The organism is Bifidobacterium sp. AGR2158, assembly GCF_000424225.1.
Lineage (GTDB): Bacteria > Actinomycetota > Actinomycetes > Actinomycetales > Bifidobacteriaceae > Bifidobacterium > Bifidobacterium anseris.
Map to the genome: position 1 here is coordinate 1 of NZ_AUJM01000001.1, position 41,009 is coordinate 41,009.

The 41,009-nt window shown below is 63.9% G+C and carries 35 protein-coding genes, 1 tRNA gene and 1 pseudogene; 14 read left to right on the plus strand and 23 right to left on the minus strand.

The features are described from left to right. Positions 1-229 precede the first annotated feature (229 nt). The 3 genes from aroQ to aroC all read right to left on the minus strand — a co-directional run bounded on the left by aroQ (position 230) and on the right by aroC (position 3,632). Positions 230-691 (minus strand): type II 3-dehydroquinate dehydratase, encoded by a 462-nt coding sequence (aroQ, locus tag G606_RS0100005; protein ID WP_026644284.1) that lies wholly within the window; start codon positions 689-691, stop codon positions 230-232. Positions 692-761: 70 nt separating this feature from the next. Continuing rightward, the gene (locus G606_RS0100010; protein ID WP_051198213.1) at positions 762-2,420 is read right to left on the minus strand and encodes a bifunctional shikimate kinase/3-dehydroquinate synthase; all 1,659 of its coding nucleotides are present in this window, start codon (positions 2,418-2,420) and stop codon (positions 762-764) included. Between the two features lie 18 nt (positions 2,421-2,438). Next, on the minus strand, positions 2,439-3,632 hold the full coding sequence (gene aroC / locus G606_RS0100015) for a chorismate synthase (protein WP_026644286.1): 1,194 nt from the start codon (positions 3,630-3,632) through the stop codon (positions 2,439-2,441). Between the two features lie 45 nt (positions 3,633-3,677). Here aroC and G606_RS0100020 point away from each other — a divergent pair, with 45 nt between their 5' ends. Further along, positions 3,678-4,142, plus strand: a complete 465-nt coding sequence (locus G606_RS0100020) for a prepilin peptidase (RefSeq protein ID WP_026644287.1) — start codon at positions 3,678-3,680, stop codon at positions 4,140-4,142. A 44-nt stretch (positions 4,143-4,186) separates the two neighbouring features. Here the strand turns inward: G606_RS0100020 and mltG are convergent, their stop codons facing one another. The 6 genes from mltG to G606_RS0100050 form a co-directional block, all read right to left on the minus strand. Next, positions 4,187-5,389, minus strand: a complete 1,203-nt coding sequence (mltG, locus tag G606_RS0100025) for an endolytic transglycosylase MltG (protein ID WP_026644288.1) — start codon at positions 5,387-5,389, stop codon at positions 4,187-4,189. A gap of 2 nt (positions 5,390-5,391) precedes the next feature. After that, a complete protein-coding gene (ruvX, locus tag G606_RS0100030) occupies positions 5,392-5,868 on the minus strand; it encodes a Holliday junction resolvase RuvX (RefSeq protein WP_026644289.1) in 477 nt (158 codons plus the stop codon). 11 nt (positions 5,869-5,879) lie between these two features. Then, a complete protein-coding gene (alaS, locus tag G606_RS0100035) occupies positions 5,880-8,573 on the minus strand; it encodes an alanine--tRNA ligase (protein WP_026644290.1) in 2,694 nt (897 codons plus the stop codon). 201 nt (positions 8,574-8,774) lie between these two features. Beyond that, positions 8,775-9,011 carry a hypothetical protein gene (locus G606_RS0100040; RefSeq protein ID WP_026644291.1) on the minus strand — a complete coding sequence of 79 codons (237 nt, stop codon included), beginning with the start codon at positions 9,009-9,011 and terminating at the stop codon, positions 8,775-8,777. A 3-nt stretch (positions 9,012-9,014) separates the two neighbouring features. Further along, a complete protein-coding gene (locus G606_RS0100045) occupies positions 9,015-9,419 on the minus strand; it encodes a DUF948 domain-containing protein (protein WP_026644292.1) in 405 nt (134 codons plus the stop codon). Positions 9,420-9,510: 91 nt separating this feature from the next. After that, a complete protein-coding gene (locus G606_RS0100050; RefSeq protein WP_026644293.1) occupies positions 9,511-10,188 on the minus strand; it encodes a histidine phosphatase family protein in 678 nt (225 codons plus the stop codon). 38 nt (positions 10,189-10,226) lie between these two features. Between G606_RS0100050 and G606_RS0100055 the strand changes: the two genes are divergently transcribed. Next, positions 10,227-10,592: a phage holin family protein gene (locus G606_RS0100055; protein ID WP_026644294.1), complete on the plus strand. Its 366-nt coding sequence runs from the start codon at positions 10,227-10,229 to the stop codon at positions 10,590-10,592. Between the two features lie 109 nt (positions 10,593-10,701). Here the strand turns inward: G606_RS0100055 and rpsD are convergent, their stop codons facing one another. Together rpsD and G606_RS0100065 are read right to left on the minus strand one after the other, a co-directional pair. After that, positions 10,702-11,328 (minus strand): 30S ribosomal protein S4, encoded by a 627-nt coding sequence (gene rpsD, locus G606_RS0100060; RefSeq protein WP_024541410.1) that lies wholly within the window; start codon positions 11,326-11,328, stop codon positions 10,702-10,704. Between the two features lie 234 nt (positions 11,329-11,562). Continuing rightward, the gene (locus tag G606_RS0100065; protein ID WP_051198217.1) at positions 11,563-14,328 is read right to left on the minus strand and encodes a UvrD-helicase domain-containing protein; all 2,766 of its coding nucleotides are present in this window, start codon (positions 14,326-14,328) and stop codon (positions 11,563-11,565) included. Between the two features lie 450 nt (positions 14,329-14,778). Here G606_RS0100065 and G606_RS0100070 point away from each other — a divergent pair, with 450 nt between their 5' ends. From G606_RS0100070 to G606_RS0100090, 5 genes are all read left to right on the plus strand, one after another. Next, positions 14,779-15,360, plus strand: coding sequence for a xanthine phosphoribosyltransferase (locus tag G606_RS0100070; RefSeq protein WP_026644296.1), 582 nt, complete (start codon positions 14,779-14,781; stop codon positions 15,358-15,360). A gap of 187 nt (positions 15,361-15,547) precedes the next feature. Next, entirely contained in the window at positions 15,548-17,002 is a 1,455-nt protein-coding gene (locus tag G606_RS0100075; RefSeq protein ID WP_026644297.1) for a nucleobase:cation symporter-2 family protein, read from the plus strand. A gap of 336 nt (positions 17,003-17,338) precedes the next feature. Next, complete coding sequence (locus G606_RS09180) at positions 17,339-18,220, plus strand: DUF3737 family protein (RefSeq protein ID WP_051198225.1); 882 nt, start codon at positions 17,339-17,341, stop codon at positions 18,218-18,220. Between the two features lie 51 nt (positions 18,221-18,271). Continuing rightward, the gene (locus G606_RS0100085; protein WP_101671120.1) at positions 18,272-19,474 is read left to right on the plus strand and encodes a MalY/PatB family protein; all 1,203 of its coding nucleotides are present in this window, start codon (positions 18,272-18,274) and stop codon (positions 19,472-19,474) included. Positions 19,475-19,529: 55 nt separating this feature from the next. Then, positions 19,530-20,531, plus strand: a complete 1,002-nt coding sequence (locus G606_RS0100090) for an aldo/keto reductase (protein ID WP_026644299.1) — start codon at positions 19,530-19,532, stop codon at positions 20,529-20,531. 68 nt (positions 20,532-20,599) lie between these two features. On the opposite strand, the gene G606_RS0100095 is transcribed toward G606_RS0100090, so the two are convergent. The 4 genes and pseudogenes from G606_RS0100095 to G606_RS11050 form a co-directional block, all read right to left on the minus strand. Beyond that, positions 20,600-21,316: a gamma-glutamyl-gamma-aminobutyrate hydrolase family protein gene (locus G606_RS0100095; protein WP_026644300.1), complete on the minus strand. Its 717-nt coding sequence runs from the start codon at positions 21,314-21,316 to the stop codon at positions 20,600-20,602. A gap of 432 nt (positions 21,317-21,748) precedes the next feature. Beyond that, a complete protein-coding gene (gene tnpB, locus G606_RS0100100; RefSeq protein WP_026644301.1) occupies positions 21,749-23,038 on the minus strand; it encodes an IS607 family element RNA-guided endonuclease TnpB in 1,290 nt (429 codons plus the stop codon). Further along, positions 23,031-23,617: pseudogene (locus G606_RS0100105) on the minus strand (IS607 family transposase). The gene tnpB and the pseudogene G606_RS0100105 overlap by 8 nt, the downstream one beginning before the upstream one ends. 12 nt (positions 23,618-23,629) lie before the next feature. After that, positions 23,630-23,791 (minus strand): hypothetical protein, encoded by a 162-nt coding sequence (locus G606_RS11050; RefSeq protein ID WP_155802677.1) that lies wholly within the window; start codon positions 23,789-23,791, stop codon positions 23,630-23,632. A 67-nt stretch (positions 23,792-23,858) separates the two neighbouring features. Between G606_RS11050 and G606_RS0100115 the strand changes: the two genes are divergently transcribed. Next, positions 23,859-24,422, plus strand: a complete 564-nt coding sequence (locus G606_RS0100115; protein ID WP_133120875.1) for a hypothetical protein — start codon at positions 23,859-23,861, stop codon at positions 24,420-24,422. On the opposite strand, the gene G606_RS0100120 is transcribed toward G606_RS0100115, so the two are convergent. Continuing rightward, positions 24,419-25,300 carry a hypothetical protein gene (locus tag G606_RS0100120; RefSeq protein ID WP_051198227.1) on the minus strand — a complete coding sequence of 294 codons (882 nt, stop codon included), beginning with the start codon at positions 25,298-25,300 and terminating at the stop codon, positions 24,419-24,421. The two genes, G606_RS0100115 and G606_RS0100120, sit on opposite strands and share 4 nt — an antisense overlap. A gap of 250 nt (positions 25,301-25,550) precedes the next feature. On the opposite strand from G606_RS0100120, the gene G606_RS09185 reads away from it, so the two are divergent. The 3 genes from G606_RS09185 (at position 25,551) to G606_RS0100135 (ending at position 27,798) form a co-directional block, all read left to right on the plus strand. After that, on the plus strand, positions 25,551-26,024 hold the full coding sequence (locus G606_RS09185) for a LytTR family DNA-binding domain-containing protein (protein WP_231371357.1): 474 nt from the start codon (positions 25,551-25,553) through the stop codon (positions 26,022-26,024). Positions 26,025-26,089: 65 nt separating this feature from the next. Beyond that, positions 26,090-26,539, plus strand: coding sequence for a DUF3021 family protein (locus G606_RS0100130; protein ID WP_026644305.1), 450 nt, complete (start codon positions 26,090-26,092; stop codon positions 26,537-26,539). Positions 26,540-27,141: 602 nt separating this feature from the next. Continuing rightward, positions 27,142-27,798, plus strand: a complete 657-nt coding sequence (locus tag G606_RS0100135; RefSeq protein ID WP_026644306.1) for a hypothetical protein — start codon at positions 27,142-27,144, stop codon at positions 27,796-27,798. A gap of 46 nt (positions 27,799-27,844) precedes the next feature. Here G606_RS0100135 and G606_RS0100140 read toward each other — a convergent pair whose 3' ends face one another. The 5 genes from G606_RS0100140 to guaA form a co-directional block, all read right to left on the minus strand. Continuing rightward, a complete protein-coding gene (locus G606_RS0100140; RefSeq protein WP_231371358.1) occupies positions 27,845-28,282 on the minus strand; it encodes a GNAT family N-acetyltransferase in 438 nt (145 codons plus the stop codon). A gap of 196 nt (positions 28,283-28,478) precedes the next feature. Then, positions 28,479-29,300, minus strand: a complete 822-nt coding sequence (locus G606_RS0100145; protein ID WP_026644308.1) for a helix-turn-helix domain-containing protein — start codon at positions 29,298-29,300, stop codon at positions 28,479-28,481. Positions 29,301-29,619: 319 nt separating this feature from the next. Further along, positions 29,620-29,871 (minus strand): hypothetical protein, encoded by a 252-nt coding sequence (locus G606_RS11285; RefSeq protein WP_196799975.1) that lies wholly within the window; start codon positions 29,869-29,871, stop codon positions 29,620-29,622. Between the two features lie 315 nt (positions 29,872-30,186). Beyond that, positions 30,187-30,720, minus strand: coding sequence for an AAA family ATPase (locus tag G606_RS0100155; protein ID WP_026644309.1), 534 nt, complete (start codon positions 30,718-30,720; stop codon positions 30,187-30,189). A 132-nt stretch (positions 30,721-30,852) separates the two neighbouring features. Next, positions 30,853-32,415 (minus strand): glutamine-hydrolyzing GMP synthase, encoded by a 1,563-nt coding sequence (guaA, locus tag G606_RS0100160; protein ID WP_026644310.1) that lies wholly within the window; start codon positions 32,413-32,415, stop codon positions 30,853-30,855. A 495-nt stretch (positions 32,416-32,910) separates the two neighbouring features. Here guaA and G606_RS0100165 point away from each other — a divergent pair, with 495 nt between their 5' ends. The 3 genes from G606_RS0100165 (at position 32,911) to G606_RS0100175 (ending at position 38,761) form a co-directional block, all read left to right on the plus strand. Beyond that, on the plus strand, positions 32,911-35,388 hold the full coding sequence (locus G606_RS0100165) for a phosphoketolase (RefSeq protein WP_026644311.1): 2,478 nt from the start codon (positions 32,911-32,913) through the stop codon (positions 35,386-35,388). 245 nt (positions 35,389-35,633) lie between these two features. Next, the gene (gene pta, locus G606_RS0100170) at positions 35,634-37,313 is read left to right on the plus strand and encodes a phosphate acetyltransferase (protein ID WP_026644312.1); all 1,680 of its coding nucleotides are present in this window, start codon (positions 35,634-35,636) and stop codon (positions 37,311-37,313) included. Positions 37,314-37,522: 209 nt separating this feature from the next. Then, positions 37,523-38,761, plus strand: a complete 1,239-nt coding sequence (locus G606_RS0100175; protein WP_026644313.1) for an acetate/propionate family kinase — start codon at positions 37,523-37,525, stop codon at positions 38,759-38,761. A 572-nt stretch (positions 38,762-39,333) separates the two neighbouring features. On the opposite strand, the gene aroA is transcribed toward G606_RS0100175, so the two are convergent. Next, positions 39,334-40,737: a 3-phosphoshikimate 1-carboxyvinyltransferase gene (aroA, locus tag G606_RS0100180; RefSeq protein ID WP_051198231.1), complete on the minus strand. Its 1,404-nt coding sequence runs from the start codon at positions 40,735-40,737 to the stop codon at positions 39,334-39,336. Positions 40,738-40,895: 158 nt separating this feature from the next. Beyond that, a tRNA-Asn gene (locus G606_RS0100185) sits at positions 40,896-40,971 on the minus strand. Between the last annotated feature and the right edge of the window lie 38 nt (positions 40,972-41,009).

The following is a 41,009-nucleotide window of genomic DNA, read 5'->3' on the forward strand; positions in this document are numbered from 1 at the left end:
CTCAGCTGTAAGCAAAAATCCACCGGAACGCGCCTACGTGGACAACCCACGTCCATAGCCGCCCCCCCACCGTGAGACCCAACGACCTGTACCGCAAGTCCCCACCGCAATCTCGTCATGCCGGCGATGCCCTCCAGCGATCGGGCGACCGGTGCAGATACGACGGCGGCCCCGGAACCGCAATCGGTTCCCGGCCCCCCCTCGTATTGCCGATACAGTCAGAGCCCGCTCAGCCCTTCGTCAGTTCGGCGACGGCCTCGAGCGCGAGCTTGTAGCCGAGGAAGCCGAGGCCGGTGATCGTGCCGGTGGCCACCGGGCTGATCACCGAACGCTTGCGAAACTCGTCGCGCGCCGCCGGGTTCGAGATATGCACCTCGATGAGCGGCATGTCCGCGTCGAGCACCATGTGCGCCGCGTCGGCGAGCGCATACGAGTAATGCGTGAACGCCGCCGGGTTCATGACGACCGCCTTGAGCTGCTCGGCGGCCTCGTGCATCCACTGCACCATCTGCGCCTCGTCGTCGGTCTGCCGCACGTCCACGTCGAGTCCGAGCCCTTCGCCCCACTGCGTGCACAGCCTGCGCAGCTGCTCGAGGTCCTGCCTGCCGTACACGTCCGGCTGGCGCACCCCGAGGCGACCGAGGTTCGGCCCGTTGACGACGATCACCTTGACCGGCTCATTTTCGGCCATATCCACTCCATTCCTTGGAAAACGTTGTCAGCCCCATGATAGTGCGCGACGATGCCGGGCGTCGTGCGCGTTACGCCTGCTGGCGCACCCGTTCGAAGGCCTTGCGCACCGCCTGAGGGTCGGGGTCGTCGAGGTGGAATGGCCTGCCGATCTCCTCGAGGCCGACGAAGCGCAGCGTGTTGCCGCGCGCCTTCTTGTCGCGGTGCATGAGCGCGAGCACCTCGTCGAAATCTGCGCCGTTCCACGAGGTCGGCAGCCCCAGACGCTCGAGCAGGTCGTAGGTGTATTCGACGGTCGGCCGGTCGAGGTGCCCGGTCAGGTTGGACAGTTCGGCCGCGTAGACCATGCCCACAGCGACCGCGTTGCCGTGCCGCCAGCGGAAATGCTCAAGCTGTTCGATCGCATGGCCGAAGGTGTGCCCGTAGTTGAGGAACTCGCGCAGGCCGGCCTCCTTGAGGTCGGCGGACACATGGTGGGCCTTGACGCGCACCGTGCGTTCGATGAGCTCGGCGACGACCGGCTTGAGCGGCGAGTCGAGGAAGGTCTCGCCGTCGAAGGCGCGCAGTTCGTCGGCGTGGTCCTCGAGGATCGTGAGGATCTCGGGGTCGCGGATGAAGCCGGATTTGGCTACCTCGCCGAGTCCTTCAATGAAGATGTCGTTCGGCAGCGACGTGAGCGTGCGCAGATCGGCGAGCACGCCGGCAGGCGTGTAGAACGAGCCGACGAGGTTCTTGCCCTGCGGCGTGTTGACGCCGGTCTTGCCGCCGGTGGACGCGTCGACCATCGCGAGCAGCGACGTCGGGCAGTTCACGTAGCGCACGCCGCGCATCCACGTGGCCGCGACGAAGCCGGCGAGATCGGTGCAGGCGCCGCCGCCGAGACCGACGATCGCGTCGGAGCGCGTGAAGCCCTCGTTGCCGAGCCGCTGCCAGATGCCGTCGGCGACCTGGACGGTCTTGCCGGCCTCGGCATCCGGGATCATGATGTCACTCACCTGATAGCCGGCCTTGCGCAGGATCGCGCGCGCACGGTCGGAGTGCCGCTGCACCGACTGCGTGTGGATGAGCGCGACGCGCACCGGCCTCTCGCCGAGCACGTCGGGCAGATGGTTGAGCGCTCCCTCGCCGATTCTCACGTCGTAGGGTTCGATGCCCGCGCCGTCCACATGGACGATGCCTTCGTTCGTCATGTCGATCATCTTCCTTGCCGCTGCCTTGGGCGTCATGCCGTGCGTGCGCACGATTACGTTCGCCACCTTCCTGTAGATCGGGTCGCGCTTCTCGTAGAGCGCCATCCAGCGCGCGTCGGCGTCGCCGTCGAGCATCGGGCGTCCGCCTCCCCTGCGCGCGCGTTCCATCGCCTCCGCCGGATCGGCGAGCAGATAGATGACGCGTCCGCCGTGCGCGGCGTAGTCATGCAGCGCCTCGCGCACCGCCGGCGTCATCGGCGCGCCGCCGCCGAGCGCGTAGATGCCGTCGAAGGAGACGAGCGTATCAGCGACGACGCGCCGTTCGACGTCGCGGAACGCCGCCTCGCCGTGTCGGGCGAAGTACTTCGGGATCGACATGCCGATCTCGTCCTCAATCTGCTGGTCCGCGTCCTCGAAGCCGATGCCGAGCATCTGCGACATCTCCTTGCCCAGACGTGTCTTGCCGGCGCCCATCATGCCGACGATGACGGCGGCCGGGCGCCTGCGCGCGCCGGCGCCGTGTCTGCTGTGCCTTGCCATGGCCGTCCCTCCGCGCGCTCAGCGCATGTGCTCGGGCCAGGAGGCGAGGTACGACTCGATGTTGCGGCGCGTCTCGTCGACGCTGTCGCCGCCGAACTTCTCGAGCAAATACTTGGCGAGCGTGAGCCTGACCATCGCCTCGGCGACGACGGCCGCCGCCGGCACCGCCGTGCTGTCGGAACGCTGGTTGATCGCCTGCGCCGCCTCGCCGGTCGTCACGTCGACGGTGCGCAGCGCCTTGGGGATCGACGGGATCGGCTTCATCGCGGCGCGCACACGGATCGGCTGCCCGTTGGACATGCCGCCTTCGATGCCACCGGCGCGGTTCGTCAGCCGTTCGATGCGGCCGTCGGCGCCGGCGACCATCTCGTCGTGCGCCTGCGAGCCCGGGCGCATCGCCTCGAGGAAGCCGTCGCCGATCTCGACGCCCTTGATCGCCTGGATGCCCATGAGCGCCGAGGCGAGCGCCGCGTCGAGCCTGCGGTCGGATTCCACATAGGTGCCGACGCCGGCGGGCATGCCGTAGGCGATCACCTCGATGACGCCGCCGAGCGTGTCCGCGTTCGCCTTCGCCTCGTCGATGCGGGCGACCATGCGCGCCTCGGCCGTCTTGTCGAGTGTGCGCACCGGGGACGCATCGAGCATGTCGACGTCGTCGGGCGTCGGCAGCGGCATCGTCGTCGGATCGTCGACGCCGACACCACCGATCGAGACGACGTGGCTGACGGTGCGCACGCCGGCCACCTGTTCGAGCAACTGGCGCGCCACCTCACCGAGCGCGACGCGCGACGCCGTCTCGCGCGCGCTCGAGCGTTCGAGCACCGGACGGGCGTCGTCGAAGCCGTACTTGCGCATGCCGGTCAGGTCGGCGTGGCCCGGACGCGGACGGCTCAGCGGCGCGTTGCGGCCTTCGCGCGCGAGCTCGTGGTCGAGCGGGTCGGCGCTCATGACCTCGGTCCATTTCGGCCATTCGGTGTTGCCGATCTCGATCGCGATCGGCGAGCCGAGCGTGCTGCCGAAGCGCACGCCGGTGAGCATGCGCACCTGGTCCTGCTCGAACTTCATGCGCGCGCCGCGGCCGTAGCCGAGACGGCGCCGGGCGAGCGCCCCCCGGATGTCGTCCGACGTGATTTTCACTCCTGCGGGGACGCCCTCGATCATCGCGACGAGCGCCTCGCCGTGGGATTCACCGGCGGTCTGCCAACGCAACATGCCAACTCCTTTGGTCCGTGGGAAAACTGTGACTATCTTAACGGTATGCCGTACCTTTGCTGCCTTCCGGGACTGCTTTGTGGAATCGCGGCGTGCGTGACCGACCTCAGGCGGCGCACGGTCCCGCGGCGGCTGATCATGACCGGGATCGCGATCCAGCTGCTCGCATGCGTGCTACTGGCGTGGCTCGGCGCCGATCCGGCCGCGCCGCTGCGCGCGTGCGCCGGTCTTCTGTGCGGCGCGGGGATCCAGCTCGCGTTCGCCCTCGTGCGTCCTGGCTCGCTCGGCTTCGGCGACGTCACGGCGAGCGCGCTCGTCGGCTGCGCCGTCGGCGTGTTCGGCCCAGCCGCCTTCGTGCTGTGGTGGCTCGGGATGGCCGCGCTTGGCATGCCGTGGCTCGCGGCGTGGTCCCGGTATACGAAACGGCGCCCCGGCATCGATGTCAGGGCGCCATTCGTGCCGGTGATTGTCGCGGCGGGGCTGTTCGCCGTGCTTGCGACGCTCGTCTGAGGTTCGGACGCAAGCGTTCGGGCGCGGGCGCGCACCCGAACCGGTCAGTTCGCGTGCTCGTTGTTGGCCTTGTACTCCTGCACGTATTGCTCGAACTGGTCATAGTTGGACGTGAACTTCGTCTCGCCGGTCTTCAGGTCGGTCGTCACGAAGTACAGCCAGTCGCCGTCCTCGGGGTGCATCGCCGCCTGGATCGCGTCGTCGCCGGGGTTGGAGATCGGCGTCGGAGGCAGCCCCTTGTTCACGCGCGTGTTGAAGGGGTTCGAGCCGTCGTTGAGCTGCTCGTTCGTCAGCTCGGTGCCTTTGATCTTGAATCCGTAGGCGACCGTCGAGTCCATGCCGAGCGGCATGTCGTCCTTGAGCCTGTTCTCGATGACGCGGCTGACCTTGCCGTAGTACTCCTGCGAGTTGACCTCGGCCTCGACGATCGACGCGATGATCAGGATGCGTTCGCGCTGGTCGCCTTCGGGTACGCCGAGCTCGTTGAGCTTCTCGATCCTCGCCTGCACCATCTGCTGCAGGATCGAGGCAGGTGTCGGATTCTCGCCGATGTTGTACACGCCGGGTTCGAGCCAGCCCTCGAGCTCGCCCTTCGCACAGGCGGGCAGGATCTGGCCGGTCTTCGTGGCGTCGGACGCGTAGTCCTCGAATTCCTTGAGCTCGATGCCGGAGGATTCGGCGGCCGTCTTGAGCACGTCGTCGAGGCGTTCGCCCTGACGCACCTCGACGAAGCCCTTCGCGTTGCCCTCGTCGGAGAGGATCTTCGCGGCGGCCGACGCCTTCATGTGGCGTTTGAGCTCGTAGGTGCCCGGATACAGCGTGTAGGAGTTGCTTGCGACGACGGACGTGAACGCGTCGACCGATTTGATGACGTCCGCGCGCTGCAGGCCTTCGGCGATCTCGGCGACGCCCTGTCCGGACTCGACGGTGAAGGCGACGTCGCCCTCCCCCGGCCCTGGGTAGTCGTCGACGACCGCCGTGTCGGCGAGCGTGCTGCGACGCCACTGCTTGACCTTGCCGACGGCGAAGACGCCGACGCCGATGCACAGCGCGACGACGATGATCGATGCGATGACGACGATGAACCGCTTGCGGCGCTTGCGCTTGCGGTGCCGGCGCATATCGCGGCGCGAATGCGGCGGCTTCGGCGGCCGTGGCGTCTCGTCGCCCCCGGCGGCGGGATGGTCGGCTCCGGTGCCGTCATCCCATGCGTCGTCGCTGAAAAAATCGTGCAAATCCTCAGGCACTCTCACTCCTCTGAACCGTGCGCGTCGGCGCGACGTCCGTCCAACGCCGTCTGCAGGATCGTCACCGCCGCCTGCTGGTCCACGACGGCGCGGTGCCGACGGGTGCCCAGCTGCGCGGCGGACAGCAGACGATGCGCGTCGACCGTCGTCAGGCGTTCATCCACGAGCATAATATCAGGCATCCAGTCGATGCCGGACAGTTCGTCTTCCATTTCGGCCGCGAGCCGCCTGTCGAGCGACTTCGCCCACCGGCGCGCCTTCTTCGCGCTCGCCCCCTCGGTGCCGTCCATCTGCAACGGCAGGCCGACGACGACGCGTTCGACGTGCTCGTCCTCGATGACGTTGAGGACGTCATCGAATGCCTGAAAATAGTCACCGTGCACGGTGACGTTGCCCGCAGGGTGCGCGAAGGTCAGCTCCGGGTCGGACAGCGCGAGTCCGACCCGGGCATTTCCTAGATCGATGCCTAACCAGACCATGTGGCGAAGGCTCAGCCCTTGCGCGCGTCCTTGATGAGCGCCGCAACGGCGTCGTCGACCTTCGACGCGTCAGAGCCGCCGCCCTGGGCGAAGTCCGGCTTGCCGCCGCCACCGCCGCCGAGGATCTTCGATGCGCCGCGCACGAGGTCGCCGGCCTTGATGCCTTCCTTGCGGGCCGCCTCGTTCGTCGCGACGGCGACCATCGGCTTATCGTCCTCGTTGACGCCGGCGAGCGCCACGACGACCGGGCGGTCGTCGCCCAGACGGTTGCGGATGTCCATGACGGTCTTGCGCAGCACGTCGAAGGAACCGAAGTGGCCGACGTTCTTCGCCGCCACGACTATCGGCGCATTGGAGCCCTTCGCATCCTCGACGATCTGCGGGACGGACGCGGCGAGCTGTGCCTCGTACATCGCCGCCAGACGGCGGTCGGAGTCCTTGAGCTTGGCGAGCAGCGTGTTGACGCGTTCGGCGAGCTCGTCGGGGCGCGCGTTGAGCGTGTCGGACAGCTGCGAGACGAGCGCGTGCTCGCGGGCGTTGAAGTCGTAGGCGTCCTGACCGACGAGCGCGTCGACGCGGCGCACGCCGGAGCCGACGGAGGCTTCGGACATGATGTTGACCAGGCCGATCTTGCCGGCGAAGTCGACGTGCGTGCCGCCGCACAGCTCACGGCTCCAGCCGTCGTCGCCGATTGTGACGACGCGCACGACATCGCCGTACTTCTCGCCGAACAGATGCATCGCGCCGAGCGCGATCGCATCGTCGAACTTCATCTCCTGCGTCGAAACGTGCAGGTTGTCGCGCACGCGGTCGTTGACGCGCGCCTCGACAGCGCTCATCAGCTCCTTTGTCGGCGCCTTCGGCCACTGGAAGTCGAAGCGCAGACGGTTCGGGGCGTCCTCGGAACCGCGCTGCGTCGCCTGCGGGCCAAGCTCCTCGCGCAGCGCCTTGTGCACGATGTGCGTCGCGGTGTGCGAACGGGCGATCGCGCCACGGCGTTCAATGTCGATCTCGGCGGTCACTTCGGCGCCGACAACAAGCGTGCCCTCGACAAGGCGGCACTGGTGCACAATGAGGTCCTTGATCGGCTTCTGCACGTCGTCGACCTCGAGCACGGCGCCGTCGTCGGAGACGATGTCGCCCTGGTCGGCGAGCTGTCCGCCGGCCTCGGCGTAGAACGGCGTGCGGTCGAGGATGACCTCGACGGTCGCCGGCGCGGAGACGGCCGGCACGGCGCCGACGCCCTCCATCATGATGCCGAGGACACGGCTGCGCGATGTCATGTCGGTGTAGCCGAGGAACTCGATCGGCGCCTCGAGCTTGTTCTTGAAGTCGTCGTATTCGCTCAGGTCCACGTTGTGGCGCTTCTTGAGCGCGTCCTGACGGGCGCGGGACTTCTGCTCGTTCATGAGCTCGCGGAACTTCTCCTCGTCCACCTTGACGCCCTGCTCGGCCGCCATCTCGAGTGTGAGTTCGATCGGGAAGCCGTAGGTGTCGTGCAGCGTGAACGCGGCGTCGCCGGAGACGACCGGCTGCGCGTCGTCCTTGCCGGCCTGCGCCTTCGCCTTGTTCACGGCCATGTCGAAGATCTCGATGCCGTTCGTCAGCGTGCGGCGGAACGCGTCCTCCTCGCCGTAGGCGGCCTCGGAGACGTCGTGGAAGGTGTTCGCGAGCTCCGGATAGTTCGGCTCCATCGCGGCCTCGGAGACCGGCAGCAGCTCGGGCATGACCGGCGTCGTGACACCGAGCACGCGCATCGCCTCGATCGTGCGGCGCAGCAGGCGGCGCAGCACGTAGCCGCGGCCGGCGTTGCTCGGACGCACGCCGTCGCTCATGATCATCAGGGCGGAGCGCACATGGTCGGCGACGACGCGCATCTTGACGTCAGCGTCCTTGTCCTCGCCGTACTTGATGCCCGAAAGCTTCTCGGCGGCCTCGATGACCGGGAAGACCTCGTCGGTCTCGTAGATGTTCTGCTTGCCCTGCAGCAGGTAGGCGAGACGTTCGAGGCCGGCGCCGGTGTCGATGTTCTTGTGCTTGAGCTCGCCGGCGATGTGCAGTTCGGTCTTCGACTTGACGTTGTCGACCATGTAGTTCTCGAAGACGAGGTCCCAGATCTCGATGTAGCGGTTCTCGTCGGCGATCGGGCCGCCCTCCTTGCCGTATTCGGGGCCGCGGTCTACGTAGATCTCGGAGCACGGGCCGCCGGGGCCGGGGCCGCCGGTCGTCCAGAAGTTGTCCTCCATGCCCAGGATCTGGATGTGCTCAGGGTCGACGCCCTCGTTCTTCCAGATCGCGCGCGCCTCGTCGTCGTCGGTGAAGGTGGTGAACCACAGCTTCTCGACGTCGAATCCGTAGCCGCCCTGCTCGACCGGGGTCGTCAGCAGCTCGTAGGCGTAGTGAATCGCCTCCTCCTTGAAGTAGTCGCCGAAGGAGAAGTTACCGAGCATCTGGAAGAAGGTGCCGTGGCGCGTCGTCTTGCCGACCTCGTCGATGTCGAGCGTGCGCACGCACTTCTGGTTGCTGGCCATGCGGTGGCTCGGCGGCGTCTGCTCGCCCATCAGGTACGGGATGAACGGCACCATGCCGGCGATCGTGAAGAGCGTCGTCGGGTTCGGCGAGATGAGCGAGGCGGATGGCACGATGAGGTGGTCCTGCTTCTTGAAGTAGTTGAGATATCGCTGGGCGATCTCCGCGGTGCGCATTGCTTGCGGCTCCTTACGTACTTGGATGTCCATGGATGGATGAAAGCGATGGATGATATGAAAAACTTGAAAGACTACAGACTACAACGAACGGCCGGCATCGGCAATGCCAACGCCAACGCGAGCGATGGGCCGCGCACGTGCGCATGTCCGTGTGCAAAACCCATGCGGGTGTCGTATGCAGCGTGCGGCCGGGCGTCCCTACGAAAGGCGGTCCATGTAGCGGCTGTTGAGCTCCGCCTCGCGGGCGCGGCGCACGTCGGTGAACTCGGTGATGAGTCCCTGCAGCGTGCGCATGCCGACGTGTTCCTGATCAGGTCCGAGCAGGAACTGACGCGCCTTGTCGGGGGTGTTGGCCTTCACGTAGGCGTTGGCCTTGCTGACGGCGATGACGCCGGCGATCATGCCGAGCGCGATCCACAGTAGACGTTTGCGCATGGGTCACTCCCCTTTGGTTGCGGTGGCGGTCTTGGCGTCCTGCGCCGGCTGCTGGCCCTTGTTCATGAACGAGCGCGCCGTGGTCCTCAACGCGTAGAAGGTCGAGGCGAGCTTGATGATCGGCTTGCCGAGGAAGGATCCGTACAGGTTCGTCAGCGCGCCGATGTTGTTGGCGGTGCTCGAGGCGGCCGACGAGATCTCGTTGACGTCGGCGAGCGACTTGTTGACCTGCTGCACCGTCGTCACGCCCTCGTCGAGCGCGGGCAGCGCGTGGTCGCCGGTCTCCTTGACGGTGTCGGCGAGCTGGTCGAACAGCTTGCCGAGGCGGATCAGCGGATAGATCAGGAATCCGGCAAGCACAGCGAAGGCTATCGCCGCGATCAGACCAGCAATTTCTCCAGCACCCATGTTCTCGTGCACCTCTTTCCTGTTACGACGTGCATGTCACGACGCGTTGTTCCTACCCGCATCAGGGTACCCAATCGCCCAGACGGGGTGATCAGCGCCGGTTGTAGGAGATGACGGCGAGCGCCGAGGCGAAGTCGGCGTCCGTGTCCAGATCGAATTCGCTGACCGATCCGTTCGCCGGCCGCTCGCTCAGGTCATAGCCCTCCGGCGCGAAGCGCTGCATGAGGCTCAGCAGCGTGTTGCCATGGGAGATCTGCAGGATGTGGTCGCCGTCTTCAAGGTGCGGGTTCGCGGCGATGAGCGCGTAGCCGCCGGCGATGCGCCGCCAGTATTCGTCGTCCGATTCGGCGTCGTGGAAGGGGTCGGCCTCCTTGAGGAAGTCGCGGGTCGCGGCGACGCCGTAGCGTTCGACGATCGCGTTGTAGGTGGGCGCCCCGTGCGGACCGCCGGCGGCGAGCCACGCCATGTCCATGTCCTGTCCCTCGTAGTAGCCGTAGCATTGTTCGCGGAAATGCATGTCGCTGATCAGCGTCGGACGCGCGTGCCCGTGGGCCGTGTTGACATCGAGGATGCGTTCGGCGGTGACCTGCGCGCGAGTCGTATCCGAGCAGTAGGCGGCGGCGAAGTCGACGTCGGCGAGCAGCTGACCGGCATGCGTCGCGTCGTCGAGCCCCGCGTCGGTCAGCGGCGAGTTCGACCATCCCTGCAGGCGGTTGTATCGGTTGAAGAGGGTCTGTCCGTGGCGGACGAGATGCAGATGAAGGATCATGGTTACCGATTATCGCACTTGGCTGCCATAATCGGCTCATGCGTGATTTTCTTATTCGCTGGGCGATCCTGACGATCGCCGCGGGCGTCATGGTCGTGCTGCTGCCCGGCATGCACGTCGTCGGACATCCCCCGATCCTCGGCGTCGCCGCGTTCTCGTTGTTCATGGCACTGCTCAACGCATCGATCAAGCCGGTCGTGCAGATGCTTGCACTGCCGTTCTCGATCCTGACCTTTGGGCTGCTCGCCCTCGTCATCAACTGGCTGTTCATGGAGCTCGCCTCGTGGCTCGCGATCAGCCTGTTCGACGTCGGCGTGACGATCGACGGCTTCCTGTGGGCGGTGCTCGGCTCGCTGATCATGTCGATCGTCAGCGGCATCGTCAGCGCCGCGTTCTCCTCCTGACGCCGTCCACTCCCCTGTTGCGACAACACGCAAGGCCCCGCGATCTGCATCGCGGGGCCTTGCGCTGTATGTCCTTATACTGTATCGATTTACAGTACGTGAATCCAGATCAGCGGGCGTAGAATTCGACCACGTACTGGATGTTGACCTGCACCGGGATCTCCTCCGCCTCGGGCTTGCGGGTCAGCGTCGCCTTGAGCTGGGCGAGGTTGACGTCCAGATAGCCGGGGACCGGCGGCAGCACGTCGCGGTGCGTGCCTTCGGCGGCGATCTGGAACGGGACCATCGTCTGGCTCTTCGGCTTGACCTGGATGGTCTGGCCCGGCTTGACGCGGTAGGACGGGCGGTCGACGATGTTGCCGTCGACGAGGATGTGGCGGTGCACCACGAACTGGCGGGCCTGCGCGGTCGTACGGGCGATGCCGGCACGCAGCACGAGGGCGTCGAGGCGGGTCTCGAGATCGGTCAGCATCGCGTTGCCGGTCTGGCCCGCGGTGTGCGTGCCCTTCTCGTAGGCGGCGCGCAGCTGCTTCTCGGAGATGCCGTACTGGGCGCGCAGACGCTGCTTCTCGCGCAGACGGACCGCGTAATCGGATTCGGCGCGGCGACGGGTGCGGCCATGCTCACCAGGGGCATACGGACGCTTTTCGAAGATGCGCTGAGCCTTCGGGGTCAGTGCGATGCCGAGGGCGCGCGAGAGGCGCACCTGACGGCGGGAACGCTGAACGTTCGTCATTGGTTTGTATCCTTCTTTGTTCTGTCGTTGTCTGAACGGAACACGGCGTGGGTCCCACGCCATGCGAGCCAGCCTCTCCAGCGCTTCGCCGTGCAAGCACGAACGATCCCGTGCGGGACCGCCGATCCGCTGATGGGCCAAGGCTCCAGACGATGCCATCCCACTCGAGACGGCACCAATCGACGATTGTACACCTCAGCCATGGACGAACGACGCGCGCCGCCCCGCCGCGCCTCAGAGCTTCTCGATCGGCGCGACGCGCAGCATGAGCCGCTTGACGCCGGCGGAGCCGAAGTCGACGGTGATGATCGAGTTGCGGCCCTTGTCTTGCGTTTCAAGCACGGTGCCCAGACCGAAGCTGTCGTGCGACACCTTGTCGCCGACGCGGAAGTCGTTGATGTCGAGACGGTTGTCCTTATCGAGCGACGACGCCGGCTTCGGCGACGTCCTGCGCGTCGTCACCTTCCCCGAACGCGACGATGACGAATGGGAGGATGCCGCCGAACCGAAGCGCGACGAACGCGACGACGGCGACGAGCTCACGCCGTAGCTGAAGTGTGCGCCGCCCGACGTGGACGACGAGGACGACGAGGATCGCTCGCGCGCGGCCGAGCCGAAGCGCGGCGCGGCGTCATCGGAGGAACGCACGCGCGACGACGAGCCATATGAGGATGACGAGCCGTAGGAGGAACCATAGGACGATGAGCCGTAGGAGGAACGGCCATACGAGGACGAACCTCCATAGGACGAACCGCCATAGGACGGTTCGGTGAAATCGTCGTCCCAGCCGCCGAACTCGTCGAGACCCTCTTCCCAGTCGTCGCGGCCGCGCGAGCCGCCGGCGGCATGCCCCCAGCCGGAGCGCATGCGTTCGACGCCGGCCTCGCGGCGCTTCCAGTCGATGAGGCCGTCAGGAATCTCGTCGAGGAACTGGCTCGGCATCATCTCGCTCGCCCTGCCCCACTGCGCACGCACGGCGGCGCGCGTGAGATACAGGCGACGCTTGGCACGCGTGATGCCGACGTACGAGAGACGCCGTTCCTCGCTCAGCTCGCTCGTGTCCTCCATCGCGCGCGAGTGCGGGAACGTGCCCTGCTCCATTCCGGTAAGGAAGACGACCGGGTATTCGAGTCCCTTCGCCGTGTGCAGCGTCATCAGCGTGACCTTGCCGCTGTCCTCGGCCTCGTCGGGCAGCTGGTCGGAGTCGGCGACGAGCGCCGTCGTCTCAAGGAAGCCGGCGAGCGTGGCATCGGGCGTGTTCTGCTCGTATTCGGCGGCCACCGACTGCAGCTGCGACAGGTTCTCGACGCGTGACTGGTCCTGCGGGTCGGTCGACTTGCGCAGCTCCTCGAGCAGGCCGCTTTGCGCAAGCACCTCGGCGACGACCTGCGAGGGCTGCCGGTCGTGCTCGGCGGCGAAGGCGCGCAGCTGCGTCATCATCGCGGCGAAACGCCTGAGCGGGTTGAGCGTGCGCGTCGTCATCCCCTCGATCCGTTCGGCCTGTTCGACGCCCTGCCAGAAGGTCAGCCCACGCTCGTCCGCCCAAGCCGTGACCATCGATTCTGCACGTGCGCCGAGGCCGCGTTTGGGCACGTTGAGGATGCGGCGCATGTTGATGCCGTCCGCCGGGTTGACGATCGCCTGCAGATACGCGAGCGCGTCCTTGACCTCACGGCGTTCGTAGAATTTCGTGCCGCCGATAAGCTGGTAGGGCACATGCGACTGGATGAGCCCCTCCTCGAGCGAGCGCGACTGCGCGTTCGCCCGGTACATGATGGCGATGTCGGAGTAGCGCAGCCCCTCCTCCTGATGCAGCCGGCGGATCTCGTGGGCGATCCAGTGCGCCTCGAGCTGCGCGGTGTCGGCGGCATAGCCGGTGATCGGCGCGCCCTTACCGGCGGCCGTCCACAGTTTCTTCGGCTTGCGTCCCTCGTTGTGCGCAATGACGGCGTTCGCGGCGTCGAGGATCGTCTGCGTGGAGCGGTAGTTCTGCTCGAGCATGATTGTGCGCGCGTCCGGGAAGTCCTGTTCGAAGTCCTGGATGTTGCTGATGTCGGCGCCGCGGAACGCGTAGATCGACTGGTCGGAGTCGCCGACGACGGTGATCCACGCCGGTCCCTGACGGCCGACCCCGGGCGCGTCGGGCGCGGGACGCTCGCCGGAGTCGACGCCGGCGAGCTCGCGTACAAGCACGTACTGCGCGTGGTTCGTGTCCTGGTATTCGTCGACGAGGATGTAGCGGAACTTGCGATGGTAGTATTCGGCGACGTCCGGCTGCGTGCGCAGCAGTTCGACGGTGCGCGCGATGAGGTCGTCGAAGTCGACGGCGTTCGCGAGTGCGAGCCGGTGCTGGTATTCGGCGTAGACGATCGCGTAGATCTCCTCGACGTTGCCGACCCGTCCGATGCGGAAGCCGCGCGTGCCGGGACGGAAGTCGGGCGCGTACTGGGCGAGTGTTTCACGCACGCCGGTGAGGTTGTTCTTGTAGTCGGAGATGCGCGCGAGGATCTGGCGCGGCGTGTAGCGCTTGATGTCGATGTTGAAGTCGGTGGCGATGAGTTTGACGAGGCGTTCGCAGTCGGCGGTGTCGTAGATCGTGAACCCGGATTTCAGGCCGATCCGTTCTCCGTCGCGACGCAGGATGCGCACGCATGCGGAGTGGAACGTGGAGACCCACATGCGCTGCGCGACCGGACCGATGAGCGCCGACAGGCGTTCGCGCATCTCGGCGGCGGCCTTGTTCGTGAACGTGATCGCGAGAATCTGGCTCGGCCATGCGCCGAACTGGGTGAGGATCCATGCGATGCGGCGCGTCAGCACGCGCGTCTTGCCGGATCCGGCGCCCGCGCCGATGAGCAGCGCGGGACCCCGGAACTGCACGGCCTGTGCCTGCTGCTCGTTGAGGTCGCCGACGAGTTCCTGCGGCGAGCGGACGATGACTTCCGGATCGTTGTGCACTGTCGTGTCCTTTCGTTGCCTGCGTTCGCATGTGTTCGCCATGCCCGCCCCGGAGGCCGCGCGTCTGCGTCCCGGGCGACGCCCCTACGGATGGGTGGTTTCCGTTACGGTCGGCATCGGTCGTGCGCATCACACACGGCGCTTCACCCACTCGTTACGGGTGGCACCTGGCGAAAACCGGCTTTCATTTTTAGCACACGCTTTGGTCAGTCGCCGTGCCGGCGCCGCACGCCTCGGCAAGGACCACGCGCCTCCCGTAACAGCGCACTTCCCATACAAGGTGAGGGGACGCATACATAAGAGATTAGAGACATAGATATAGAAGATCGAACTACCCGTAAGCGTGCGCTACCCGTAGCGCAGGCGTCCTCGTCATTTGCACGGCGTAAGCTGAATCGCCATCACCAGCCGACGTTCGCGCCGCCGTGTCCGATCGGCGCGGCGCGCACGAACGTACTCACAGACACACCGGATGAAAGGGCGGACGTACAAATGAAGGAACTTGAGGAGCGCATCGCGCGAGAGGGAACGGTCAAGCCGGGCAACGTGCTCAAGGTGGACGCGTTCCTCAACCACCAGTGCGACGTCGCGCTGTTCAACGCGATGGGCGCCGCGTGGGCCAAGCATTTCGCCGGCAAGACGATCACGAAGATCCTGACGATCGAGGCGTCCGGCATCGGCATCGCCTGCATCGCCGCGCAGCATTTCGGCGACGTGCCGGTCGTGTTCGCGAAGAAGGCGCAGTCGATCAACCTCGACGGCGACCAGTACGTGACGCGTGTCTTCTCGTTCACGAAGCAGAAGGAGTTCCCAGTCATCGTCTCGAAGAAGTTCCTCAACGCGGGCGACCACATCCTCATCATCGACGACTTCCTCGCGAACGGGCAGGCGCTCGCCGGCCTCATCGAGCTGTGCGAGGACGCCGGCGCGACCGTCGAAGGCATCGGCATCGCGATCGAGAAGGGTTTTCAGGGCGGCGGCGACGGCCTGCGCGCCGAGGGCTACGACCTCGATTCGCTCGCGATCATCGACGCGATGGACGCCGAGACCGGTTCGGTCACCTTCCGCGCCTGACATCCGTTTTCACCCACGGCGAACACATAGGTGTCGTGCCGCCGCGCCTTCGCGCACACAGTCGCGCCGATCGTGCGGTTGTTTCCTTCCCGTAACGAGACGGCGCCTACTGTGATTGTCGTTCCATTCCGCACAGAGGCCGGCCCATGTCACGCATGGGCCGGCCGACGCATTTCCCGGAGGTCCCATGAATTCCCCTGTCGGCAAATCCGATGCTCCGAATGACCGTCTCGAATCCACCTTCGAGACCGACGAGCTCAAACGCGACGAGGCCACGGCCACGCCCGCCGAGGAACGGCGTGAGGCGAAGCGCTCCGGCGTCTCCTTCGAGACGCTCTCGAGCCTCGACGCGCCGGTCTCCTTCTGGAAGGGCATACCGTTCGGCCTGCAGCATGTGCTCGCGATGTTCGTCGCCAACCTCGCGCCGATCTTCCTCGTGGCCGCCGCAGGCAACATGTCCGCGGCCGACTCCGCGAAGATCATCCAGTCCGGCCTGCTCGTCGCCGGACTCGGCACGTGCCTGCAGCTCTACGGCGTGTGGCGTTTCGGCTCGCGCCTGCCGATGGTCACCGGCATCTCCTTCACCTATGTGGCCGCCGCCATCGCAATCGTCTCCCATCAGGGCTACGACGCCGTCGTCGGCGCCGTCATCGTCGGCGGCCTGCTCGAGGTTGCGCTCGGCCTGACCGCGAAATATTGGCAGCGTTTCGTCCCGCCAATCGTCTCGGCGATCGTCGTCACCGCGATTGGCTTCTCCCTGTTGTCGGTCGGCGCCGAAAGCTTCGGCGGCGGCGCCGGCGCGAAGGACTTCGGCAGCTGGCAGAACCTCACACTCGGTCTGATCTCGCTCGTCGCCTGCCTCGTGTTCCAGCTGTGCATGAAGGGCACCGCCAAGCAGCTGTCGGTGCTCTTCGGCCTGCTCATCGGCTATGTGGTGGCGATCTTCTTCGGCAAGGTCGACTTCTCTGGCTTCCAGCATCTTCAGGTAGTGAGCGTGCCTTCATTCATGCCGTTCAAGCCTGAGTTCGACTGGGGCGCGATCATTTCGATCGGCCTACTCTACGTCGTCTCCTCCGTGGAGGTGCTCGGCGACACGGCGGCGCTCACGAAGGTGGGTCTCGACCGCAAGCCCACGCAGCGCGAGACCTCCGGCGCGATCGCCGGCGACGGCCTGATCTCCTCGGTCTCCGGCGTCTTCGGATGCCTGCCGCTGACGTCCTTCGCGCAGAACATCGGCCTGGTCGCGATGACGAAGGTCGTCAACAGGAAGGTCATCCTCTCCGGCGGCGTGCTGCTCATCCTCGCGAGCTTCGTGCCGGCCATCTCCGAGGTCTTCAATTCGATGCCGCAGGCGGTGCTCGGCGGCTGCACGATCATGATGTTCGGCAACATCATCCTCTCGGGCTTCCAGATGATCTCCGACGCCGGCTACACGCAGCGCAACATCACGATCGCCGCGCTGTCGCTGACGATCGGCATCGGCTTCACGCAGGTCTCGAGCATCTTCGAGCACTTCCCTCCTCTGTTCCAGTCGATCTTCGCATCGAACTGCATCGCCGTCGCCTTCGTCGTCGCCGTCATCCTCAACCTCTGTCTGCCCGGCGAGGAACGGTTCCTCTCGACGCCGAAGCAACCGAAGTGAGACGCGCGCCCGCGCATTCCTCCCACGACGCCGTCCGCACCCGCTGCGGGCGACGTCCTTTTGTTTGTTCGGCGATTTCGTCGTTCCGTCGATTGTCGTTGTTCCATTGATCTCCGTTGCTCCGACATTTCCTACGCTCCCCCGCAACTGATGCCACGTCCCTCACGCCTCGCCGGCGACGATATGCGCGCCGCGAATGACCGACCACACGATTTCGAATCGGTTCATCGGCGAACATGATTGTGCGCCCCGCGGCGCCCTCCTACAATGAGCCGCAGTCGACAACCCAACGGCCTTGCGCGACGCGCGGTCCATCAATGAACGAAAGACAGGACGATGCAGGAAATCCGCGAACAGAAACTCACCGGCGAACGTGCGCTGTTCGCCCAACACGACGCGCTCATCACCGACTGCGTGTTCGAGGACGGCGAATCCCCGCTCAAGGAATCACGCGACATCACCGTCAACCACAGCGTGTTCCGCTGGAAGTACCCGCTGTGGTACTCCGACAACGTCGACGTGCACGATACGCTCTTCGAGTTCGACGCACACGCCGCGTTCTGGTACAGCAAGCACATGCGCTTCACCGACTGCACGATCCAAGCACCCAAGGAGTTCCGCAGGAACGACGACGTCGTGCTCGACAACGTCGCATTCACGAACGCCGCGGAGACGCTCTGGCATTGCAGCAACGTCACGCTGCGGCACGTCGTCGCCAACGGTGACTACTTCGGCATGGACAGCGACCATCTGACCATCGGCGACTTCCAGCTCACCGGCAACTACTGTTTCGACGGCTGCCGCGACGTCAGGGTGGACAACGCCCGCCTGATGATGTGCAAGGACGCGTTCTGGAACTGCGAGAACGTCGTCGTGCGGAACTCGTTCATCGCCGGCGAATACCTGGCATGGAACACGAGGAACATCACCTTCGAGAACTGCACAATCCAGAGCCTGCAAGGCCTGTGCTACGTCGACGAGCTCACGCTGCGCAACTGCCGACTGATTGACACGACGCGCTCGTTCGAATACTGCACGGACGTCGACGCCGACGTGACGACGCGCATCGACGGCGTCGTCAACCCGGTCTCCGGCACGATCCGCGCGGCCGACTTCGGCGAGATCGTCCAAAACGACAAGAACATCGACACGAGCGCCGTCCACCTGCTCACGCGCGACGGCGACGAGCTCGGCGCGGCCGTCGGCAAGCGCGCCTGAGCGATGCCGGACGACGAACGACAAGCACACAGCGAAAGGATTGACGACGACATGAGCGCAGCACTTGAACATGTGAGCGGATTCGACGACGAGGTGAGCCGCGACGGCATCTTCTCGATGAAATGGGACGTCGCAAGCGGCGAACTGCCGATGTGGGTCGCGGACATGGACTTCCGCACAGCACCCGCCATCCGCGAGGCGCTCGCCAAACGCGTCGAGAACGGTACCTTCGGCTACACGGACGTCCCCGCCGAGTTCATGCGTGCGGTCGCACAATGGTGGGGGCGGCAGTACGGCATGGACGTCGACCCGGCGCACGTCACCTTTGTCTCGGGCGTCGTGCCGGCGATCTCGTCGCTCGTGCGCTCGCTGACGAACGTGGCGGAGAAGGTCGTCATCCAGCCGCCCGTCTACAACATCTTCACGAACTCGATCGTCAACAACGGCCGTCGCGTGCTGACCAATCCGCTGAAATACGAGCACGGCCGCTATGCAATCGATTTCGACGACCTCGAGGAGAAGCTCGCCGACCCGCTGGCGCGCCTGATGATCGTCTGCAACCCGCACAACCCGACCGGCAACGTCTGGAGTCGGGAGGATCTGGCGCACATCGGCGAACTGTGCGCGAAGCATGACGTGACCGTCGTCTCCGACGAGATCCACTGCGACGTCATCCGTCCTGGCATGACGCATACGCCGTTCGCGGCGGCGAGCGAGACGAACCGCCGCATCAGCGTGACCTGCTCCTCGCCGTCGAAGGCGTTCAACACGGCCGGCCTACATTCCGCGTATTTCTTCGCCGACGACGCGGGGCTCCGTGCACGCGCCGTGCGCGGCGTCAACACCGACGAGGTCGCCGAGCCGAACGATTTCGCGGTCCAGACGCTCATCGCCGCCTACACCGACGGCGCCGACTGGCTCCGTCGGCTCAACGCCGTCGTGCAGCGCAACAAGGATTACGCGGCAGAACAACTCGCCGCGCACGCCGCCGGCCTGACGCCGGCGCCGTCCGACGCCACCTACCTGCTGTGGATCGACTGCTCGCGGCTGCTCGACGAGGCCGGCGACACGACCGCCGAACGCTTCTGCGACTATCTGCGCGAACACACCGGGCTCGCGCTCTCATACGGCGGCATCTACGGCGTCAACGGCGAACGCTTCGTGCGCATGAACCTTGGCACGCGCGCCGACCTCGTCGTCGACGGCGTCGGTCGTCTGATCGCCGGCGCGCGCGACTACGTCGGACATCGGTGACGGAATCGACATCAGCAAAGCTCATCTCAGACTCATCATCAGCTAAGGAGACGCGATGCAATACACGACATTGGGCAACACGGACATCAAGGTGTCCAAGATCTGCGTGGGATGCATGAGTTTCGGCGAGCCGGGCTCGATGCATCAGTGGACGCTCGACCAGGACGGGACCGACGCTGTCGTGGCCGAAGCGCTCGACATGGGCCTCAACTTCTTCGACACGGCGAACGTCTACTCGAAGGGCACGAGCGAGGAGTACCTCGGCAATGCGCTGCGCAAATCCACGCAGCGCGACAAGGTCGTCATCGCCTCGAAGGTCTACTTCAACCCCGGACGCCTCTCCTCGAAGGCAATCCATCACGAGATCGACGGCACGCTCAAGCGACTCGGCACCGATTATCTCGACCTGTACATCATCCATCGCTTCGATTACGACACGCCGATCGAGGAGACGATGGAAGCGCTCAATGATCTGATCGAGCAGGGCAAGGTGCGCGCGATCGGCGCGTCGGCGATGTACGGATACCAGTTCTTCGAGATGCAGATCGCCGCGCGCGACAACAACTGGGCACAGTTCCAGACGATGGAGGACCACTACAACCTGCTGTATCGCGAAGACGAGCGCGAGCTCATCCCGATCTGCAAGCAGATGAACGTCTCGCTGATGCCGTACTCGCCGCTCGCCGGCGGCCACCTGACGCGCCCCACATGGGACGCGGACACACTGCGCAGCGAGACCGACCCGGTGCTGCGCGGCAAATACGACAACGCCAAGAGTGACGACATGCGCATCATCGCGCGCGTCAATGAGCTCGCGCACAAGCACGGCGTCAAGATGTCACAGATCGCTCTCGCATGGCTGTGGGCGAAGAGCGTCGCCGCACCCATCGTCGGCGCCACGAAGGCCTCGCATCTCGCCGACGCCGCGGCCGCGCTCGACGTGGCGCTCACGCCGGAGGAGATCGCCTACCTCGAGGAACCGTACACGCCGCATCGCGTCGTCGGCGCAATCGACCACAATCCGCCGCAGGGCACCGTGCTGCTCGACGCGAAATAGGAACATGCTCCCTGCGCTCGTATGTGCAACGCTTACATAAGCCTGCTTCCATGAGCGCAGGGAGCATGTCAACTACAGGCTCCCGTAAAGGCTCTCAGGATGCGCCGGCTAGCCTCGTCGCTGCCATGCAGAAACTCCGGATGCCACTGCACCGCCTGAACGAACGTGCTAGCGGGAGCATAGACCGCTTCGACAAGCCCGTCCTCGCTGATCGCCATCGGCCGCAGTCCCTCACCAAGTTTACGGACCGCCTGATGATGGTAGCTGTTTACGGGTAGCACACCATCCTCCCCCAGCGTCGCGGCAAGCACATCATGCAACGGGCTGCCTTGCACCACCCGTACATCATGGACGGTGCGGTCGTATGGCGGGCGTTGATGATGGTCGACATCGGAATCGAACTCGTGGGGAAGGTCCTGATACAACGTGCCGCCGAAGAACACGTTCATGATCTGCAATCCGCGGCATATGCCGAACACCGGCTTATCGGCGGCAAGCGCAAGCGCAAGCAGCCGCAATTCCATCTCGTCGCGCGCTTCGCTGAACTCCATGTCCGGATAACGCGGCTGTTGCCCGTAACGAATAGGGTGCACATCATGGCCGCCAGTCAGCAGGAGGCCATCGCACATCGAGAAGATCTGCTCGATCTCGTCGGCGTCGCGCGTCAACGCCGGCATGAACGGCAGCGCACCTGCTTGCCGTAACGCATCGAAATACCCGGGCAGCATCCAGTAACTGTCACGAGCGTCGTCAACGAGCGGCATCACCGCAATCACCGGTTTCATGGAACTCCTCCAAGGATTCGGATCGGCATATTCGAGTCCACACGCTACCCGTAAACGGCACATGCGCGATGACCGGACGATTACGAACCCATTTCAGACACGCAAGACGCAAGCCTACACGTACATCCCATACGTTGCGAGCATGGGACCTACCGCACCCGACTTCCAGTCGATGCGCTGATCCGGCTGTTCGACGTGGGTGTGCGCAACATCGATTCGGCAGTCGCCGACAGCGCTACACACATGCTGCCCGTTGGCGTGGGACCTATGGGTTTCCATAGCAGACCGCAGGCCCCGCGCCAACGGGCGGCATTCACCGCAGTAGCGAAGCTAGCGGATGCTCGGTTCCGTGTGCTTATGAGCATGTTTTTTGCGAAAACCGAGTGCCGTTGTAGATGACTTTGTTTTAGCTTGCCGCTAGAGCGAAGTCATCTACATGGCCTCGTTGCCGAGACCAGCTCCAAGTCTCACACGACTCTCGCCGCCGCTTGGTTCACGCTTCGCTGGATGCCGCATTGTCCCGCACTCAAGGCGGGTCTGTCTTCCGCTTCCTCCACGCGCGTTTAACGTCTCCGGGGCACTCCCGGCGACTTGGATGTTGATGGCCGCGTTCAAATCACGGTCGATGGACAGTCCGCACTTGTCGCAATGGTAGACGCGTTCGGATAGGGATAGTTTGGTTTTCACCGTCCCGCAGTTCGAGCAGGTCTTCGAGCTTGGATACCAGCGGTCGATGACGTGCAGTCTCGTGCCGGCGCGTGCGGTCTTGTAGGTCAGTTGGCGTCGGAACTCCGCGAATGCGGCGTCCTGAATCGATTGGGCGAGCCCGTGGTTTTTAACCATGCCCGCCACGTTCAAATCCTCGATGCTGACGTCCGCGTAGGTATGGGCGAGCATGGAGATGGTCTTGTCCAAGAGGTCGCGTCGCAGGTTGGCTACACGTGCGTGCAGGCGCGCCACGTTCGCCCTCGCCTTGCGGCGGCGGTTGGAGCCCTTCCGTTTGCGGCTCAGGCTCCGCTGGGCTTTCCTCAGACGCGTGAGATTCGACTTCAAGGCATGCGGGTTGCGTATCACGGTGCCGTCCGACAATGTGGCGAGCTCCTTCACGCCCAAGTCGATTCCGACGCTCCCACCCTTCGGAGGCTTGAGTGCGGGATTGTCGGCTCGTTCGACGGTCAGACTGGCCTGCCAGCGTCCCGCACTGCGGGACACGCTCATGCGCCGCACCTTCGCGCCGTCCACTCTCTTGAACACGTCCTCCATGCAGTGCACACGGCCTATCCTCGGGAGTTTTAGCGCGTATGGGTCATGGTCGATGAGGCCGAACGAGCCGGTCGTATACGCGAAGCGCCGAATGCCGGAGTCCTTGGACTTGAAGCGCGGGAACCCCATCCTGCGGCCTTTCCGCTGCCCCTTGCGGGACTTGGAGAAGTTCTTCAGCGCGTCGCCCAATGATTCGAGGCCGCTGTTGTATGCCTCCTTGCTGTTCTTAGGCCACCATGGTTCTCCCGTGGTCTCGTCCACAGCGAGCGTGTCCTTGGCTTGGTTCCACCACTTACGCAAGGCATAGTACGACCATTCGGGGGTATCGCCGCGTTCGAGCATGTCCTTGACGTGCGCCAGCCCCCTGTTGTAGGCGAATCGCGCCGCCCCGGCGTGCGATTCCAACAATCGTTCCTGCCGTGGAGTCGGGTCGAGCGCCACCTTGACCGCTTCAAGCATCACGCGCCGCCTTCAACGCCGCGTCCGTCTTGTGCTTGGCTGCGCGACGCCCGTACAGCCGGGCGCAGAACGAGGTCAGCACCTCGGTCATGTCGCGCACCAAATCGTCATCCAGCTCCGTGTCGTCCACCACGATGATTCGGCGTCCCTGCGCCTTCAACGCGCTCTCCACCAGTCCCGCGTTCATGCGGGCGAGCCTGTCCCTGTGCTCCACAATCAGCGTGCCCACGGTCGGATCGGACAATAGCCGGTTGAGCTTGCGCCGCCTGTCGTTCATGCCGGAACCCGTCTCTGTGACGATTTCCGGCTTCTCCACTCCCATGCCAAGAGCGAACGCTCTCAACCGGTCGGCCTGACGTGTCAAATCGGCCTTCTGGTCAGCCGAGCTGACACGCGCATAACACACCGTCCTTCCATTCGCCGTGGGGGTGACGGGTTGGCTCTCGTATTTCGGGTCGTGGATGATTATCGTACCCGTCGCCATGCGCTCGAACGGAACGGGCATAGGTTCTCACGGCACCACTGCCACACCGTCTGCTCGTTGAAGCCCTCGCGTTTCGCCCATTCCCTGACACGCATGACTTAATTATATCATACGAAAACAGACAAAAGCAGATAGTTAAGGTAGCTGGCTACAACCCCCAGTACAAAGAACACGAGCAAGAACCCGCACAGAACGAGCAGATCCACGCCAATCGCAAGGAACCCTTCGCCGCGCAGCATCACGCCGCGCAGGAACAGTCCGGAAGACAATGTGCAGAATCGTCTCGAACAAGCGATGCTCACGCGACTCATCACGCAGTCCGTCGACAAGATCACCGTGCGCGAGCTCACCGAGGACTGCCACTGCAACCGCAGCACGTTCTACTACTATTCCGACAACATCGACAAACTCGCCGATGCCGCGCTCGAACGGGCGCTTCCGTATGAACTACCGCTAGCATTGCTGTCGTTCCTCACCGCCGGCAACGCCCCGGACAACGCCAACAGGCAATTGGACGCGATAGTCAAAGAACGGGTGTCGATGAGAAGCGAGTACATCGACATGCTGTGCCGGCTGCTCAACGGACCGAATGCATCACTGGTGGAACGCGAGGTGAAGGCAGCGATGATGCAGATGCTGCCCGTCATCATCACACGTCTTTTCCCGGACAAGAAGGTGGATGAAGTCAGCGCACGCATCGTCTTCGAAAGCGCCACCGGTAGCATCCTGAGCATGATGGCCTATCGTGGAGCGAGCGACCTCAAGATACCCGTAGAACGAATCATCCTCACGATGGCGCCGGAACTGCCGCAGGCGTTCATCGCCTGTCTCAAGCGCGCCACCGCCGAACATGGGCAGCCGACCACGGACCGTCAATCACCATTACCCGAAGCAGACTAGTCGAAGTCGGGCTCGTACTTGCGGCGCGCCGCGCGCATCACAAACACCTCACAGATCGCGGCGATGATGTACACGGCTGCAATCGGCACCCAGAAATACACGGTGTGCAGCGTGGGCAGATAGTACAGCGCGAATGCCGCGAGAACGGCGAGGATCACCGCGAACGTCTTGATCGACGAGTAGATGCTCGAGAGCCGCTTCTCGCCGATGAGCCGCTCGCGCTCATCGGCATCCTGGTTGAGGCCGAGTTCATAGATGTTCACGTGTCTGAGTGCGCGGAAATTATAGGAGAAGAGATTGGTGCGCCCCGCCATGTCGAATCCATGGATGAGCAGCCACACGCCCACCGCCACACTGAGCATGGACAGTGCCTGCACGAGTGCACTCGGACAATTCACGGCGAACACCGCCAGCAATAGGTGCGCGATGGCGATCACCAACGCACCCGCGAGCGCGGACAGCCAGCCGCGCACACGGTAACGACGGCGTTGTGCGGGCGTGTAGAACTGCTCGATGCGGTGGAACGTCGCCACATAATCGTCATCCTGACGCTGCGTGTGTCTGAGAATGATGCATCCGACGATCACACCGAGTACTTCCACAATGAACGATTCCGGGTGCCGTTGATTCTCCGGCAGGTCCACGAGTTCCTTCGTCATGATGCCGATTGCACGGTCGAGCCCTTTGATGATCTCGTCGATGTCCGCGCTGTTGTGCTGCGGCAGCAGCATCAGGAAGTGACCGATTGCGAATCCGAGCAGGATCACGGCCACACCATTCGCCGTGCGTAGCGCATGCAGCCGCATGTGGTGGTCGTATCCGAAGACGCCACTGCCCTCGGCCAGTTTCTGCAGCCGCTGTTGTTTCGTGTCTGCCATGCCTGACTCTCCTCACTCCATGAATGTGTTTCATCCTAATGAGCCTCGGGTGCACTACCGGTTGATTTCTCTACGGCCTGAGCCGATTTGCAGGCAGCGCTCGATTGCCATCACCTTGCAGCCGGCCGAACAATCTGACCACTCACACGCCCAGAGCAACCGTTCACCTGTGTTGACCCAAAATCTGCCGAGCGCAACGTTAGGCTGAATACATACACACACTCAGACACTTATCGCACGAAGGAGCATGATGCGAGTCGAATTGACCATGCGACCCACCATCGCCAAGGAACAGGCGCGCATAGCGGCCAGGTCCGCATCGCCGGAACTTGACCATGCGGTCGCACTGCTTGCCTCGATCGGCGCCGATTCCACGATCATCGAGCAGGAGCAGGCACTGAAGAACGCGGTCATCGGCATGCAGGGAGGCAGTGCGATCATCGTGCAGGCCCCCGACGTGTACATCGCACGCACGGACAAGGGCACCGTACAGCTCGTGACCGCGAAAGGCACGCTCACCTCGCACAGTCGACTGTATGAACTCGAGCACACGCTTGGCAATGATTTCATCCGCATCAGCAAATCCGCGATTGTGAATCTGCATGCCATCGACCGCATAGAACCGGGCTTCGGCGGCGCGATGAGCGTGCGCATGCACGATGGCTCGGAGGAATGGATCTCACGCCGGTATCTGCGCGCGTTCAAACGGGCACTCGGCATGTAAGAGCCGTCCTCTCATCCCGCCACAGAGCTCCTCAGATATACCCTCACTCAACACAAAGGATAATCATGAACAACTCCAATCCATCCATCGGAAAGACGCTCGCCATATACACCGCAACGGGCATCGGCATCGCCTCATTCATCGGCTCGCTTTTTTCGGGTATCGCCGGCATGATCATGGGAGGAAGTACCGGTTCGATGCTGGTGAAGCAGTTCGTGGCCACACTCGTCATCGGCATCGCATTCGGCGCGCCCGCCATCATCTGGGTCAGCGACCGGCTCGCCACCTGGATCAAGCTCATCGTCGCCATCGTCCCCGGCACGATCATCTACACGTGCATCGCATGGTGGATCGGCTGGATTCCGCGCGAATACGGCGTCTGGGCCGTCATCTCGACGATTGTGATGATTCTCGTGGTGACGCTCATCATCTGCGCGATCTGCGGCGTCGTGTTCCGCAGCAATGTGCGCACGATGAACGATTATCTCAAGCGCCGTCAGCAGATCTCCCACTGATGACGAGTCGTACCGTCAATGATTCACACATCCTCCGTCATAGCTCAGCGTGCCGGTCTCCTGACACGCATAGGGCAGTCAACATTCGTGTCGTGGATTTCTTCTCTGATTACTCTCTTCAGTGGTATGATGTCACTCTTCCGCGCGGTTGCACAACCGCATCGAAATGACATCAGACTAGCGAGCCGGCATCCGCTACCACAACCATTGCTCAGTGACCGGTCGATTATCCTCGACGACCGGTCGCTGATTAGCGGTGACACCAATCATCGAGGAATCGTGGACGAACTTGCACTAGTAGACGCCGTATACGCCCGCTTGTGTTACCGATGGCGTTCAGCAAGCATGCGCGCTCGGATACCGAGCCTATGACAGCCATCGCATAATCCAAGAGATACGCGACTGGCCGGAAGCAGTACGCGGATTGCACAACATCGCGAACGGATTCTCCTCGCAGAACCACGGTTCGGGCAGGAGATCCGCAAGGCCGACGACGATAAATCGGACGGCAGCATGCGCACACGCGCCTTTCACTACGACATATGCACGAATCGCCGCATGCTTTCCCCTTTCGGATACATGCGACGCTGTAGCATGACGCCATGGATACACAGGACACCCACACCCGGCTGATCATCGTCGAAGGTCTGCCGGGCAGCGGAAAGAGCACGACTGCCGAGATGATCGCCGCCGATCTGCGGGCGCGCGGCAGGGATGTCGTCTGCGTCGACGAGGGAGCCACAAGCCATCCCGCAGACGTCGGCGACTACGACTTCCCCGATTTCGCGACGGAACGCGCCACGATACTCGATGCATGGCGCACGTTCGCCGCCCACGTCAGACCTGATACGGTCTACGTGTTCAATTGCATCCTGCTGCAGAACCCGATGTGCGAGACGATGATGCGCTTCGGCATGGACGAAGACGAATCACGACGCTATATCAGCGAGATCGCGGCGATCATCGAACCATTGCGTCCGACGGTCGTCTACATCGACGAGCCGGACGCGCGCGCCGCAATCGACGGCGTTCGCAACGAACGCGGCGATGGCTGGCTCAACGCCGTCATCGACTACCACACATCACAGGGGTATGGCGAAGCGCATGGACTGCGCGGATACGGGGGATACATCGCCTGCCTTGAAGAGCGGAGGAACCGGGAACTGCGCATCCTGCATTCGCTCGCGCTCGACAGCCGCGTCATCGCGCCATTGAGCGATGCCGAACAAATCGCGGCATTGCTGGATTCGGTGGGATGATCGGCTCACCGGGAAAAGAACCACGCTGCCCGGAAGTTGCGACGCCCTACAGCCACTGGATGAAGGCGGTCTTGTCGGTGCTGTTGTAACCGGCATGGCGATAGAAGTCGAGCGTCTCCGGGTCATGGGATCCGGTGAGCAGCATCATCTTGTAGCAGCCAGCCCTCCGCGCAAGCATACGCGCATGGTCGAGGCACGCGGTCGCATAGCCACGGCCGCGCGCGTCCGCCTGCGTCACTACATTCTCGACGAACGCATATGGCCTCACTCCGCGTGTCAGGTTCGGGATGACGACGCACACGCATGAGGAGACGATGCGCCCGTCCTCCTCGCAGACGATGAGATGGTGGTCGGGATCGGCGAGGATGCGCGCCCATGCATCCCACAATCGTTCGTCATGCTCCGGAACCGACCGCTCGTGCAGATCAAGATACAGTTCGAGCAACGCATCAAGATCCTCTTCGTTCGCTTCCCTGATCATCATCGGGTGCCCCCTCTCCTCGGCGGAAACCGTCTTACGGTGCGATACGATTATCAGGCAACACCCGAAGCCCGATCGCCGCCGTCTCATTTCCACGACGACATGTCTCACCAGAAAGCTCGGCCGTCGACGGCAGCCATCACTGCATGTGTGAAGGGCGCGCAGACAACGTCGGTCACGCACCCTTCACAATATCCGATCATCCAGCCGTGGATCTCCTCGTAACGGCATAACGGACGAAACAGCCGCCCGATACGAGCAGCAGGAATGTGATGGTGAGGGCATCCGAGATCTCGAACTCCGGCTCACCAAGCATATGCGACAGGATGAGGTTGATGGCAATTTCAAGCAACGCCGCCAGTGCGCAGAAGACGCCCCACGCAATCAGCCGACGACGCCCGCCATATGTCCGCAAGACGAAGGCCGCCGCCCATAGGAGCACGAACGCGGGAATCGACACCGCGGCACCGATCGACAGCACGCGCCCGACATGCAGCAGACGGCTGAGCACGAACAGATACGGAATCGTGAACGCCGTCAACGCGCCCAGAGCGACGTACAGGCCACTGCCTCGCATGAGCATCGCCGGCACGATGACCATCCACGCGTAGAGGATGGAGCTGACGGGGATCAGCGACCATGTGAGCGTCCCCGATGTCGACAGATCGCAGATCAGGCAGGTCAGCATGCCCACGAGCATCAGCGCGGAAAGCGCGATCGCCGTGACGCGGTTCCAGTGCACGGCGCGCTCGCCCTTGCGTCGCAGCGCGAGCAGGTTCTCGTCCGCCTTGCGTCCCGCGTCCTCGTTCGTCAGCTCCTCACCGCTGAGCAGTTCGTTCACCGTGATGCCCAATATGGCGCACAGCGGCAACATGATGGACGCGTCGGGCAAGCTCTTGCCCGTCTCCCATTTTGAGACCGCGCGGTCGGTGATGTTCAATTTGCGCGCCAACTGCAGCTGGGTCAGGTTCTTCGCCTTGCGGCGCTCGGCGATGAACGCGCCGATCGTTGTCTGATTCATCGTCTTCGCTCCTTTCGCCATTCACGCTACAGGCATCCGGACCACAAGACGGCGCCGACATCCATTTTTCACACACACCGTTGGTTGAATCGGCCGACTCAACCAACGGTTGAGCCGGCATGAGGCCGTCGGAAAGTCAAACAGAACGAGCAGGCCGGGACTTACCAACGTCATCGCCGGCAGCATATACGCGAGTGTCCGGAAGCCGACGTTCCTTCGGGGAAAACCGATGAGCTGAATCGAAATCCACAGGATGATTGACGACTGTACGAACGACAGCACACCGAACACGGCCGCGACCGATCAGCCCCATCGCGCATCACCCATATTGCGCGCGCACATCGGCGAGCGCCGCCTCGAATTCGTCGCGTGAGCGCAACGTGCACACACGCACGCCACGCCGGGCCGCATCATCGAGCATATGGACGAGCTGTGGCCGGCAGTCGCGCGGAAAATCGATGATGTATCGCCTGAACTCTCCGTCGAACTCGCGCTCCACCCACGGCAGGTCCTCGCGCCGCACACCGATGCGCGCCTCGACGCCGGCGAGGCACGTCTCGGTTCGGCACATCGAGGAAATAGACGGTGTCGCAGCGTTCGAGGCGCCATTCCAGCGTCCTCATATAGTTGCCGTCGATGATCCATGCGTCCCCTTCGAGGATCCCCCGCAGACGTGCGTCGAATTCGTCGGTCGTGACCGTCGTCATGTCCGGTTTGTGCCACAGCAGGTCCAGATGATGCAACGGCAATCCGGTCACGTCCCGCAGCCTGCGCGAGAACGTGCTTTTGCCGGTGCCGGGGCACCCGACGACAAGGACGCGTCGCATCCGGCGCGCCCAGCACACGGACGGTGACGTCCCGCTCGCAGGCCCGGACGAATCGTGGGTCATGGCTCCTCCGTCCCGAAGTCCGCATCGAGGTCGACGTCATAGACGTCGTCGACGAGCAGGACATCGACGCCGTGCGCGCGGGCCTGCGCGAGCGTGCGCGCGTTGTCGTCGATGATGTGCTCCATCGTGCACGACGAGCTGTCGATGCGCCGCTCGATAACGTTCGCGTAGCGCAGGACGTCGTCGAAATGCGCGCGGATGTAGCGTTCGCTCAGCACGATGCAACGGTAGCGTATGTGCGCAAGGTAGCGCGGTTCGAAATCGCGCGCCCAGTCGAACGGGATGTAGCAGCCTTCGACGATGAGATGCTGCCCGTTCTCGATGGCGGTCTTGACCATCTCGCGCACGATCGGCCACAGGTAATCGGTGAGCGCGTCGTCGTCCTCGGGCGTCAGCGGCGTACGACCGGCGCGGATCAGCCCCATCTTCAGATGATCGATCGACAGGTACGGGTAGCCGTGGCGTTCGAGCAACCGCTGCGCGAGCGCCGTCTTGCCGGCATGCGAGGCACCGGCGATCAGGATGATCATCAAGGCCACCTTTCACAGGTCACGGGAGGGGACGCAAGGACGATGACGGGCGGCGTCCGCCGAATCGAAAATTCGACGGACGCCGCCCGTAAGGAAGGACGTCACGGAAGGACGACCGCGCGATCGGCGGCGTCACTCCCACTCGATCGTCGCCGGCGGCTTCGACGTGCAGTCGAGCACAACGCGGTTGATCTGGCGGCATTCGTTCGTGATGCGCGTCGAGATCGTCGCGAGCACGTCGTACGGCACGCGCGACCAGTCGGCCGTCATCGCGTCCTCCGAGCTGACCGGACGCAGCACGATCGGCGAGCCGTAGGTGCGTTCGTCGCCCTGGACGCCCACCGAGTGCACGTCGGCGAGCAGCACGACCGGGCACTGCCAGATGTCGCGGTCGAGGCCGGCCTTCGACAGCTCCTCGCGGGCGATCGCGTCGGCGTCGCGCAGCAGGTCGAGGCGTTCCTTCGTGATCTCGCCGATGATGCGGATGCCCAGTCCCGGACCCGGGAACGGCTGACGCCAGACGATCTCGTCGGGCAAGCCAAGCTCGGTGCCGATGGCGCGCACCTCGTCCTTGAACAGCGAGCGCAGCGGCTCGATAAGTTCGAACTTGATGTCCTTGGGCAGGCCGCCGACGTTGTGGTGGGACTTGATGTTCGACGCGCCGTCGCCGCCGCCGGACTCGACGACGTCCGGATACAGCGTGCCCTGCACGAGGAACTTGACCTCCTTGCCCTGCGCGCCGGCCTCCTCGATCACCTGACGCTGCGCCTTCTCGAAGGTGCGGATGAACTTCTCGCCGATGATCTTGCGCTTCGTCTCGGGGTCGGAGACACCCTTGAGCGCGTCGAGGAAGTCCTCGGAGGCGTCGACGGCGATGAGCTTGATGCCGGTGGCGGCGACGAAGTCGTGCTTGACCTGCTCGGCCTCGCCCTTGCGCAGCAGGCCGTGGTCGACGAAGACGCAGGTGAGCTGGTCGCCGATCGCACGGTGCACGAGGGCTGCGGCCACGGCGGAGTCGACGCCGCCGGACAGGCCGCAGATGACCTGCGCGTCGCCGACCTTCTCGCGGATCGCCTCGACCTGCTCGTCGATGATGTTCTTCGCGTTCCAATCGGCGGGGATGCCGGCGCACTCGTGCAGGAAGTTCTCGATGAGGTCCTGGCCGAGCGGCGTGTGGCGGACCTCGGGGTGCCACTGCACGCCGTAGAGCTTTCGCGATTCATCCTCCATCGCGGCCACCGGCGCGCCCTCGGTGTGCGCGAGGACCTCGAAGCCCTCGGGCGCCTTGTTCACGGCGACGCCGTGGCTCATCCACGTCGTCTGCAGCGACGGCGAGCCGTCGAGGATGCCGGTCGGCTCGTCGATGACGGCCTCGGTCTTGCCGTACTCACCGAGCGCGGCCTTGTCCACGTCGCCGCCGAGCTCGTGGGCCATCACCTGGAAGCCATAGCAGATACCGAGCACCGGCACGCCGGCGCCGAAGACCTTCGGATCGATCGTCGGGGCGCCCGGCTCGTAAACGGACGCGGGACCGCCGGACAGGATGATCGCCGAGGGGTTCTTGGCGAGCATCTCGTCGACGGGCATCGAATGCGGGACCAGTTCGGAATACACATTGGCCTCACGTACGCGGCGCGCGATGAGCTGCGCGTACTGGGCTCCGAAATCAACGACGAGGACAGGACCGGTTGCCATACAACTCCCTTTGACGGACGGATTGCACTCTTACGGGCATTACAACACAGATATTGTGCTGCCGCAAGGAGACATTGGCCATATCCGCGGCCCCGCGGGCGCATGCGCCGGCACGGGCGGCGCTGAAGCGTTCAAGTGCGCCCCGCACAAGGGTCGGGACGCATTGGAAGGACTATATGCAACACGCCGCGATCCGTACACGGAATCGAACGGCGACGGAAGTCGGAATCATACAGAAACCCCGTGATTCCAATGGTTTTCAGCATTGTTCACTCGTCGGCCGAATTCACATTTCAACAGCAGATTCTTCCAAAATGCATAAGAAATCAAACATTTCCGCACACACCTAACCAAAAGAACGCAAAACGTCAGCGAGTCCGCGTAACATGTTCCTCGACCGGACACGGGGTTCCTTCCTCACGGAGGGACATGCGGATCCCGTGTCCCCACCGAAAAAATCAATCGCACACTATGTGCAGGAGTACAGGAGCACACATGACTAATCCTGTTATTGGCACCCCTTGGCAGAAGCTGGATCGCCCGGTTTCGGAAGAAGCCATCGAAGGCATGGACAAGTACTGGCGCGTCGCCAACTACATGTCCATCGGCCAGATTTATCTTCGCAGCAACCCGCTGATGAAGGAGCCGTTCACCCGCGACGACGTCAAGCACCGTCTCGTCGGCCACTGGGGCACCACCCCGGGCCTGAACTTCCTTCTGGCCCACATCAACCGCCTCATCGCCGACCACCAGCAGAACACCGTGTTCATCATGGGTCCTGGCCACGGCGGCCCGGCCGGTACGGCGCAGTCCTACATCGATGGCACCTACACCGAGTACTACCCGAACATCACCAAGGATGAGGCTGGCCTGCAGAAGTTCTTCCGCCAGTTCTCCTACCCGGGCGGCATCCCGTCCCACTTCGCTCCGGAGACCCCGGGCTCGATCCACGAAGGCGGCGAGCTCGGCTACGCGCTCTCCCACGCCTACGGCGCGATCATGAACAACCCGAGCCTGTTCGTCCCGTGCATCATCGGCGACGGTGAAGCCGAGACCGGCCCGCTGGCCACCGGCTGGCAGTCCAACAAGCTCGTCAACCCGCGCACCGACGGCATCGTCCTTCCGATTCTGCACCTCAACGGCTACAAGATCGCGAACCCGACGATCCTCGCCCGCATCTCCGACGAAGAGCTGCACGACTTCTTCCGCGGCATGGGCTACCACCCGTACGAGTTCGTCGCCGGCTTCGACAACGAGGATCACATGTCGATCCACCGTCGCTTCGCCGAGCTCTTCGAGACGATCTTCGACGAGATCTGCGACATCAAGGCCGCGGCCCAGACGGACGACATGACCCGCCCGTTCTACCCGATGCTCATCTTCCGCACCCCGAAGGGCTGGACCTGCCCGAAGTTCATCGACGGCAAGAAGACCGAAGGCTCCTGGCGTGCGCACCAGGTTCCGCTGGCCTCCGCCCGCGACACCGAGGAGCACTTCGAGGTCCTCAAGGGCTGGATGGAGTCCTACAAGCCGGAGGAGCTCTTCAACGCCGACGGCTCGATCAAGGACGACGTCACCGAGTTCATGCCGAAGGGCGAGCTGCGCATCGGCGCCAACCCGAACGCCAACGGCGGCCGCATCCGTCAGGAGCTGAACCTGCCGGAGCTCGATCAGTACGAGATCAAGGGCGTCAAGGAATACGGCCATGGCTGGGGCCAGGTCGAGGCTCCGCGCTCGCTGGGCGCCTACAGCCGTGACATCATCAAGAACAACCCGGATTCGTTCCGTATCTTCGGACCGGACGAGACCGCTTCCAACCGTCTGAACGCGACCTACGAGGTCACGAAGAAGCAGTGGGACAACGGCTACCTGTCCGCTCTCGTCGACGAGAACATGGCCGTCACCGGCCAGGTCGTCGAGCAGCTGTCCGAGCATCAGTGCGAGGGCTGGCTCGAGGGCTACATCCTCACCGGCCGCCACGGCATGTGGAGCACCTATGAGTCCTTCGCCCACGTGATCGACTCGATGCTCAACCAGCATGCGAAGTGGCTCGAGGCCACCGTCCGTGAGATCCCGTGGCGCAAGCCGATCTCGTCGGTCAACCTGCTGATCTCGTCGCACGTGTGGCGTCAGGATCACAACGGCTTCTCGCATCAGGACCCGGGTGTCACCTCCGTCCTGATCAACAAGACGTTCAACAACGACCACGTGACGAACATCTACTTCGCGACCGACGCCAACATGCTGCTCGCGATCGCCGAGAAGTGCTTCAAGTCGACCAACAAGATCAACGCGATCTTCTCCGGCAAGCAGCCGGCTCCGACGTGGATCACCCTCGACGAGGCTCGCGCCGAGCTCGAGGCCGGCGCCGCCGAGTGGAAGTGGGCTTCGAACGCCAAGAGCAACGACGAGGTCCAGGTCGTCCTCGCCGCCGCCGGCGACGTCCCGACGCAGGAGATCATGGCCGCTTCCGACGCCCTGAACAAGGAAGGCATCAAGTTCAAGGTCGTCAACGTCGTTGACCTCCTCAAGCTGCAGTCCCCGGAGAACAATGACGAAGCCATGTCCAACGAGGACTTCGCCGAGCTCTTCACCGCCGACAAGCCGGTCCTGTTCGCGTACCACTCCTATGCCCAGGACGTCCGCGGCCTCATCTACGACCGCCCGAACCACGACAACTTCCACGTCGTCGGCTACAAGGAGCAGGGCTCCACGACCACGCCGTTCGACATGGTCCGCGTCAACGACATGGATCGCTACGCGCTCGAAGCTCAGGCTCTCGAACTGATCGACGCCGACAAGTACGCCGACAAGATCAAGGAGCTCAACGAGTTCCGCAAGAAGGCGTTCCAGTTCGCGGTCGACAACGGCTACGACATCCCGGAGTTCACCGACTGGGTGTATCCGGACGTCAAGGTCGACGAGACGCAGATGCTCTCCGCCACCGCGGCCACCGCGGGCGACAACGAGTGAGTCCCATTCAGGACTGACATCGTCTAGTCGATAGGAACGGGGATTCGGACAGTGTCCGGATCCCCGTTCTTCGTATCATCAAACTGTTATCTAGCTCACATTTGCGTCCGGTGTGCGTGCCGGACGACCTGCGCGCATCGCCGCTGGGTAGAATGGTCGCTTGTGAACAACGCCGTTACCCTGCCCTCCGGCGCCGCGCCGATCCGGGGCATCCCCGCACTTGCAAACCGCAGAAGGAGCGAACAGTGAGTCTCAAGAACGTCAGCATCCTCAGCCCGAATCCCGGCAACGGACGCAACGCCGTCGCGCTCGGAGTCGTCAACGCACTCTCCAGGCATCTGCGCACCAGCATCTTCCGTCCCGCCGTCTCCCCTGACGAGACCTTCACCGACACGCTGCTCAAGTACACGTCATCGGGCCAGACGCGTGCGCAGGCCATCGGCGTCACGCTGCAGACGGCGCGGCTGCGCAAGAAGGAGGCACGCGAGCAGATCGTCGCCAACTTCATCGACACGAACGCCGTGCTCAGGTCGCAGGCGCGCGTCATCGTCGGCTCCGACAAGACCAAGGTCGGCGACCCCGAACGCTTCTTGTTCAACGCGGACGTCTCCGCGGACCTGCAGTCGCCGGTCCTGCTCACCGTGTGCACAATCGGGCGTGCGCCCGACGAGGTGCTCGAGACGATCGAATCATGCTCCGAGGTCGTGACGAACGCGGGCACCAAGGTCATCGGCGTGTTCGTCACCGGCTGCAAGGACGATCAGGCGTCGACGCTCAAGGAGTACTTCAAGAACTACGACGTGCGCGTGTGGACGCTGCCGTTCATCGACCTGTCCGATCTGTCACACGCCGACGAGGCGATCGCGCTGTTCGACGAGCACGTCCCCGAACACGAACTGATGGAGACGCTCGATTCCCCCTTCGTGCCGCCGACGACGCCGTACGCGTTCCAGTATGATCTGCTCGCGCGCGCGAAGGCGGACCGCAAGACGATCGTGCTGCCGGAAGGTTCCGACGACCGCATCATCCAGGCCGCCGACTATCTGCTGCAGTCCGACATCTGCGACCTCATCATCATCGGCGAGCAGAACGACATCCTCGAGCGCGGACGCACCCTCGGACTGCGTTCCCTCGACAAGGCGCGCTTCCAGTCAATGGAGGACGAGCAGCTGCTCGCCGTCATGGTCGACCGTCTGTGCGAGCTGCGCGCGAAGAAGGGCATGACGCCCGACGTGGCACGCAAGACGCTGCGCGACCCGAACTACTTCGGCACGATGCTCGTCGTGCTCGGACAGGCCGACGGCCTCGTCTCCGGCGCGATCAGCTCGACGGCGAACACGGTGCGACCGGCGCTGCAGCTCATCAAGACGAAGCCCGGCATCAAGTCGGTCTCCGGCGCGTTCCTCATGTGTCTCAAGGACCACGTCTCGGTCTTCGCCGACTGCGCGATCAACCTCGACCCGGACCCCGAGCAGCTCGCGGACATCGCGCTGCAGTCGGCGCAGACGGCGAAGGCCTTCTCCGTCGAGCCGCGTGTCGGCATGCTCTCCTATTCGACGCTCGGCTCGGGCAAGGGACCGGATGTCGATCTGGTCGACGCAGCGACGAGCATCGTGAGGCAGAAGGCGCCGGATCTCGAACTCGTCGGCCCGATCCAGTTTGACGCGGCATGGTCGCCCGAAGTGGCCTCCGTCAAGGCCGCCGGCAACCCGGTGGCCGGACGCGTCACCGTCTTCGTGTTCCCCGATCTCGATTCGGGCAACATCTGCTACAAGGCGGTGCAGCGCACGGCGAACGCCGTCGCGATCGGACCGATTCTGCAGGGCCTGAACAAGCCGGTGAACGACCTGTCGCGCGGCGCGCTCGTCCAGGACATCATCAATACGATCGCGCTGACCGCGATTGAAGCCCAGCAGAACGACTGAGCACGGCGCACCTCACGGTTGGCCGGGCGCTCCCCAATCGGGAGCGCCCGGCCAACATCGTTCTGCGAGGACGTATCGGGCGACGCAGGTAACGGGCGCGTGTCCATATTCGGTCATGTCGTTCGACTGTTTGTAGCATTCGCTGAGTAATCTGTCTTGAGGAAAGTCGCAACCGCGGCGAACGTAATAACCCAATGGAGGATGCCACAATGGCGAAAACCGTCCTTGTTATCAACTCGGGCTCCAGCTCGATCAAGTACCAGCTCGTCGACCTCGAGACCGGCGAGGGAATCGCATCGGGTCTCGTCGAGAAGATCGGTGAGCCGATCGACGGTCATTACAAGTACGAATACAATGGCGAAAAGCATGAGCTCGAAGAGCGTATCGAGAACCATGAGCAGGGCCTCAAGCGCGTGCTCGGCTTCTTCGAGGAGTACGGCCCGAAACTCGACGAGGCGGGCATCATCGCCGTCGGCCACCGCGTCGTCCAGGGCGGCAACACCTTCCCGGATCCGGCGCTCGTGACCCCGGCCACGACGGAGAAGGTCGAGGAACTCGCCGTGCTCGCCCCGCTGCACAACGGACCGGAGGCGAAGGGCGCGCGCGTCATGCGTCAGCTGATGCCGGAAGTGCCGCAGGTCTACGTCTTCGATTCCTCCTTCTTCCAGCAGTTGCCGAAGGCCTCCAGCACCTACGCGCTCAACAAGGAAGTCGCCGACAAGTACAAGATCCGCCGCTACGGCGCGCACGGCACCTCCCACTGGTTCGTCTCCTCGCGCATCCCGGAGTTCCTCGGCATCGACGCGCAGGCCGCAAAGAGCCTCAAGCAGATCGTCCTGCACATCGGCAACGGCGCGTCCGCATCCGCCGAGCTCGGTGGCCGTCCGATCGAGACATCGATGGGCCTGACCCCGCTCGAGGGCCTCGTCATGGGTTCGCGCACCGGCGACATCGATCCCGCCGCCGTCTTCCACCTGATGCGCAACGCGCAGATGGACGTTGACGAGCTCGACGACCTCTTCAACAAGAAGTCCGGCATGATGGGCATGACCGGCTTCGGCGACATGCGTGAAGTGCATCGTCTCGTCGCCGAGGGCAACGAGGACGCGAAGCTCGCGCTCGACGTCTACGTCCACCGTATCGTCAGCTACATCGGTGCCTACACTGCGCAGCTCGGCGGCCTTGATGTGCTCACCTTCACCGCCGGCGTCGGCGAGAACGACGAAATCGTGCGCCGCATGGTATGCGAGAAGCTCGCGCCGTTCGGCGTCAAGCTCGACATGGAGAAGAACGACACGCGTTCCAAGGAACCGCGCATCATCTCCACGCCGGATTCCTCGGTGATCGTCGTTGTCTACCCGACGAACGAGGAACTCGCGATCGCGCAGCGTGCGCAGGCGATCGTCGAGAAGGGCGAGGACACGTACGGCAACAAGATCGCCGACTGAGCGTATCCGTCATCGCGCAGTGCGACACCGGTCGTGACGACCACATGTCGCACATGACACACGCATGACAGGGAGGGACGACGAATAAGTCGTCCCTCCTTTTTTTGTTGCTGCGCCGGCCTCGTCTTACGGGCAACACCTCGCCTTACGGGCGGCGCTGTCTTTCGTACAGGCAGCACTCCTATGGGCAGCATCTTTCTTACAGGCAGTACTTCATCCTTACGGGGGCGCCTTTCTTACGGGCGGCATCTTGCTTACGGGTAGCGCTCGCTGCAGGCAGCTTCCGCTTGATCCGTTACGGGCGACCGCGTCGGCGAAACGATTCCGTCATGAGTGTCACGGGATGCAGCCACGCAGACGTGACTGCCCGTAAGAGTGACTACCCGTAAGAATCGCCGCCCATAGACGCAACTGCCCGTAAGAGCGATCGCTTACGGGAACGACTACCCGTAGATATGGCTACCCGTAAGAACGACTACCCGTAAGCATATGAAGGCGGGCGCCGTCCGGGGTGGAGGCGCCCACGAAAGAGGGGTCGGCGTAGTTGCCGTTTGTGGAGTGCGGCGGTTGGGTCACTGATGCTGGGCGAGCATCGACGTCCACATGCCGGTGAAATCGGGGATCGTCTTGCGCGTCGTCTGCACGTCCTTGATTTCGATGCCGGGGATGCGCAGTCCGAGCATCGCCGCGAAAGTGGCCATACGATGGTCGGCGTAGGTCTCCATGACCGCGCCGTGCAGTTCGTCGTCGGCGACCGGTTCGATGGCGATGCCGTTGTCGAGTTCCTCGGCGTGCGCGCCGACACGTTCGATCTCGGTGACGAGCGCCTTGAGACGATTCGTCTCATGGCCACGCAGATGTCCGATGCCGACGAGTTCGGACGGCCCGTCCGCGAGCGTCGCGATGGCGGCGATGCTCGGCGCGATCTCGCCCGCCGCGGACAGATCGAGTTCGCCGAGTCCGCGGATCGCGCCGTCACCGCTCACACACAGCAGACCGGAGAAGTCGTCGTTGAACATTTCACAATCGTTGATTTCGCTGAACGGCTCGCCGTCGAGCGTGATCGTCGCTCCGAACTTGTGCAGCATCGACGGCAGCAGACCTCCCGGCTGCGTCGTGTGCGCCGGCCAGTTCGGCACACGCACGTCGCCGCCCGCGATGAGCGCGGCGCCCAGGAACGGCGCGGCGTTCGACAGGTCGGGTTCGACGGTCACGGTGCGCGGCAAATCGAGGATACGCGGCTGCACAAGCCAACGTCCCCGTTCCGGCATCGTCACATCGCCGCCGGCCGCGTTGATGTCCTCCATCGTCATGCGGATGTGCGGCAGGCTCGGCAACGTACGGCCGGTGTGGCGCAGCAGCACGCCTCCGGGAATTCGGGAAGCCGCGAGCAGCAGGCCGGAGACGAACTGCGAGGACGACGATGAATCGACGCGAATCTTGATCGGCTTGCCGTCAGAGGAACCGAGTTTCGTCGGCGGCGTCACCGTGAACGGGAGGCATCCTTCCTCGCCGTGGTATTCGACATGTGCGCCGAGCTGCTTGAGGCCGAACAGCAGCGGCTCCATCGGCCGCGCATACGCCTGCTCGTCGCCGTCGAAACGCACGGGGCCGTCGGCGAACAGCACGAGCGGCGGCACAAAGCGCATCACCGTTCCAGCGAGGCCGCAGAAGACATCCGCGCCACCCCTGAACACGCCGTTCGGCGGCGGCGTCACCGTGACCGTCGTCGGGTCGTCGGCGTCCTCCTGACAGGTCACGCCGAGCGCACGCAACGCATTCATCATCAGGTCGGTGTCGCGCGAGCGCAGCAGACCGCGGATGCGCACGGGGTCGACGCTCAACGCGGCGAGAATGAGATAACGGTTGGAAAGCGATTTGCTGCCCGGAATCGTGACGGTCGCATCCAATGGTGCGGTCGCGAGCGGCGCGGGCCACGGATCGGCCACGACGGCCGTAGGGTTCGGTTCATTCATGCCTCCCATCGTAACGGAGGCGGCTGAACTCGGTGCACGCTGGCCCGCATGCCGAAGAGGGTGCGCGATGGCCACGGAAACGCACACACGACCATCCCTGGCCGGTGCCGTCGCCCACGGCGATCCGATAACGAAAAAGCCGCCCGGAGGCGGCTTGTTGGCTCCTGCGACTGGGCTTGAACCAGTGACCGTCCGATTAACAGTCGGATGCTCTGCCAACTGAGCTACGCAGGAATACTGCTTCGTCGAATCTCTTCAACGCAACAGAAAGA

Bases quoted from the DNA above. Each gene is read 5' to 3' on its own strand.
- G606_RS0100135 (WP_026644306.1), top strand. From the start codon at position 27,142: ATGGATACACAGGACACCCACACCCGGCTGATCATCGTCGAAGGTCTG.
- G606_RS0100050 (WP_026644293.1), bottom strand. From the start codon at position 10,188: ATGATCCTTCATCTGCATCTCGTCCGCCACGGACAGACCCTCTTCAAC.
- aroA (WP_051198231.1), bottom strand. From the start codon at position 40,737: ATGAATGAACCGAACCCTACGGCCGTCGTGGCCGATCCGTGGCCCGCG.
- G606_RS0100120 (WP_051198227.1), bottom strand. From the start codon at position 25,300: ATGGCAGACACGAAACAACAGCGGCTGCAGAAACTGGCCGAGGGCAGT.
- G606_RS0100165 (WP_026644311.1), top strand. From the start codon at position 32,911: ATGACTAATCCTGTTATTGGCACCCCTTGGCAGAAGCTGGATCGCCCG.
- G606_RS0100155 (WP_026644309.1), bottom strand. From the start codon at position 30,720: ATGATCATCCTGATCGCCGGTGCCTCGCATGCCGGCAAGACGGCGCTC.
- guaA (WP_026644310.1), bottom strand. From the start codon at position 32,415: ATGGCAACCGGTCCTGTCCTCGTCGTTGATTTCGGAGCCCAGTACGCG.
- aroC (WP_026644286.1), bottom strand. From the start codon at position 3,632: ATGTTGCGTTGGCAGACCGCCGGTGAATCCCACGGCGAGGCGCTCGTC.
- rpsD (WP_024541410.1), bottom strand. From the start codon at position 11,328: ATGACGAACGTTCAGCGTTCCCGCCGTCAGGTGCGCCTCTCGCGCGCC.
- tnpB (WP_026644301.1), bottom strand. From the start codon at position 23,038: ATGCTTGAAGCGGTCAAGGTGGCGCTCGACCCGACTCCACGGCAGGAA.
- G606_RS0100010 (WP_051198213.1), bottom strand. From the start codon at position 2,420: ATGGCAAGGCACAGCAGACACGGCGCCGGCGCGCGCAGGCGCCCGGCC.
- G606_RS09185 (WP_231371357.1), top strand. From the start codon at position 25,551: ATGCGAGTCGAATTGACCATGCGACCCACCATCGCCAAGGAACAGGCG.
- G606_RS0100055 (WP_026644294.1), top strand. From the start codon at position 10,227: ATGCGTGATTTTCTTATTCGCTGGGCGATCCTGACGATCGCCGCGGGC.
- G606_RS0100130 (WP_026644305.1), top strand. From the start codon at position 26,090: ATGAACAACTCCAATCCATCCATCGGAAAGACGCTCGCCATATACACC.
- G606_RS0100085 (WP_101671120.1), top strand. From the start codon at position 18,272: ATGAGCGCAGCACTTGAACATGTGAGCGGATTCGACGACGAGGTGAGC.
- G606_RS0100075 (WP_026644297.1), top strand. From the start codon at position 15,548: ATGAATTCCCCTGTCGGCAAATCCGATGCTCCGAATGACCGTCTCGAA.
- G606_RS0100070 (WP_026644296.1), top strand. From the start codon at position 14,779: ATGAAGGAACTTGAGGAGCGCATCGCGCGAGAGGGAACGGTCAAGCCG.
- G606_RS0100145 (WP_026644308.1), bottom strand. From the start codon at position 29,300: ATGAATCAGACAACGATCGGCGCGTTCATCGCCGAGCGCCGCAAGGCG.
- ruvX (WP_026644289.1), bottom strand. From the start codon at position 5,868: ATGGTCTGGTTAGGCATCGATCTAGGAAATGCCCGGGTCGGACTCGCG.
- G606_RS0100020 (WP_026644287.1), top strand. From the start codon at position 3,678: ATGCCGTACCTTTGCTGCCTTCCGGGACTGCTTTGTGGAATCGCGGCG.
- G606_RS0100045 (WP_026644292.1), bottom strand. From the start codon at position 9,419: ATGGGTGCTGGAGAAATTGCTGGTCTGATCGCGGCGATAGCCTTCGCT.
- G606_RS0100140 (WP_231371358.1), bottom strand. From the start codon at position 28,282: ATGATGATCAGGGAAGCGAACGAAGAGGATCTTGATGCGTTGCTCGAA.
- aroQ (WP_026644284.1), bottom strand. From the start codon at position 691: ATGGCCGAAAATGAGCCGGTCAAGGTGATCGTCGTCAACGGGCCGAAC.
- G606_RS0100090 (WP_026644299.1), top strand. From the start codon at position 19,530: ATGCAATACACGACATTGGGCAACACGGACATCAAGGTGTCCAAGATC.
- G606_RS11285 (WP_196799975.1), bottom strand. From the start codon at position 29,871: ATGTGCCGAACCGAGACGTGCCTCGCCGGCGTCGAGGCGCGCATCGGT.
- G606_RS0100095 (WP_026644300.1), bottom strand. From the start codon at position 21,316: ATGAAACCGGTGATTGCGGTGATGCCGCTCGTTGACGACGCTCGTGAC.
- G606_RS0100065 (WP_051198217.1), bottom strand. From the start codon at position 14,328: ATGGCGAACACATGCGAACGCAGGCAACGAAAGGACACGACAGTGCAC.
- alaS (WP_026644290.1), bottom strand. From the start codon at position 8,573: ATGCGCACCGCGGAGATCGCCCAGCGATATCTCAACTACTTCAAGAAG.
- G606_RS09180 (WP_051198225.1), top strand. From the start codon at position 17,339: ATGCAGGAAATCCGCGAACAGAAACTCACCGGCGAACGTGCGCTGTTC.
- G606_RS0100040 (WP_026644291.1), bottom strand. From the start codon at position 9,011: ATGCGCAAACGTCTACTGTGGATCGCGCTCGGCATGATCGCCGGCGTC.
- G606_RS0100175 (WP_026644313.1), top strand. From the start codon at position 37,523: ATGGCGAAAACCGTCCTTGTTATCAACTCGGGCTCCAGCTCGATCAAG.